The sequence below is a fragment of the Lysinibacillus sp. DFXJR4 genome (assembly GCF_057196045.1).
On the sequence record NZ_JBXUNW010000020.1, the window covers coordinates 1 to 57,671 of the forward strand.

At 37.0% G+C, this 57,671-nt stretch carries 55 protein-coding genes (1 of these 55 running past the window's edge); 22 read left to right on the top strand and 33 right to left on the bottom strand.

Annotation, left to right across the window (positions count from 1 at the left end; genetic code table 11):
- Window positions 1-153: 153 nt before the first annotated feature.
- On the bottom strand, window positions 154-1,806 hold the full coding sequence (locus AC2CGN_RS22700; RefSeq protein WP_484516472.1) for an FAD-binding dehydrogenase: 1,653 nt from the start codon (window positions 1,804-1,806) through the stop codon (window positions 154-156).
- 881 nt (window positions 1,807-2,687) lie between these two features.
- On the opposite strand from AC2CGN_RS22700, the gene serA reads away from it, so the two are divergent.
- From serA to AC2CGN_RS22715, 3 genes are all read left to right on the top strand, one after another.
- Complete coding sequence (serA, locus tag AC2CGN_RS22705; protein WP_484516407.1) at window positions 2,688-4,295, top strand: phosphoglycerate dehydrogenase; 1,608 nt, start codon at window positions 2,688-2,690, stop codon at window positions 4,293-4,295.
- Between the two features lie 283 nt (window positions 4,296-4,578).
- A complete protein-coding gene (locus AC2CGN_RS22710; protein ID WP_429988060.1) occupies window positions 4,579-5,073 on the top strand; it encodes an RNA polymerase sigma factor in 495 nt (164 codons plus the stop codon).
- Complete coding sequence (locus tag AC2CGN_RS22715; protein WP_484516408.1) at window positions 5,060-5,992, top strand: hypothetical protein; 933 nt, start codon at window positions 5,060-5,062, stop codon at window positions 5,990-5,992. The genes AC2CGN_RS22710 and AC2CGN_RS22715 overlap by 14 nt, the downstream gene beginning before the upstream one ends.
- A gap of 146 nt (window positions 5,993-6,138) precedes the next feature.
- Here AC2CGN_RS22715 and AC2CGN_RS22720 read toward each other — a convergent pair whose 3' ends face one another.
- From AC2CGN_RS22720 to AC2CGN_RS22790, 15 genes are all read right to left on the bottom strand, one after another.
- Window positions 6,139-7,614, bottom strand: coding sequence for an aldehyde dehydrogenase (locus tag AC2CGN_RS22720; protein WP_484516409.1), 1,476 nt, complete (start codon window positions 7,612-7,614; stop codon window positions 6,139-6,141).
- Between the two features lie 16 nt (window positions 7,615-7,630).
- Window positions 7,631-7,825 carry a 2-hydroxymuconate tautomerase family protein gene (locus AC2CGN_RS22725; protein ID WP_283869531.1) on the bottom strand — a complete coding sequence of 65 codons (195 nt, stop codon included), beginning with the start codon at window positions 7,823-7,825 and terminating at the stop codon, window positions 7,631-7,633.
- A 17-nt stretch (window positions 7,826-7,842) separates the two neighbouring features.
- A complete protein-coding gene (locus AC2CGN_RS22730) occupies window positions 7,843-8,634 on the bottom strand; it encodes a 2-keto-4-pentenoate hydratase (RefSeq protein ID WP_429986094.1) in 792 nt (263 codons plus the stop codon).
- Between the two features lie 17 nt (window positions 8,635-8,651).
- Window positions 8,652-9,665 carry a 4-hydroxy-2-oxovalerate aldolase gene (dmpG, locus tag AC2CGN_RS22735; RefSeq protein ID WP_484516412.1) on the bottom strand — a complete coding sequence of 338 codons (1,014 nt, stop codon included), beginning with the start codon at window positions 9,663-9,665 and terminating at the stop codon, window positions 8,652-8,654.
- Window positions 9,666-9,680: 15 nt separating this feature from the next.
- The gene (locus AC2CGN_RS22740; protein WP_286926958.1) at window positions 9,681-10,565 is read right to left on the bottom strand and encodes an acetaldehyde dehydrogenase (acetylating); all 885 of its coding nucleotides are present in this window, start codon (window positions 10,563-10,565) and stop codon (window positions 9,681-9,683) included.
- A 2-nt stretch (window positions 10,566-10,567) separates the two neighbouring features.
- Window positions 10,568-11,356: a 2-keto-4-pentenoate hydratase gene (locus tag AC2CGN_RS22745; protein WP_429986097.1), complete on the bottom strand. Its 789-nt coding sequence runs from the start codon at window positions 11,354-11,356 to the stop codon at window positions 10,568-10,570.
- A gap of 12 nt (window positions 11,357-11,368) precedes the next feature.
- A complete protein-coding gene (locus AC2CGN_RS22750) occupies window positions 11,369-11,848 on the bottom strand; it encodes a flavin reductase family protein (RefSeq protein ID WP_286926955.1) in 480 nt (159 codons plus the stop codon).
- A 294-nt stretch (window positions 11,849-12,142) separates the two neighbouring features.
- Complete coding sequence (locus tag AC2CGN_RS22755; protein WP_369593749.1) at window positions 12,143-13,108, bottom strand: catechol 2,3-dioxygenase; 966 nt, start codon at window positions 13,106-13,108, stop codon at window positions 12,143-12,145.
- 24 nt (window positions 13,109-13,132) lie between these two features.
- Window positions 13,133-14,671: a 4-hydroxyphenylacetate 3-hydroxylase N-terminal domain-containing protein gene (locus AC2CGN_RS22760; protein ID WP_283869538.1), complete on the bottom strand. Its 1,539-nt coding sequence runs from the start codon at window positions 14,669-14,671 to the stop codon at window positions 13,133-13,135.
- A 170-nt stretch (window positions 14,672-14,841) separates the two neighbouring features.
- The gene (locus AC2CGN_RS22765; protein ID WP_484516415.1) at window positions 14,842-16,626 is read right to left on the bottom strand and encodes a XylR N-terminal domain-containing protein; all 1,785 of its coding nucleotides are present in this window, start codon (window positions 16,624-16,626) and stop codon (window positions 14,842-14,844) included.
- A gap of 219 nt (window positions 16,627-16,845) precedes the next feature.
- On the bottom strand, window positions 16,846-17,634 hold the full coding sequence (locus AC2CGN_RS22770) for an HAD family hydrolase (protein ID WP_429986101.1): 789 nt from the start codon (window positions 17,632-17,634) through the stop codon (window positions 16,846-16,848).
- 130 nt (window positions 17,635-17,764) lie between these two features.
- Window positions 17,765-18,013: a DUF3006 domain-containing protein gene (locus AC2CGN_RS22775; protein ID WP_427550014.1), complete on the bottom strand. Its 249-nt coding sequence runs from the start codon at window positions 18,011-18,013 to the stop codon at window positions 17,765-17,767.
- A complete protein-coding gene (locus AC2CGN_RS22780; protein WP_484516418.1) occupies window positions 18,000-19,178 on the bottom strand; it encodes an MBL fold metallo-hydrolase in 1,179 nt (392 codons plus the stop codon). The genes AC2CGN_RS22775 and AC2CGN_RS22780 overlap by 14 nt, the downstream gene beginning before the upstream one ends.
- Window positions 19,179-19,253: 75 nt before the next feature.
- Entirely contained in the window at window positions 19,254-20,396 is a 1,143-nt protein-coding gene (locus AC2CGN_RS22785) for a glycerate kinase (protein ID WP_484516420.1), read from the bottom strand.
- A gap of 99 nt (window positions 20,397-20,495) precedes the next feature.
- Window positions 20,496-22,001, bottom strand: a complete 1,506-nt coding sequence (locus tag AC2CGN_RS22790; protein ID WP_484516422.1) for a coproporphyrinogen III oxidase — start codon at window positions 21,999-22,001, stop codon at window positions 20,496-20,498.
- A 164-nt stretch (window positions 22,002-22,165) separates the two neighbouring features.
- Here AC2CGN_RS22790 and AC2CGN_RS22795 point away from each other — a divergent pair, with 164 nt between their 5' ends.
- On the top strand, window positions 22,166-22,573 hold the full coding sequence (locus AC2CGN_RS22795) for a hypothetical protein (protein WP_429983002.1): 408 nt from the start codon (window positions 22,166-22,168) through the stop codon (window positions 22,571-22,573).
- A 1,004-nt stretch (window positions 22,574-23,577) separates the two neighbouring features.
- On the opposite strand, the gene AC2CGN_RS22800 is transcribed toward AC2CGN_RS22795, so the two are convergent.
- Window positions 23,578-24,486 (bottom strand): stalk domain-containing protein, encoded by a 909-nt coding sequence (locus tag AC2CGN_RS22800; RefSeq protein ID WP_484516424.1) that lies wholly within the window; start codon window positions 24,484-24,486, stop codon window positions 23,578-23,580.
- A 351-nt stretch (window positions 24,487-24,837) separates the two neighbouring features.
- Between AC2CGN_RS22800 and AC2CGN_RS22805 the strand changes: the two genes are divergently transcribed.
- Window positions 24,838-26,334, top strand: a complete 1,497-nt coding sequence (locus AC2CGN_RS22805) for a serine hydrolase domain-containing protein (RefSeq protein WP_484516426.1) — start codon at window positions 24,838-24,840, stop codon at window positions 26,332-26,334.
- A gap of 285 nt (window positions 26,335-26,619) precedes the next feature.
- Here the strand turns inward: AC2CGN_RS22805 and AC2CGN_RS22810 are convergent, their stop codons facing one another.
- The 3 genes from AC2CGN_RS22810 to AC2CGN_RS22820 all read right to left on the bottom strand — a co-directional run bounded on the left by AC2CGN_RS22810 (window position 26,620) and on the right by AC2CGN_RS22820 (window position 28,922).
- A complete protein-coding gene (locus tag AC2CGN_RS22810; RefSeq protein WP_286926940.1) occupies window positions 26,620-27,279 on the bottom strand; it encodes a ribonuclease H family protein in 660 nt (219 codons plus the stop codon).
- A 138-nt stretch (window positions 27,280-27,417) separates the two neighbouring features.
- Window positions 27,418-27,762: a YlbF family regulator gene (locus tag AC2CGN_RS22815; RefSeq protein WP_429983006.1), complete on the bottom strand. Its 345-nt coding sequence runs from the start codon at window positions 27,760-27,762 to the stop codon at window positions 27,418-27,420.
- 17 nt (window positions 27,763-27,779) lie between these two features.
- The gene (locus AC2CGN_RS22820; protein ID WP_429983007.1) at window positions 27,780-28,922 is read right to left on the bottom strand and encodes a DUF445 domain-containing protein; all 1,143 of its coding nucleotides are present in this window, start codon (window positions 28,920-28,922) and stop codon (window positions 27,780-27,782) included.
- 205 nt (window positions 28,923-29,127) lie between these two features.
- Between AC2CGN_RS22820 and AC2CGN_RS22825 the strand changes: the two genes are divergently transcribed.
- The 4 genes from AC2CGN_RS22825 (at window position 29,128) to AC2CGN_RS22840 (ending at window position 32,743) form a co-directional block, all read left to right on the top strand.
- A complete protein-coding gene (locus AC2CGN_RS22825) occupies window positions 29,128-29,331 on the top strand; it encodes a YheE family protein (protein WP_054771990.1) in 204 nt (67 codons plus the stop codon).
- Between the two features lie 173 nt (window positions 29,332-29,504).
- Window positions 29,505-29,921 carry a hypothetical protein gene (locus AC2CGN_RS22830; RefSeq protein WP_429983008.1) on the top strand — a complete coding sequence of 139 codons (417 nt, stop codon included), beginning with the start codon at window positions 29,505-29,507 and terminating at the stop codon, window positions 29,919-29,921.
- Between the two features lie 380 nt (window positions 29,922-30,301).
- Window positions 30,302-31,639 (top strand): hemolysin family protein, encoded by a 1,338-nt coding sequence (locus AC2CGN_RS22835; protein ID WP_429983009.1) that lies wholly within the window; start codon window positions 30,302-30,304, stop codon window positions 31,637-31,639.
- 195 nt (window positions 31,640-31,834) lie between these two features.
- Entirely contained in the window at window positions 31,835-32,743 is a 909-nt protein-coding gene (locus AC2CGN_RS22840; protein ID WP_429983010.1) for a cation diffusion facilitator family transporter, read from the top strand.
- An 18-nt stretch (window positions 32,744-32,761) separates the two neighbouring features.
- Here the strand turns inward: AC2CGN_RS22840 and AC2CGN_RS22845 are convergent, their stop codons facing one another.
- Complete coding sequence (locus tag AC2CGN_RS22845; RefSeq protein WP_484516431.1) at window positions 32,762-33,502, bottom strand: effector binding domain-containing protein; 741 nt, start codon at window positions 33,500-33,502, stop codon at window positions 32,762-32,764.
- Between the two features lie 82 nt (window positions 33,503-33,584).
- Window positions 33,585-34,505, bottom strand: a complete 921-nt coding sequence (locus AC2CGN_RS22850; RefSeq protein WP_429983012.1) for a helix-turn-helix transcriptional regulator — start codon at window positions 34,503-34,505, stop codon at window positions 33,585-33,587.
- Window positions 34,506-35,093: 588 nt separating this feature from the next.
- Here AC2CGN_RS22850 and AC2CGN_RS22855 point away from each other — a divergent pair.
- Window positions 35,094-36,212, top strand: coding sequence for a response regulator (locus tag AC2CGN_RS22855; RefSeq protein WP_429988071.1), 1,119 nt, complete (start codon window positions 35,094-35,096; stop codon window positions 36,210-36,212).
- 201 nt (window positions 36,213-36,413) lie between these two features.
- On the opposite strand, the gene AC2CGN_RS22860 is transcribed toward AC2CGN_RS22855, so the two are convergent.
- Together AC2CGN_RS22860 and AC2CGN_RS22865 are read right to left on the bottom strand one after the other, a co-directional pair.
- Window positions 36,414-37,061 (bottom strand): response regulator, encoded by a 648-nt coding sequence (locus AC2CGN_RS22860; protein ID WP_283869556.1) that lies wholly within the window; start codon window positions 37,059-37,061, stop codon window positions 36,414-36,416.
- Window positions 37,062-37,072: 11 nt separating this feature from the next.
- The gene (locus AC2CGN_RS22865; RefSeq protein WP_054771988.1) at window positions 37,073-38,188 is read right to left on the bottom strand and encodes a GAF domain-containing sensor histidine kinase; all 1,116 of its coding nucleotides are present in this window, start codon (window positions 38,186-38,188) and stop codon (window positions 37,073-37,075) included.
- A gap of 195 nt (window positions 38,189-38,383) precedes the next feature.
- Between AC2CGN_RS22865 and AC2CGN_RS22870 the strand changes: the two genes are divergently transcribed.
- From AC2CGN_RS22870 to AC2CGN_RS22880, 3 genes are all read left to right on the top strand, one after another.
- Window positions 38,384-38,809 (top strand): disulfide oxidoreductase, encoded by a 426-nt coding sequence (locus AC2CGN_RS22870; protein ID WP_283869557.1) that lies wholly within the window; start codon window positions 38,384-38,386, stop codon window positions 38,807-38,809.
- Window positions 38,810-38,864: 55 nt separating this feature from the next.
- A complete protein-coding gene (locus tag AC2CGN_RS22875) occupies window positions 38,865-39,704 on the top strand; it encodes an RluA family pseudouridine synthase (RefSeq protein ID WP_484516434.1) in 840 nt (279 codons plus the stop codon).
- Window positions 39,705-39,969: 265 nt separating this feature from the next.
- Window positions 39,970-42,144 carry a 5'-nucleotidase C-terminal domain-containing protein gene (locus tag AC2CGN_RS22880; protein WP_484516436.1) on the top strand — a complete coding sequence of 725 codons (2,175 nt, stop codon included), beginning with the start codon at window positions 39,970-39,972 and terminating at the stop codon, window positions 42,142-42,144.
- A 148-nt stretch (window positions 42,145-42,292) separates the two neighbouring features.
- Here AC2CGN_RS22880 and AC2CGN_RS22885 read toward each other — a convergent pair whose 3' ends face one another.
- Both AC2CGN_RS22885 and AC2CGN_RS22890 read right to left on the bottom strand, forming a co-directional pair.
- A complete protein-coding gene (locus AC2CGN_RS22885) occupies window positions 42,293-43,123 on the bottom strand; it encodes an aldo/keto reductase (RefSeq protein ID WP_484516438.1) in 831 nt (276 codons plus the stop codon).
- Between the two features lie 100 nt (window positions 43,124-43,223).
- A complete protein-coding gene (locus tag AC2CGN_RS22890; RefSeq protein ID WP_283869561.1) occupies window positions 43,224-43,397 on the bottom strand; it encodes a hypothetical protein in 174 nt (57 codons plus the stop codon).
- A gap of 521 nt (window positions 43,398-43,918) precedes the next feature.
- Between AC2CGN_RS22890 and AC2CGN_RS22895 the strand changes: the two genes are divergently transcribed.
- Window positions 43,919-44,764 carry a VOC family protein gene (locus AC2CGN_RS22895; protein WP_484516440.1) on the top strand — a complete coding sequence of 282 codons (846 nt, stop codon included), beginning with the start codon at window positions 43,919-43,921 and terminating at the stop codon, window positions 44,762-44,764.
- Between the two features lie 117 nt (window positions 44,765-44,881).
- On the opposite strand, the gene trmL is transcribed toward AC2CGN_RS22895, so the two are convergent.
- Complete coding sequence (gene trmL / locus AC2CGN_RS22900) at window positions 44,882-45,355, bottom strand: tRNA (uridine(34)/cytosine(34)/5-carboxymethylaminomethyluridine(34)-2'-O)-methyltransferase TrmL (RefSeq protein WP_484516442.1); 474 nt, start codon at window positions 45,353-45,355, stop codon at window positions 44,882-44,884.
- Window positions 45,356-45,545: 190 nt separating this feature from the next.
- Window positions 45,546-46,688: a tRNA epoxyqueuosine(34) reductase QueG gene (gene queG, locus AC2CGN_RS22905; RefSeq protein ID WP_484516444.1), complete on the bottom strand. Its 1,143-nt coding sequence runs from the start codon at window positions 46,686-46,688 to the stop codon at window positions 45,546-45,548.
- Window positions 46,689-46,747: 59 nt separating this feature from the next.
- On the opposite strand from queG, the gene AC2CGN_RS22910 reads away from it, so the two are divergent.
- Together AC2CGN_RS22910 and AC2CGN_RS22915 are read left to right on the top strand one after the other, a co-directional pair.
- Window positions 46,748-47,437 (top strand): B3/B4 domain-containing protein, encoded by a 690-nt coding sequence (locus AC2CGN_RS22910; RefSeq protein WP_484516446.1) that lies wholly within the window; start codon window positions 46,748-46,750, stop codon window positions 47,435-47,437.
- A 15-nt stretch (window positions 47,438-47,452) separates the two neighbouring features.
- Window positions 47,453-47,962 carry a hypothetical protein gene (locus tag AC2CGN_RS22915; protein ID WP_484516448.1) on the top strand — a complete coding sequence of 170 codons (510 nt, stop codon included), beginning with the start codon at window positions 47,453-47,455 and terminating at the stop codon, window positions 47,960-47,962.
- Between the two features lie 63 nt (window positions 47,963-48,025).
- Here AC2CGN_RS22915 and AC2CGN_RS22920 read toward each other — a convergent pair whose 3' ends face one another.
- Complete coding sequence (locus AC2CGN_RS22920; protein WP_286926921.1) at window positions 48,026-48,667, bottom strand: hypothetical protein; 642 nt, start codon at window positions 48,665-48,667, stop codon at window positions 48,026-48,028.
- A 488-nt stretch (window positions 48,668-49,155) separates the two neighbouring features.
- On the opposite strand from AC2CGN_RS22920, the gene AC2CGN_RS22925 reads away from it, so the two are divergent.
- The gene (locus tag AC2CGN_RS22925) at window positions 49,156-50,742 is read left to right on the top strand and encodes a catalase (RefSeq protein ID WP_484516450.1); all 1,587 of its coding nucleotides are present in this window, start codon (window positions 49,156-49,158) and stop codon (window positions 50,740-50,742) included.
- A gap of 56 nt (window positions 50,743-50,798) precedes the next feature.
- On the opposite strand, the gene AC2CGN_RS22930 is transcribed toward AC2CGN_RS22925, so the two are convergent.
- A complete protein-coding gene (locus AC2CGN_RS22930; RefSeq protein ID WP_484516452.1) occupies window positions 50,799-51,701 on the bottom strand; it encodes a S66 peptidase family protein in 903 nt (300 codons plus the stop codon).
- 122 nt (window positions 51,702-51,823) lie between these two features.
- On the opposite strand from AC2CGN_RS22930, the gene AC2CGN_RS22935 reads away from it, so the two are divergent.
- Window positions 51,824-52,708: a DMT family transporter gene (locus tag AC2CGN_RS22935; RefSeq protein WP_484516454.1), complete on the top strand. Its 885-nt coding sequence runs from the start codon at window positions 51,824-51,826 to the stop codon at window positions 52,706-52,708.
- 125 nt (window positions 52,709-52,833) lie between these two features.
- Here the strand turns inward: AC2CGN_RS22935 and nagB are convergent, their stop codons facing one another.
- Window positions 52,834-53,547 (bottom strand): glucosamine-6-phosphate deaminase, encoded by a 714-nt coding sequence (gene nagB / locus AC2CGN_RS22940; RefSeq protein WP_484516474.1) that lies wholly within the window; start codon window positions 53,545-53,547, stop codon window positions 52,834-52,836.
- 195 nt (window positions 53,548-53,742) lie between these two features.
- Here nagB and AC2CGN_RS22945 point away from each other — a divergent pair, with 195 nt between their 5' ends.
- On the top strand, window positions 53,743-54,489 hold the full coding sequence (locus AC2CGN_RS22945) for an arylamine N-acetyltransferase family protein (RefSeq protein WP_429988078.1): 747 nt from the start codon (window positions 53,743-53,745) through the stop codon (window positions 54,487-54,489).
- Between the two features lie 64 nt (window positions 54,490-54,553).
- On the opposite strand, the gene AC2CGN_RS22950 is transcribed toward AC2CGN_RS22945, so the two are convergent.
- The gene (locus AC2CGN_RS22950) at window positions 54,554-55,645 is read right to left on the bottom strand and encodes an S-layer homology domain-containing protein (RefSeq protein ID WP_484516456.1); all 1,092 of its coding nucleotides are present in this window, start codon (window positions 55,643-55,645) and stop codon (window positions 54,554-54,556) included.
- 57 nt (window positions 55,646-55,702) lie between these two features.
- On the bottom strand, window positions 55,703-56,053 hold the full coding sequence (locus tag AC2CGN_RS22955) for a VOC family protein (protein WP_054772327.1): 351 nt from the start codon (window positions 56,051-56,053) through the stop codon (window positions 55,703-55,705).
- A gap of 252 nt (window positions 56,054-56,305) precedes the next feature.
- On the opposite strand from AC2CGN_RS22955, the gene AC2CGN_RS22960 reads away from it, so the two are divergent.
- The 3 genes in view from AC2CGN_RS22960 to AC2CGN_RS22970 are tightly spaced (at most 18 nt apart) and all read left to right on the top strand, a layout consistent with a single transcriptional unit that may run on beyond the window.
- Window positions 56,306-56,902 carry a TetR/AcrR family transcriptional regulator gene (locus tag AC2CGN_RS22960; RefSeq protein WP_286926914.1) on the top strand — a complete coding sequence of 199 codons (597 nt, stop codon included), beginning with the start codon at window positions 56,306-56,308 and terminating at the stop codon, window positions 56,900-56,902.
- Window positions 56,903-57,598 (top strand): SGNH/GDSL hydrolase family protein, encoded by a 696-nt coding sequence (locus tag AC2CGN_RS22965; RefSeq protein WP_429983024.1) that lies wholly within the window; start codon window positions 56,903-56,905, stop codon window positions 57,596-57,598. It abuts the gene before it with no gap.
- An 18-nt stretch (window positions 57,599-57,616) separates the two neighbouring features.
- A protein-coding gene (locus AC2CGN_RS22970; RefSeq protein WP_286927007.1) for an SDR family NAD(P)-dependent oxidoreductase crosses the window boundary here: on the top strand, window positions 57,617-57,671 show its start. It continues 761 nt past the right edge of the window; only the first 55 of its 816 coding nucleotides appear in the window; its start codon is at window positions 57,617-57,619; its stop codon lies beyond the right edge, outside the window.

A 57,671-nucleotide genomic window follows, 5' to 3' on the forward strand; every position in this document is an offset into this window, starting at 1 on the left:
GGTACACGTCCTTTAAAATAGTTATTTCTATCATAGCTACTCTCAGTTTTCCGTGTCCACTTTTTATACTAACCTCAGTTTTACCCTTTACCTGAGCACTTTCTTCCTGAACCCGAGCTATTTCTCATCACAATCGGGCTTTCTTCCAATTTCTTATTCTCTTTTAGCTAAGTAGCGCCCAACCTGTCGCCCACTGAATAAGCAACCTCCGATAAATGTTCCCTCTAAAGCACGGTAACCATGAACACCACCGCCTCCAAAGCCACTTACTTCGCCAGCAGCAAATAAACCTGGTACTGGCTGACCATCTATCCCGAGCACAGCGCCATCTAAATTTGTCTGTAGGCCCCCTAACGTTTTCCGCGTTAAAATATTTAAACGTACAGCAATCAACGGCCAGTTATGAGGATCTAATATCTTATGTGGCTTGGCAACGCGCACTAATTTATCCCCAATGTAATTCCTTGCTCCATGGATGGCATTAACTTGCAAATCCTTTGTAAATTTATTATCCATTTCCCGATCTCTTGCCATTATTTGTTCTTTAATTTTCATAAAATTAAGAAGCTCGTTACCCGCTAATTTATTCATACCATCCACTAATTCCTTTAAGTTATCCGCTATTACAAAATCCTCCCCATGTTCTTTAAAAGCCTGAATTGGAGCTGGCGGACCTGGTAAAATACGTTTAAGGACTTCTCCTATGCTTTTATTGGTTAAGTCAGGATTTTGTTCAGAGCCCGATAAAGCAAACTCCTTTTCAATTATCTTTTCCGTTAAAATAAACCATGAGTACTCATAGCCTGTTTTTTGAATGGCTTCTAGCGTACTCAATGTATCAAAACCTGGGAAATTGGGTGCACTAAAACGATTTCCTTCTGCATCAAACCATAAGGATGACGGGCCAGGTAAAATACGAATTCCGTGATTGGGCCAAATCGGGTCCCAATTTCTTAAGCCCTCTGTGTAATGCCACATACGATCTCGATTCACAATACGCCCTCCCGCATGCTCTGTAATCTCTAGCATTCTGCCATCTACATAGGCAGGTACACCACAGACCATATTTTTAGGTGGTGTGCCCAGTCGTTGTGGCCAATTTTTTCTTACTAAATCAAAATTTGCTCCTATACCACCACTAGCTACAATTACAGCCTTGGCTTCATAGTTGAACTCACCTATTCCAATCCTTGAACTTTTCTCACCACGGCTTGCATAACTTTCAGCTAAAATTGTCCCACTTATTCCGTAAATCTTTCCTTCATGTTGAATAAATTCATCTACACGATGTCTTGGTTTAAAATCTATAAAACCATCCTTTATTGCCTTATTTACTTTATCTACAAAAGGCTTGACGATCCCAGGTCCTGTTCCCCATACAATATGAAATCGAGGCACCGAGTTACCATGACCTCCAGCTAATGAGCCTCCTCGCTCAGCCCAACCAACTACAGGAAAGAACTTTATGCCTAACGATTTTAGCCATTCATATTTTTCACCTGCTGCGAATTCAACATAGGCCTTTGCCCATTTAAACGCCCATGAATCCTCGTCTTCCAAGCGATCAAAGCCAGCAGTCCCTTGCCAATCCTGCCACGCTAGCTCTTTACTATCTTTAATACCAAGTCGTCTTTGCTCAGGAGAATTCACTAAAAATATGCCACCAAAAGACCAATAAGCCTGTCCCCCCATTGAATTTTCTGGCTCTTGGTCTACCAACAATACTTTTTTCTTGGCATCTACTAATTCACACGCAGCGACCAAACCTGCTAACCCTGCTCCGACAATTGCAACATCATACAACATTTTACACCCCCAAAAATCGGTCATTCCTTTACTTACATTCTTCCCTAATAGTTCGTTTACCTTCTACTTTTTATATTTTTGACTAAAGTGTGACAAGAAAATAACGTTCGTCTTCTTCTTGAAAATATTGAAAATTTCACTCACTTCAACAATCATCTCCCAATAAATTGCCATATAATTTTTCAGCTCGACTTTATCTCAAATGCCCATTTTACTTGACTTAAGACATTTCGTTAGCGCTTTCATTGTCCTCCCCTAAAAGACGAACTATAATTCAACAAAAACAATTAAAAGTTCGTTTTTTGGTATTTTTCAGACTTTTGAAGTCATTATTTTTTAACTTTTTCAGAAATATTATTGACAAAGGTGAACAATAGGGATTATGATGATATCAAATTTAATTACACAAAAATATAACGACGGAGACACGCTAGTCGCAAGAAAATCTCAAGAGAGCTGATGGTTGGTGTAAATCAGTGATTTCTACGATAATAGTTCCACTCCTGAATAGATAGGCAGAATATTTCAAAGTAAGCTTATCCGTCACATGCACGTTACGCATATAGCTAAGACTGCAAGAAATCTTTCAAGCAGTGATTAAGGGTGGTACCGCGAACCAATGTTTATTCAGCCTTTCGCCCCTTACAACGCAATAATTGTGTTTGTAAGGCGTGAAAGGCTTTTTTATATTCATTCAGAAAATCTTTATTGTACAAAAGCCAAATGTTTTGTAGCACGGATGAATAAAGATAAACCTTCTGGCGGATGTCACGGATTTTGAAAGGAGATTGTTTGCATGCTGTAAGATGTACGAATTTTACAAATTTCAAACTATCGAATATAGAAACTATTAAATTTTAATTAAAAGGAGCTAATTACAAATGACTACTGCAACAAAAACAATTAATGTATTTATCGCTGATCCACTAAGTGAAGATGGTATTTTCCCACTTCGTCAAGAACAAGATTTAGATCTTAATATCATTGTTGATACTGGTTTAGCACAAGAGGAATTAATGGCAAAAATTGCTGATGTAGATGTACTATTAGTGCGTTCTCAAACAACAGTAACACGCGAAGTAATTGAAGCAGCTAAAAACTTGAAGCTAATTGGACGTGCTGGTGTAGGTGTGGACAATATTGACCTTACTGCAGCAACAGAGCATGGTATTATCGTAGTGAATGCTCCAGATGGTAATACAAACTCTGCTGCTGAGCACACTATCGCCATGATGACTTCCCTTGCACGTCATATTCCACAAGCATTTAATACATTAAAAAATGGAAAATGGGATCGTAAATCATATGTTGGGGTTGAGCTTAAAAATAAAACTTTAGGTGTAGTAGGCTTCGGTCGTATCGGTGTGGAAGTAGCATATCGTGCTAAAGGTCAACGTATGAACGTAATGGCATATGATCCATTCCTAACAGATGAACGTGCAAAAGAATTAGGCGTTACAAAATCAACTGTTGAAGAAATTTGTGAACATGCAGATTTCATTACAGTACACACACCACTTCTTCCAGAAACACGTAATCTTATTAACAAAGAGAAATTCGCTATGATGAAAGATGGTGTACGTATTATTAACTGTGCACGCGGCGGTATTATCAATGAAGATGATTTATATGATGCTATCGTAGAAGGTAAAGTAGCAGGAGCTGCTCTTGACGTATTCGTATCTGAGCCAGCAACAGATCATAAGCTTCTAACTTTACCGCAAGTAATCGCAACACCTCACTTAGGTGCTTCTACAATTGAAGCTCAAGAATCTGTAGCTGTGGATGTATCAAATGATATTATTAAATTCTACAAAACTGGCACTGTTACGAACCCAGTGAATATGCCATCTATTCCAAAAGAGCTACTTGCACAAGTTGAACCTTTCTTTGAATTAGCGGAAAAACTAGGCTCATTCTTATCTCAAGTGACAACTGAGCCGGTAAAGGAAATCAATTTATCTTATGCTGGTGAGGTAGCAAACTATGATGTGCGACCATTAACATCAAATGCATTAAAAGGCTTATTATCTAAAAATCATGGTAACCATGTGAATGATGTAAATGCTCGCTACTTATCTGAGCGTATTGGCATGAAAATTAATGAGCATAAGACTACGACAGCTAAAGGCTTCACTAGCTTAATTACAATTGAAATTAAAACAGCGAATGAAACACATACTGTTGCCGGTACATTATTAAACGGTCTAGGTGCACGTATTGTCAAAGTAGAAGACTATGTTGTTGACGTGATTCCACAAGGTCACCTACTTTACATTAAAAACACAGACAAACCAGGTGCAATTGGTCGTGTAGCCACAAAGCTAGCTGAAAAAGATATCAACATCGCAACAATGCAGGTTGGCCGTGCACAGGTTGGCGGAACAGCTATCATGATGCTTACAATCGACAATGTGGTAACAGAAGAAGATTTAACATTCGTCGCACAATTAGAAAATATTGATGAAGTAAGAGCGATAAGTCTATAATTTAATAGAGTTTATGGTAAAGGGCCTGAGTTAAATACTTGGGTCCTTTTTTATGTACTTACTCAAAAACTTTATAAATGAAGCGATGGGATTAAGATGGATTGTGTACAGTAATCTGCTCACAGGAAATTTTCAAACATATGCTACATTCTATTTCTAGATTTAATAAGAAGAAGGTATCTTTTCGTAGTCCTTAGCCTTTTTCGGCAAGGCGTTTTTTTAATTGAAACGATACTTTTTGCTAAGTCATCCGTCTTTAAAGAAAAGGAGGTGCAGAGGCTGGATGTTTGAAGAACAATTTTACCTACATAATCAAACCATTTTTAAATACTTATATTACTTACTCAATGATGAAAAATTAGCGGAGGATTTCACACAGGAGACATTTATGCGCTTTTTCAAATACCAGCAAACAATTAAAGAAGGTGCTGAACTTGCTTGGCTTAGGCGTACTGCACGAAATCTAGCCTACGATTATTACCGCCGCAAAAGGCTTATTCAATTTGTCCCTTTTTTAAATGATCATGAGGAGCATGACCCTACCTCTCCACATCAATGGATAACCCAGCAGGAAGATGCACAGACGCTTTATCTTGCCATTAGTAGACTGAAGCTTACTTATCGAGACGTGATTATTTTACGAAAGATTGAGGGCTTAACCATTCAGGAGACCTGTGATGTCTTAGGCTGGAATGAAGGAAAAGTAAAAAACACTTTAAAACGTGCACTTGTTGCATTAAAAAAGCAGCTTGGAGGTGAATTTGATGAAGAGCTATGAAAAATCCTGGCAACATTTACGTGACCTAAACCTAACAAAGCAGCAGCAGGAAAAAATACTACATCATATTACTACACCTAATAGGATAGAAAAACAACCAACTAAAAAGGCTTGGCAGATTCCTGTAGTGTCTCTACTATTTACTACAGTTCTTTCTATATTAATGTTGACATTCATACAAGGAACGTCCAACTTACCACTCACATCGGATTCGAGTAAAACAATTGCTAAAGTCTATGTTCATACTAATGAAAATAAAAAAACATTTATCGCAAAAGCATCATGCTTCTATATACCTCAGCAATGCTATGCTAATAAACAACTATTATCTCAGCTAGAAGAACATATGGAACAGGCGCCTACAGTTTCTGTAACAGCTCAACAGTGGGAAGCAAATGGTTATTTTAAGCCTCAAGACTTATTGATTGTCTATTCAGATGGATCTCTAGAGAAATGGAAGGTACTAAACAACGATACCCTTTTTAATGTCCAAACTAAGCGTGCCATTCAATTCGACAGGCATTTTGACATGATAATCAATTCCCACGATTATCAGCGTCCTTACAAATTAATCGTGTCAAAACTCTTTTTATTTGTTTCATTTTTAATACTATGGCTTGCAAAAAAAAGAATGCCTCATACCGAACGACGCTTTTTTGCTGCTACAGTTGAACATGCCATCGCAAATGCCATTATGCTTGTCTTGTGTGCAGGTATTTTATTTGCTATCTATTTACTGATGCATTCCATACACGCTACGATTATATACAGCTTATTTACGCTCTACTCTATTATGCAAATATACTATCGTAAAAAAGCAGGTGAACCGCGAGGATACCTAATAGCCAGTGCTGTGGTTCAACTATGTATTGCAACTGCCTTGACATGGCTGTATCTTGCATTTAATGTACACTTTTAGTGAAAGTTTCGATAAAGTTTGGGTTGTTTCGATATTTCTCTAAAAAGTTTCGATAAAACCTCAATTTATTTCGATACTCCATCAAATTTTTTCGATAAAATGCATTTTAATCAGTGGAGGGCCAATTCGTCCTCCACTGATTATCCTCATTTCAACGCAATACATATATTTTTTGCTTCTGTGAAAAATTCTAAGCTATGGTGGCCGCCTTCACGTCCTATGCCACTCTTTTTAAAGCCTCCAAAAGGAGCTCGTAAGTCGCGCACAAACCAGCAATTTACCCAAATTGTACCTGCACGTACATCATGTGAAATACGGTGGGCACGCTGTAAATTTTCGGTCCAAACAACTGCATTTAAACCGTACTCTGTTCCATTAGCTATTGCAAGTGCCTCTTCCTCTGTATCGAAAGGGATAATTGTAACGACAGGACCAAAAATCTCCTCTTGGCAAATGCGAGCTTGCGGATTTTCCTGTAAATAAATTGTGGGCTGTAAATAATAACCCGTACTTAAATGAGCTGGTAATTCAGGACGTTTACCACCATAAATAAGCGTAGAATTTTCATATTCAGCTATACTTAAATAGCTTGTTACCTTGTTATAGTGTGTTTCACTTACAACTGGTCCCATATTCGTTTTAGAATCTTGAGGATCACCAACAACTAATGCTGCAGCCGCTTCTTTAAAACGTGTAAGGAATTCATCTAAAATCCCTCTTTGTACTAAAATCCGCGATCCTGCTAAACAAACTTGACCGGAATTCATGAATGCGGCTTGAATCGATATGGGGATGGCTTTTTCTAAATTGGCATCTTCAAAAATAATATTGGCTGCCTTTCCCCCTAACTCAAAGGAAACCTTTTTCAATGAATCAGCACCGTTTTTCATGATTGCTTTCCCCGTCGTTGTTTCCCCCGTGAAGGAAATTAAATCAACTTCAGGATGTGTTGTCATAAATTCTCCAGCTGATTGTACGCCAAAGCCGTGGACAACGTTTACGACACCGTCTGGAATACCCGCTTGTTGTGCAATCTCCCCAAGTAACGATACAGTTAATGGTGTAATTTCTGCTGGTTTTATGACCGCTGTATTTCCTGAAGCTAAGCATGGACCAAGCTTCCACGTTGTTAGCATAAACGGTAAATTCCAAGGAGTTATCAATGCTGCAACCCCAACTGGTTCATAGCGCGTATAATTTAAATAAGCATCGTCCATGGGATATACTTCACCGCCTTGCTGTTCCATAAAATCAGCAAAAAACTTCAAATTTTCCGCAGCACGAGGTATTTCACGTTCTAATGCCACTTGATAAGGCTTACCTACATCCAATGCTTCAAGGCGTGCTAACTCCTCTTTGCGTTCTAGAATAATTTCTGCCATCCGGCGAACTTTTGCCAAACGCTCGGATACAGGCATTGTACGCCATGGACCTTCTTCAAAAGCTTGCCGTGCAGCTTCACATGCCCGATCCACATCTTCAAAGCTTGCTTCATGAACTTTTGCAATAATTTCCTGGGTCGCAGGATTTTTCACCTCGAATAATGTTTGAGAAGAAGATTCTACATATTCTCCATTTATAAATAGTTTAACTTCTTTCAATTTCGTTTGTGTATTCTCCATCGTTGACCACTCCTTATTATTCATTTTGACGACGTTGGATAGACTTTCCTGCAATTCCCCAATGTGTACTTGGGATTTCATTTAAGCACACACGAACTGTTTCAAGTGGTGCCTCTAATACAGATGAAACGGTTTTGCTTACTTCTGCAATTAACCGTTCTTTTTGCTCTGGTGTCCGTCCATCAATGAATGTGATTTGAATAAATGGCATTACACCTGCCTCCTTTGCTATCGTTCTACTTGAACTGTTAATGACTCCATACCGTCAAAGCTTACAGTAAAGTTATCCCCTGCTTGCATTGTTGCAGAGCCTGTTAATGCACCACTTAGCACAATATCTCCTGCTCGAATATGTTGTCCCCGAGCGATTAATTTATTGGCCATCCATGCAATGGCTCGTGCTGGATGCCCCATTACTGAACCTGCTGTGCTTGTCGCAAAAATCTCATCATTTTGTGTGAAAATACAGCCCATATTCACAAGATCCACTTCGTTCACCGCATATTTTTGCGAACTCACTATGTAACGCGAGGAAGATGAGTTATCAGCAATCACATCCGGTAATGTAAAATTGAAATTTAAATAACGACTATCGATAATCTCCATTGCAGGAGCAACATAATCAGTTGCTTCTAACACTTGTGCAACGGTTACAATTGGGCCACCTAAATCCTGCCTAAATACAAAGGCTATCTCAGGTTCAATTTTCGGGTGAATGAAAGACTTTAATGAAATCGGCTGCTTTGCATTTAACGCCATATTCGCTAATAGCACTCCATAGGAAGGTTCGTGAACACCCATCATTTGTTGTTTTGCCTTACTCGTTAACCCTAGCTTTAGCCCCGAAATGGTTGTTTCCTCATACGTACACTTTAGTTCGATTAATTTATCTTGAATATTATAGGCGGTTTCCACCGTCAGCTCTGGATATTGATCAACAAACTTCGTAACTTCTGTCCTCTCTCTCTCTGCTTTATACAACGCATACGCAATTTGATCTAACGTATCGGTTTTCATCATCGCGCGTTCCTCCGCTTCTAGTTTACTGTCTGCTTATGATTGGCTATCTCACGAGCAATTTCTGCAATTAAATCCTCTTGCCCACCTACTGCCTTCATTTTGCCAAGTTCTACTAAAATTTCACGCTCATCTACGTTATATTTTTTCGCCGCTTCCTGCGTAAATAATAAAAAGCTAGAGTAAACACCTGCATAGCCCATTATTAAACTAGAGCCAGTTATTTCTTGAGGTTGGGGCATAAATGGTGCAACCACTTCATTTGCAACATCGATTACATTATATAAATCAATACCAGTTTCATAGCCCAGTCGATCAAAAACAGCGACCATCACTTCCGTTTGTGTGTTACCACTACCAGCACCTAAACAGCGTAAGCTTCCGTCCACATATGTAGCTCCTGCTTCAACAGCGGCTAGAGTATTTGCTAGAGCCAGTGATAAATTATTATGTGCATGGAAACCGATTTCACAAGAAACATGCGACTTTAGTGCACCTACTCGTTCCTTGACCTCATGCGGAAGCAAAGCACCTGCTGAATCTGTTACATAAATGATCTCAGCACCGTAACTCTCAAATAATTTTGCCTGCTCAACGATTACAGATGTTGGAGCCATATGTGCCATCATTAAAAATCCAACTGTTTTCAATCCTAGCTCTCGACTTAAGTAAATGTGTTGACCAGCCACATCAGCCTCGGTTACATGGGTTGCAACGCGAGCCATTTTAGCACCAGCCTTCACTGCATTTTTTAAATCTTCCTTTACACCAATGCCCGGTAAAATTAGCACCGAAATAGCTGATTCCCCACATTCTTCTCGCGCTGCTTCGATTAACCTCAGTTCATCTACTTTGGAAAATCCATACTGTAATGAGGAGCCCCCTAGTCCATCTCCATGTGACACCTCAAAATAGTTCACCTTTGCCTTTCTTAAACCACGCGCAACCTCTCTCACCTGCTGCTCTGTAAATGCATGACGCATAGAATGACTGCCATCACGCAATGTCACATCTAAAACTGTTATTTTTTTCATTTCACTCACCTCCGTTTAATTCGATTTCACTGTTTCATGTTGCTGTTTAGCGATCTCATTTCCTACTTGTACTGCTGCGGCCGTCATAATATCGAGGTTTCCCGAGTAGGTTGGGAAGAAATCTCCTGCTCCCTCTACCTCTAAAAAGATGGATACTTGTTGACCATTAAAAATAGGAGCACTTGTCAGTCGATAGCCTGGTACATATTGTTGAACAGCTTGCACGATATCTTCAATTGCTTTTAAAATGTCTTGCTCCCTATTACGCTCATTTACCAAAACATGCACGGTATCGCGCATTATAATCGGCGGATCAGCTGGATTCAGAATAATAATGGCCTTACCCTTTTTCGCTCCACCCACGTCCTCTATTGCCTTTGCTGTGGTCCGTGTAAACTCATCAATATTTGCCCGAGTACCAGGTCCAGCGCTTTTGCTTGCTACGGTAGCAACAATTTCCGCATATTCAACATCAGCTACTTGGTTAATCGCATAGACAATTGGAATAGTCGCTTGCCCACCGCATGTTACCATATTGACATTGTCGGCCATTACGAATTTTTTCAAATTAGCGCATGGTACAACAAACGGACCAATAGCTGCTGGCGTTAAATCAACAATCTGTTTACCAAGAGCAAGTACTTTCTCACTATGCATCAAATGTGCCTTTGCCGTTGTCGCATCAAACACAATATCAAAGAGCTCTGGACTGGCCACTAAGCCTTCTATTCCATTGGTGATTGTATGATAGCCACGAGCCTTAGCACGTTGAATTCCCTCAGAAGCAGGGTCAATTCCTACCATGACACTCATTGATAGGTAATCACTACGCTCGATTTTGTACATTAAATCGGTTCCAATATTACCAGAGCCTAAAATCGCCACTTTTAGTTTTACCATCTTCATTTCTCCCCCTTCAGCCTAAACGTAGCGGACACAGCACCTAAATGAGCAAACTCTGCAACAAACGTATCTCCGTCCTCAATGGTAACTGCGGCTGTCAAAGCGCCTGCTAACACAAATTCACCTGCCTGCAAACCGATATGATATTTACTAAGCTTATTAGCTAACCATGCAACTGCACGCAATGGATCACCCATTACAGCGGCAGCGGCGGCGCTATCAAACAACTCGCCGTTTCGATAAACATTCATACCAATATGTGGTAAGTCTACATCTAGCAATTTTGTTGGCCTCCCACCAATAATCACCATGGCGGAGGAACCATTATCTGCAACCGTATCTTCAAATCGAATTTTCCAATCAGCTATTCGACTATCAATTACTTCTAGTGCAGGGACGATGTAATCCGTTGCCTCAATAACATCCTCCACTGTAATATTTGGTCCATATAAGTCCTTCTTTAAAACAAAAGCAATCTCAAATTCCAGTTTTGGTTGAATGAAATGATTGAGAGAAATTGTTGCACCATCAACCTCCACCATATTCGATAAAATATGACCATAATCTGGCTCCGACACATTAAATTGCTGCTGCATCACCTTACTCGTCAAGCCGATTTTCTTACCAACAATATGCTTCCCCTCCTGTTGCTTTGAAGCAATTTGAAGTAATTGAATAGCATAAGCATCATCTACAGTTATATCTGGAATAGTAGAAGTTAAGGGGGCGATAGGTTGCTTCAATACCTGAGCTTCCTGTAATTTCTCTGCAAATAATTGTCTATCCATAGCCTCTACCTCCTAGATTTGCACCGGTGTTTCCGATGATAGTGCACCATATCGTCCATTAAAGAATAGCAATGGCTCCCCATCTTCTAGATGAATATTTTTTACTCGTCCGATAAATAATGTATGATCACCTTCTATATACGTGCTTGCCACCTCACAGCTCACTTGTGCAATAGCCCCTTCAATTGTTGGAGCACCTTGTAAATCACCAAATGTTACATGACGCTCTTCTTTGATTTGTCCAGCAAATAGCATTGACAGCTCTTGCTGCTGGGCAGATAAAAAATTGACAGTAAATGTTCCACTTTGTTGGATATGCTTTAGCATAGAAGCTTTTTCCCCAATAGAGATGACAACTAATTTCGGATTAAGTGAAATAGACATGAACGCATTTGCAGTCATGCCATGTATTTTGCCATTAACATTTGTTGTAATCACAGTAACACCTGTTGCAAATTTCCCCATCGCATTTCTAAATAGACGATCCTCCATTACATAACCTCCTCATGATTTAGTACTGTCTTAAATACTCTGAAATAGTATTTAAGACAGCTGTTTGGACTTTTTTACAGATACAATACAAGCTTATTTATTATCAAAGTTAGCGATGATATGGTGACTGAGCGACTCTCTTAGGATTAGAGATAGATTGAACTTAGGCTAAGTCCTGTGATACCGCCTTCATGACCAACATCGTGTCGCTGCCGCTATGTTACACTGTGCTTTCCACAAAAAAATCTGTTGCTCCGCGGAAATCAACCCACATTGTGATAACTCTAGTATTGTTTATTTCACTGGAACCTTTACTGCTCGATCTGGTGTACCATATAGGAAATATTCATTTGGTAGTGGAGAGCCGTACCAAATAATCGCTTCATCTAACTCATTCTCGCGCCACGTTATCGGCTTCCAATCGGGATCGAAAATCAGATAGCCTGAATCGCCAAATAATTCAACTCGGTTGCCACCAGGCTCCATCACGTACATGAAATATGCTTGACTCACACCATGCTTTCCAGGCCCAGCTTCAATTTGAATACCATTTTCTACAAAAATATCAGCTGTATCCATTAGGTGCTGTGGATAGCCATACCAAAATGCAATATGATGGAAGCGGCCGCTATTGCCAGTTTGATCGTTCATTAACGCTACCTCATGTACTAGCGGGCTAACACTCATCCATGCTCCGATTTCTTCATCATTGTTCAACACAATTTGTTCCCGTAACTTGAAGCCTAAATGCTCAGACATAAACTCACGGTTTTTAGCCACATCCCTACACATTAAGTTGATATGATCTAAACGTCGGGCTGGCACACCCATTAATGGACGTTTTTGTGGACGGCTTTTTAGCAATGTTTTTTGATCTTCAGCTGGCTGAAAATAATCTACTTCCCACAAAATTTCTTGATTGTGGCCATCTGGTGTGGCGAATTGGTAGGCACGACCGTGACCTAAATCACCATCAATCCAACCTTTCCCATAACCACTTTTTTCTAAAGCTACGACGCGACGCTCCAGTGCTTCTGGTGAACTTGCACGCCATGCAGAATGTCCAAGACCTGCTTCTTTCCCTTCTGTAAGCTTCAATGTGTGATGATAAAAATCTTCATAGCCTCGTAAATATACCGATTGCCCTTCACGCGCTGTAATTTGTAATCCCATATAATCTGTGAAAAACTTTAAAGATTCCTCTGGCTTTGGTGTAAAAAGCTCCACATGCGCTAATTGTGCTACATCAAAATTTGACATCAAACATTCCCCCTAATTTTTTCATTATTTATTTGTAAAATAATTTACATCATCAGGATTAACCCACGTAGGGTCTGTCCACCCCGTTAAATCGTAATCTGCCATACATTGCTCAGCAAACGCGATAAACTCATCTGCTTTACCACTGCCTTGTGCACCAAACAATGTTTGTAATCGAATATCTTCATGATTTCCAGCATAATTTCGTTCGTATAATTCACTACGGCCACCAAATTCAGTACCAATCGCATCCCAAAGTAGCTTAATTGTTTTAATTTTTTCAAGTGCTTCAATACCATTAGAACCACGGTAGAGCTTATTTAATGTCGGACGGAATTCCTCGTTTAAAAAATCTCTTGCACTAGATGGCTGAACAATTAAATTCCCTGCTACAATCTGCTGAATAATGCCTTTAATCTTTGGCCAACCTTCCTGTAGAAATACGCGATATGCAAGTCCACCATTTAAATTTGGAATAACGATGCCGTTTTCTTTTTTCTCGGGATTCAATGCCATCGCATCGCTTAATGACCAGAACATATGACGCCAAGCAATAATTTCTCCAATATGAACCTGAACACCACGGAATTGGTCAGTGCCTGCAGTCTTTAATGCCTTCAACAATACACCAATAATAAAATCTAATTTCACCGCTAAGCGTGTGACACCTTGGAAAGTAAAGCGATTAATGAAACCGCTTTCTACAAAGAACGAAGTTGTCTTTTGCATATCTTCATAAATTAAAATATTTTCCCACGGAATAAGCGCTTGCTCAAATACAAGTACTGCATCATTTTCATCAAAACGACTACTTAGCGGATAATCAAATGGACTACCCATAATCGCAGACGTCATTTCATACGATGCTCGACTAATAAGCTTTACACCAGGAGCATCCATTGGTGCAATAAAAACAACCGCGAATTTTTTATCTTTAATTGGTAATCCATACGTACCCACAAAATTGTAATTAGTAATAGCTGATCCTGTTGCTACCATCTTCGAACCACTAATAATCAAGCCTTTGTCTGTTTCACGCTCCACTTGGATAAAAACATCGCCCACTTCATGAACATCTTTGTGCCGATCTACAGGTGGGTTCACAATTGCATGATTAAAGAACCAATTTCGTTCTTGTGACTCTTTGTACCAACGCTTCGCATTTTCTTGAAAAGGTGAATAGTATTCAGGATTCCCACCAAGTGTTGCAAGGAAGGAAGCTTTATAGTCTGGTGTCCGCCCCATTTGCCCATATGTAAGGCGGGCCCAAGCTACAATAGCATCCCGTCCTTTCATTAAATCATCCGCGCTTCGTGCTGCACGGAAATAACTATGGGTATAACCTCCACTACCCGTATCCGTTTCACAAGTTAAAATATCTTTGTATTTTGGGTCATGCATGGCATTATATAAACGTGAAATCGATCGAGCCGAATTCCGAAAAGCTGGGTGAGTCGTGACATCCTTTACACGTTCACCATGTAACCAAATTTCTCGACTATCCTTTAAACTTTCTAAATATTCTTGCCCTGTCAATGGCTTCGTACCTTGTTTTACGACCATTCCCTTCCCCCCTACAATTATTTTTCTTGTTTGACATGTCTATTTAAATATAGTTCTTTCGGAATTTTTAGATAATTAATAAAAAGTATAGAATTCCGCCATTTTTCCTTCAAATTTGAAAGGAATATGTGCAAAAAATAGAAAAAAGCCAGCAAATACGCTGACTTTCTCTACTTTTTATTTTCTAATGCTTTCAGTACATAATAGATTTTTAAAGCTAATTGGCATCGAAAACGCCCATCTCCTGTACGTAAATCTTCTTGTAATAAAGATTCAATTTTTTCCATTCTATAACGAAAACCTGGAATTGAAAGACTCAAAGCCTTTGCTGTTTTATTGACATTACCGCTATTGTTTAAAAAAACCTCTAACGTATGGGCAAGTGTTGCATTATTTTGCTCATCATATTTTATTAGCGGACCTAGCACCTCTTCATAGAAATGCAGAAGCTCCTTTGGATTTGTCGTCTTTAAAAATAGCATAATATGCTGAAAGTTTTCGTAAATAGCAGATTGTGTCTTTCCAGGTGCTGCATATTGTAGAAATTGACAAATCAGTCTAGCCTCATTGTGGCTGCTTCCAATTTCCTCTAACCTATCAGCATTTTTCCCTACACCAATTTGGAATATAGATTGCTTAAATCGTTCTTTTAATCGTTTCGTTAAAATGCTAACAAAGTCCGACATATATCTAATATCCTTTTCACAATCCTCTAGAATAAGTAAAATTTCTTGATTTTTAATGAAACACTCAATATTTAAATACTCTGTCATTAAAAAGCTATGCAAAATTTCTGGTTCCTCATACTCAGATGTGATGACAATTACACGATTGTTTTTACTCGGATCAAAATAGAAAATGCTGCGAGCCTTTTTAATGAGTGCCTCTGTGGAAGATTGTCTACTCATGACTTCATCTAAAAAATCGGACTTTTTTTGCCATTGGGACTGGGCAATTTGCATCTGTGTATATAAATAAATTGAGAATACCGTCACAGCGCGTTCAATAATCATTTCCTGTTCTCTCGTTAAGTCATTATGACTAAGAATCACTAAAGTCCCCAATTGTTTTTTCATCGTCATAATTTCATATTCATGTCGAAACTCCTTTTTCCTAAGTTTTCCTTCTAGATAGAGGTGCTCATCATCCTTCTGCATAAAATAATAGCCAATTGGCTTCATTAAATATCTACGCTCTATTGCTACACTACATTGCAATGCATCACTTAAAAGATGTAAGAGTTGATTTAACGTATAGCCCTCTAGCATTGCATGTGTCATTTGTTTGTGGATGGTGTCAGAATGCAGGATAGAATTATTCAATGATTTTAACTCATTATAAGTAGCGTCTAATTCATCAGCTAAGGATGTTTCTTGAAAATATCGTAATAAATCTAATTGCTCTGCTGTTGCATGCTCCTTAGTCCGAACAACAAATTTACAATAGTCATCACATTTACCACGACATTTTTCCTCAAAAACAACGACTTCTCTTGAATAAGTTTTTGCTAGAAAGCCTGCTACATAACCGATTAATGTCCAACATACACTTTCTTCACTAAAGCCAAAATGGCGGACATGCTCCTCCGCCTCGTAAGAATGGAACCATTTGCCTTCCATTTCAAATTTATCATCGCTTATTTCCAGTACATCAATTTCTACACTGACAACACCCTCTAAAGTATGGATTGCAGCGCCAGCTTTTATTAACTCTTTTAACTCTTTCCAATTGTACATTTTCTCAATAGAGTCACCAGCACTATAGCCGCATGCCCATCCATAGCGTAATAAAAAGCCCTTTGCTCGCTCCATATTCAACGTTTGAATAATATCACGCCTAAAAAAACCAAGTGCCTCAGCTGATTTTAAGATCATTCGATTCCCATTGAACTTTATAATGCCCGAACGTGGATTAATATCAATGGCATTCTCAAACACTAAACGATTTGCTTTCACTATATACACCCCCATAAACATGCAGTCTTTACAACGAAAAAGGCTTGTACATTTCTCCAAATCGAAATCACTAGATTGAAAGTGTTTACTTTTATTTAGTATAAATTTATTTTTTTGATAATTCAATTTATTGGAATGGAATTCCGGTAAAGTTTGAGTTTGCATTGATAGGCTGCAAAAAAATGTACTGATCCTTTGATGAATCAGTACATTTTTGATTTATAGCTTATTCACAAGTTCTAAAAGTGCAGTTAAAGAATCTACCTCATAAGTTGGTGTTACAGTAGCACTTGGAACATTGTTTTCACGATTAATCCATACATTCCGCATCCCAACACGTGATGAGCCTAAAATATCAGTATTTAAATTGTCGCCCACCATAATGGCATCATCAGCTGTAATACCTGCCTTCTCCATAACATGCTCGAAAATGGCGGCATCTGGCTTTCCTTTGCCAAAGTCTCCAGAAATAATAATATGGTCAAAATATGGCGCTATTTCTGGTGTAATTGTCAGCTTTAAGTTCTGTAGGCTTGGAGCACCATTGGTTAATAAAATGAGCTGATATTTTCCTTTTAGCTCATCCAGCACAGTAAATGTATCCTCGTATAAAAATGGCGATACCTTACGTTCAACCACAAATCGCTCACCAAGCTCTTCTCCTAATTGCGCATCATCAATCCCTAACGCTGCTAAGCCCTTTGTCCATGAAGCAGTACGATACTCTGGTACAATTCCCTTCATTTTTTGGAAGGAATCTGTTGGATCATCAAATGTTCCCCATAGACCTTCAAATGGGTTAATACCAATTAACACTGTATAGTCGTATGTTTCATAGCCCTCATAAAGCGTACGAGCTTCCTTTCGTACTGCTTCCTCCAGCTCTGATGGATCTACTTTATGTATAGTTGCTGCATATTGACATGTTTTTTCAAATGCTGTTTTAACCGATTTTTTATCCCACAGCAGTGTATCATCTAAATCAAAAATAATTGTATTAATTGACATTGTGTCAGCTCCTAGCTTCCTTTAATACTGCTTATTTTAGCATATTTTCAAAATATTTAGGATGGCATTTTATGTACATTCCTTCTAAAATCAACAAGCTATGCGTACCCTACGCACAGCCTGTCACGTACTATTTATTTTTATTACGCAGGCGTTCCATTAAGCTCTTTACCTCAGCTTTTTTTTGCTCTGTTTCTTCTAGTAAAATTTCAATATGATAAATGTCGTTTATTTCTTCAATTAACACACGATCGCCCACCTGTACTGGCTTATTCATGGCGGACTGTAATATGATTAGTTGTTCCTCTTCCTCTGGGTACTTCAAGAAAACTGCATAGCCATCTTCAATACGGTCTAAGGTATATTTAGTCGAGCTCACTAACAAGTTCCCCTTTCGCATTCTTTAATTGTGCAGCATCTCCATCATTTAGCCAAATTTGTTTCTTCGTCCACTTTAAATAATTTTGACCATCTCGCGCATTTGTTCCACTTGTCACATAAATAATCTTACCTGGCTGTAATGTCACATTTGGAAATTTGAATACTTGATTCCCTTCTATTGAAATAAGCTGCCAATCCTTCAACGATACTGCTTCACTACCATTATTTTTAATACCAACAATTTCATCTATTAAATCCTTACTAATAATCTCTACACTTGCGGCATTTGGAGGTGTTGAGATATTGGCTCCTGACCATTCTTTTGACTGCACATCATAGTTTACCCCATCTGTAGATACGATAACCGTTCCAGCTTCTGCGGTAGCATAAATCTTACTCCCAACAGCTTGCAAACGCTCAACGACTTCAGCATGAGGATGCCCATATTTATTTCCTTCCCCATAGCTTAAGACGGTTACTTCTGGATGCACTGCTTGAATAAATTTCTCCGAGCTACTCGTATTTGAGCCATGATGACCTGCCTTTAAGACTGTTGCCTGTACATCATTTTGCAGCATGTCTTTTTCTAATGCTATCCCCGCATCTCCTGTTAATAAAAACGAAACATTGCCATATACCATTTTTAACACAATCGATGCATCATTATTATCCGTTGCATGCTCATTAGCATTTAAGACCTTTACAGTAAGATCATCATCAAACGCTATATTTTCTCCTGTTGTTGGAACATGATAGGGAATATTCTTCGTATCAATTAGTGTCAGCATTTCTTCAAAGGTTTGTGATGTATGTACCTTTCCAGAATCATAAAATTGACCAATATCAATTGATGATTGTAACACAGGAATTAAGCCCCCAATATGGTCAGCATCTGGATGTGTTGCTACAACTATATCTAGCTTATTTACACCTAGCTCTTTTAAATACGAAACCACCTGCTGGCCTGCACCCTTAACACCTCCATCCACAAGCATTGTCTTACCATTTGCTGACTCAATAAAAATAGAATCTCCCTGCCCTACATCAAGGAAATGAACACGCATTTCTTGTCCAGCAGTTACTGGTACTTTTTCTGTCTTTAAAACCTCTGTACAGCCCGCTAATAAAAAAATACAAAGAAGTACTATTATTAATTTTTTCATCTTCTTACTCCCTTTCTATTTTTCTATTATACAAAAAAGAGTAGCTTGGAACTGCCCACTATTTTCTAAAATCTTCTATGATGAACTACTCTTTTGTAAGAGATTCTCAAATATTTTTTTGGTTTTCAAACGAATACATTCATAAGGCTCTTGCACTGCCTGTTGAACACTAACCTTATTATCTACTAAAGACTCAACAACAGTAAAATAAGTATACAATGCTGGTTTATCAATATCATCAATATTCCCTGACAATAAGATTGCCTGAGCATTGACTAATCTGGCTGCCTTCGCTATTCCTAACGGTGCTTTTCCATGTAATGTTTGGCGATCTGATTTCCCTTCCCCTGTTATAACGAATTGAGCCCCTTCTATATGTTGTTTTAATTGAATGGCTTCCATTACAATATCAATACCTGCTGAGAAGCTACTATTTAAAAAGGCTATGAATGCACCACCCACGCCACCTGCCGCACCTGCCCCTTTGAAATCATGTAATCGAATGCCATATTGCTCTTCAACAATGTCCGCAAACTGCTTTAAACAGTTATCAAAATAAGCAATTTGATGCTCTTTTACGCCTTTTTGAGGTCCAAATATAGCAGTTGCCCCCTGCTCTCCAATAAAGGGGTTATCCACATCACATGCAATAGTAAATTGTGCTTCAGCTAATCGTGAATCTAGACAACTACTATCAATAATGGCCAGCTCTAATAAAGCTGACACTCCATCATCAATTAATGAGCCATCCTCTTTTCTAAATTGCAGTCCTAGTGCCTTTAACATGCCAATACCAGCATCATTTGTAGCACTACCGCCAATGCCAATAATAAACTTCCTAAATCCTTGATCTAGAGCAGCTTTTATTAATTGACCCGTTCCATATGTTGATGCCCGTTGAGGATTTTTTTCATTATCCTGAAGTAACACTATGCCAGATGCCTGAGCCATTTCAATAACACATGTAACATTATCACCAAGTACACCATATTTCGCCACTATTTCTCTCCCTAAAGGATCAAGCACCTGCGCCGAAAAATACTGACCATCAGTAGCCATAATAAGCGATTCCAATGTGCCTTCTCCACCGTCTGCAACTGGTAACATCACAGTATGAATTGATTGGTCCACCTCCATGATTCCTGCCTGCATTGCATTTGCTACCTCGAGGGCTGACAGGGTTCCCTTAAACGAATCTGGACTAATAATGACTTTCATTTTATCCCTCCTCTTTTATTTTTAACATGATTATACTTCAGAGCAAACACTCTTGTGAGCTTGAAAAAGGCAACCTGAACAACTCAGATTGCCTCTACCTTATGCTTTATATAATTCATCTAAAAACTCAATTTTTTTACCTATAGCATCCTCAAATGTCATGATATAGGCAGCAGGATCTTTTGGATTATGGAACTGCGTAATTTTCCCTGTTTCAGGATGAACAAATTTAGAAGAAGCGCCACAGCCGATTCCTAAAATTGTCTGTACCTCTTCCATGATCACAATATTATAGATGCTTTCCTCACCAGCTTTACTATAGCCGACATTTTCTAAATTACCTAAAATATTTTTTTGTCGATATAAATAGTACGGAACATAGTCATTTTCCTTTGTCCAATTTTGTGCCATCTGCATCATTTCTGCAACAGTATCGCGATCCGCTACTTTGTATTTATCCTTATTACGAGTCATCTCTGATGCACGTTTAAATGATAGTGTATGAACAGTCAATGACTCTGGTTGCATCTTAGCAGATTCCTCTAAAGAATGCTGGAATTCCTCGATACCTTCATTTGGTAAGCCGATAATCAGATCCATATTAATATTGTTCATTCCTGATTCACGCGCAAGCCAAAACTTATCAACTGTTTCCTGAACCGTATGATGGCGACCAATTGCCTTTAACGTTTCATCTGTATAAGATTGTGGATTAACACTTATGCGGTCAATCCCCCATTTTTTTAACACTTCTAGTTTTTCTGTAGTAATCGTATCTGGTCTACCCGCCTCAACTGTCACTTCGCGGATTGTTTCAGGATGTGGAAAAGAATCGTACATCGTCTGATACAATGCATCCATTTCATGTGCCTCAATAGATGTTGGCGTGCCACCACCCCAATAAATAGATGTGATTTTCATATCGTTGTCCTTCAGCCATTTACCCATTTCTCTTAATTCAATATGTAGCCCCTCTAAAAATGTAGTGACACGGCCATGCTTTCGGTTACTTCCAATCGCATATGCGGGGAACGTACAATAGGCACATTTTGTGGGACAGAAAGGAATTCCGATATAAACACTTATTTCCTTTCCAATGTTATCGATATCAGGAATCGTCACTAATTGTCGTTCAACAATATCTTTTAAGAGTGCTACCTTTTGTGCAGACAACCGGAAATCACGAATAAGTATGTCAGCAATTTCTTTCTCTGTCTTACCTTCTTTTCTAAATTTATGATAGAGCTTAGTCGGACGGACACCTGTTAAAATACCCCATTGCTGTTGCATCCCTGTATATTGTTCAAGCACATCTAAAAATACATGAGACAGAGCACGTTTAATACGGATATTTAGCTCACGTCCCTCAGCCTGTGTATCATATTGAATATGATATTCATTTGTAAATTGCTTTCCCTCTACCTCTAATACTGCTTTTGTAGATATAGAACAATCCTCAGCAACATGATGCTCGAAGGATACGGACATGTCGGCTCCATCAGACTTTGCTTTTAGTTTGGAATCCTCAAAAAATAAATTTGCTATATGGTTTAATACGCGAATCCAATCCTCTGGATAATTTTGATCTATGTGAATAATTTTCATTTTCTTCGCTCTCTTCTTTCAAAATTACGGCATCCATAGTGTAACAAATTTTTATTAGGTTAAGCAAAGTTACAAATAGAAGTTTTAAATAACAGAATATTCCGTCTAATAATAGACAATGTAAGTTATTCACTTTATAATTTTTAATAAAGGTGGTGTTGATAATGGTTCTTATAAAAAATAATTATTTTTCTTCCGCTCCAAGCTTTATTCACCAGCTAGAAATATTATTTCATCACTTTAATTTAGAACGATGTGATGAAAAGACCATTTACATTACTATTTTATTAAAATATCGCTTGCATAAAGTTCCTTGTGATCTTATTTATATTATGGATCAAGAAGAGATTTACGGTGCTATCTCTATCAACAAGCACTATGAACAGGCACGAAAATTTATCCAGCAACATTTTCGACATGCTTTACTGTATTCAGATGAATTAATACTAGCGAGAAATTTTATGCAAACTTTTCATTTCAAGCGAAGTGTTCAAATCTTTGCAAAGAAGTATCCGACATTTATCTTAAATACTCCTAAAAGCAAAAACAGTAAGCTAGAATACCTCCTCTAGCTTACTGGCATGTTGTTGAAATACTATTATGTCAATGAAATCAAGGTGACAAATTAAAAAGTATATCCCTTTCAAAACGACGGGTTAATCTCCGTTCCGCCTGAGTGCTTTGTAGCTGTCGCTTTGCTTTCACTACAGAAAACATTTGCCGCTGACGCTTCGCTTTCGCGCAGAGCAGAGCTTCCTGGGGAGCGTCCGATGAGCCACTTGGGGCAACAGATGTTTTTTGCGCGTAAGCGAAGCGTCAGCAGCAGGAGGTTGGTCACGAAGGCGTTGTCACAGGACGTGACGATTTTAGCCTTTGTTCCCCTAATGTGCTCGCTCCATGGTCTCATCTGTGACGCTGAATCCCCGAGGAGTTACTCAGTCTACACTCCAATCAACCATTGCTCATTCATTGGTATTTCACATAAATGTATAGTGATAAATTGAAGTCTTAACCATCACTATTTTGCTCAAAATGGAGCTTTGATAACATTTTTCTATGCGAAAGCAGCGCGACAGCCATAAGTAACTTTATGTAAAGGTAGAAATTTGTTTTATGCATAAAAATAAAATGTAGGTTGGCAGTTATAGAATTGTACCACTATTCTTTCAATTTAATGATGGTATGTAACATGCTTTTACTTTACTTTTGAGGGAAGAAAATATTTAAAGTTCTTCACTATTGCAGATTGGAGTGCAAGGCTACTCGACTCCCGTGGGATAGCGAGACAGATGAGAAACTGAGGCCAACACGAGGTTGGTCACGAAGGCGTTGTCACAGGACGTGACGCACTTAGCCTTCGTTCCTCCAGCGCAGGAAGCGGCTCGTCGCTCGCCCACAGGAAGCTTTGCTCTGTGCGAAAGCGAAGCGACAGCAACAAAGCGAGTAGCCTGGAACGGAAATCACCTTCATTTTGACTAAATATTCACAAAGAGTCCCTTGACCATTTAGTTTTTTTCAACACTATGACAGTAAGCTAGAATACCTCCTCTAGCTTACTGTTTTACTTTGAAACATATTATTTTAGGAATTCCTCAACAAACTCTATTGGTACATATGTTTTATTCGCTTCTAGTAATGCAGGTGCTACATGAAGTGGATGTAAGGCTTTGTTCACACCAAACATTTTTTCACCGCGCGTAATTGTGAAAGATAAATTACCTTTTGTTATAATTGCCCCTTTACCCGTTGACTCTACCGTAAAACCGCGTTTTTCAGCAATCAGGCGCAAAGGAACCATCTTCGTTCCTTCTACTTCATATGAATCTGCCTCAATAATGGCTGTAATCTCTGCTTCAACAGTATTTTCTGCTGTATTAGCAAATTTGTTTTCAAGAATGATTACTTTCGAAGGTGTGGTCTGAGCTGGGATGCTTTTTGTAGAAGCTGTATAGAAAACCACTAAATGCTTCTCTGCTAAATCCTTAGCTGCAACTTTCTCTCCCTGTGAATTGAAAAGCTCCGTCTTTTCTCCAATATTTAATTTTAAAATATCATAAGTATTTTTTAAGTCTTCAAAGAAATAATCAACCTCAACAAATCCAACTTCCTCTGTTTCAACAATGACAACATCAGGATTGAATTGTGGTGGATAGATTAATTTTTGAGGCTTGTTTGCAAATGTATAGGCAACTATTTTATCTCCCTCTTTAAGATCCACTTTCTTCCCTGTATTATCGAAAACAGGTGTTTCATTTGTAATTTCTAAAACATTCGTTTGTTCGCCAGCTTTTACCGTGTAATATGTAATTTTTTCACCAGTATGGACTTTCTCAACTATCCCATGTGTATTGTTGAAAATGTGTACAGGATCAATTTGAATTTGCGGTGCTTCTGTAGGCTTTTCATTGGCTAAAGCGACTGGAACTACTACACTTCCAAATAATAATGCTATCATTGCTACAGGTGCAAACTTTTTCATGTTCATAAAATCTCTCCTTATTATTTAGATACATAGTAGTAGTCGATTTTAAATGGTAAAAGTTTCATTTAAAAAAACCATCATTTGATTTAACAGGACCTAAATTGTAAAAAGCATAAAATATAAAGGGTATGATGGACTAGGAAATGCGGTTAACAATATTTATTATTCGTGATGCCTTTGCTGTATTCTACGGGTTGAATCTTGCCTACTATTTCCTCGTAAATAGTCATATAGTATTTCTTCTTGCGATTTTAGTTACTATAATTTAAAAATATAATAGTTGAAAAATGTGATTATAGCAAAATCAACTTCGTTTGTAGTAAAGCAGTTTGATAGTAAAGAATAGGGGGGAGTATGATTAAAAAAATTATTGTTTTAATTATTTGCATTCTTTGTATTTTACCATTCACGTCTACAGATAAATTTTCGGCAACAATAAGTGATAGGGACCAGAAAATAAAACAAATTGAAGTTGAAATTGAGAACAACATGAAAACACATGATATTCCGGGAATGGCTTTTGCACTTGTTGATTTTAATGGGATTATTTATTCTAAAGGTTTTGGAACATTAGATATCCGAGAAGATACACAGCAGATTGACGAAAATACAAACTTTAACTTAGGATCGCTTTCTAAAGTGTTTACCACAATAGCTATTATGCAGCTTCAGGAGAAAGGACTTTTACGTATAGAAGATCCTGTTGTTAATTATCTTCCTTGGTTTAAAACAAGTGATGATTTAATGTCAAATCAGATTACTATTAAGCATTTACTTAATCATTCAAGTGGTTTGCCTAGTCGCCTCAATGTTCATGAAGTGAAAAGTGTAGATCGATGGGAAATTAAAATTCAAATTAGTGATAAACTACGTAATGTTATGTTAGTTGCGAAACCCGGTGAAACATTTGAATACACCAATATGAATACAGATTTGCTGCAAATAATTATTGAGGAAGTTTCAAATGTTCCTTTTACAAAATATATGGATGAAAATATTTTTAAACCTCTCGGAATGAACAGAACAGGGTATTTTACATTTGATGATCAACATCTTTCCAATACAGCAATTGGACATCGTTATCACTGGGGTAAAATTAAACCTTATAAGGAAGAGTTAGTTTATGCTACCTCTAGCTCGGCAGGGTTATCCTCAAATGTCACAGATTTAGCAAAGTTTATGATGTGTCTACTAAACGAGGGGGTAACTCCTATGGGTAATCTGATTCGTTCAAACAGTATTAACGAAGTATTCCAAGCTAATAATTATGGTATTGGGTACAATTGGTATATATATCCGCAAAATATGTATATGGAGGGTGGATTACCTGGCTTCACTTCAACGATGGTTTTAAATTCTGATAAATCATTTGGACTTGTTCTCCTATCAAATTCGAAACAAGATATAACATTCCATTCTGGTTTTAATTTATTTAGAATAGTGGAAGGAGGAACTCCTAAACCTTTATTAGGTGAGGATTTTCCAAAGGTGAAATCTGCCGCTAAAATAATTCTTAGTATTACAATCTTCATTTGTACTATTTTAATCTATTTAGTAGGAACAACATTCTATAATTTAGCAAAAGGAAGACATACAGTAACATTTGTGAAACCAAGTTTTAGTAAATTTTGTATGATCATTTCATTGCTAGCATTGTACTTCGGAGTAATGTATTATATCTATGTTTTATTTCCTTATTACGTGGGAGTTCCTTCGTTATTCGACTTTCAAAAAGAACCAGATGTCACATCAGGATTGATGATATTAAGTATAATGTATACATTATTATCTTTAGTTTTATTCTTGAAAATCCTAATAATTCAAAAGGTTGAATTAAATTTATTTAAATGAAAAAAACCTCATTAAACTATCTTGTTAACAAGTCGTTTAGATAGTTAGAAATTAAACAGCCTTAAAGAGCCTTCTACAATATGATTTGTAGCGAGGCTCTTATCAGAATTAAATACCTTTATACTCATTTTAGATGAAGGAATTTTTTCAATCAAAGGAAGGTGGTTCCTCCATATTATTACAATTCCCATTCAAAGGGGTGTGACACGTATAAGGGTTGTCCATTGCATTTACTAGTCTAGTCTATTTAATGACCAAGATGGTTTTTGGACAATGGTTCAGTTACTATCTTTCAGTTTCGCTTAATCCTGTAATGTCTATGCCATTTAAGGCTTGTGTAGCTAGACGGTCCGCTTCTGAATTCTCTTTCCTGGAAATGAGCTGATATTCTGGTTGAATATTAAGATCCTCTAACTTCGCATCAATTTTATCTGCCCAGCTCGATAAATCCTTTTCCAGCGCAGGCCATTCCCCACTTAATTGATTAATTACGACTTGAGAATCACCAATGAAACAAACAGGTAAATGATGCACATTCAGTAAATCAAGCTCAACGATCCCTAAATAAAGCGCTGCATATTCTGCCTCATTATTGGAATTTAGCTCTGATGAAAAGGCATTTCTTCTTAATCTATATGGTTTGCCATTTTGCTCATAATAAATGACACATCCTAGCCCTGATTGTTTTGTAGCGCGATCAAAGCCACCGTCAAAATAAACAGTAATGTTATGTGGCTCTGTCTCAATTTCCTTTAAATAGGCCTTCAGCTCCTTTAGCGACCAGTTTGTTTCCTGTCGATCAATACAATGCAACGATTTAACTCTCCCTGTTCGCTCCATATCCTCAGCTAGTAGTACTGCTTGAGCTGCTGGCATTTCTTCTGAACGGAGTACAGTTGTTGCACCCTTTAGCGCCTTATATGTCCATTCAATAATTACATGCATAGTACTTACCTCCATATTTTTTAAATTAGTGTATAAAGTGAAAACGTGCCTCGACATGGAGACACGTTTCTTTCCTAATTGTTATATGTGCAAATAATAGTTTATTTATTCCTAGACCCTTAATTAGCGAAGGTTACTTTATATTCCCTCATACAATGTTTGTATAGGCTTTACTAAAATACGATTTACCTCTTCAATCACCTTGCTTAATTTCATTTCTGCTTCAAGCATTGAAGATATTTTTTCATTTTGCTGAGCAAGCTGAGACGCCTTTTGAGCGTACACTAGTTCATCTTCCAAAAAATCCTCACCCGCTAATTGCTTTTTCTGTAGCTCAATTTGAATTTTACGGAAGTTTTTAAAAACATTTAATGCCTCTTCATCATTCTTTACAACTGAAACCGCCTTTTGCAACTCTTCGAATTCCGGTGTTTTACGGAAAGTTGCCTCTAAAGCATTAATTTCATTATAAATATTAACCATTCTTTTATTTCCCCTTTTTAAATAAAGTAGACAATTAACCCTTGCACAATCCCAATCAAGCCACCAAGAACTGCACCTAGTACTGTAATCATTTTAAACTCACGTTTTGAAATGCCTAGCACAAGCTCCTCTAGCTTCGCCACAGGGAAAGAATCAACCTGCTCTCGAACTATTTCCTGTAAATTTAAGCGTTTTAATACATCCTCTAATTTCTCTTCTGCTTTAACAAAAGCTTTTTCAATAACCTGAGGAATGACTGTTTCCTTCATCCATGTATTACCCTCTGGCCAGTAATATGAAATAGGTTGTTCCAAGCGTTCCTCAACTGCTAGCTGCTCTTTTACATAACCTTGCACTTTCATTAATATTAAATCAAATCGAATATCCTGTAAAAAATCCATCGCAGGGCGTTCTTTTAATTTATCCCACTCCTGTGTAAAGATTTTCGTTAATAATGCTGTTGTACCTGGTGCCTGCAAGAATTTTATGAGCTCGCGCTGAACCTTTGCCACAAGCGAAGAAGAGTCACCTAAAAACATATTGATCATTCCACCAAGTGAACCTTTAGACGACAGGAAATCATCAATCATTGCTTTTATAGTTAACTCGCCCTCAGGTGATAAAAAATAATCCTCACCCTTCTCTAATATATGACGAACTGCTACTGGAATCTTTGCGTCAATTGTTTGTTGAATATCTGCCGATAACAGTGTATGAATTGACTTCGTTGATAATGTATTCTTCATCGACTCAAATTGTCCCTCAACAATTGCTTCAATCTTGTTTTCAATTGTTGTTGGCATATGAGAAAATCCAGCTAATGTAAGCCAATCTTGAATCGTTTTATCATTTGTAAAAATAGTTTCTTCTACCTTTGTTTGTACAAACTGTTCTACTTTGTCCTGAATATCTTTAGAAAAGAATTTTTTCCTAAAGGTTTCAGGTGTTAATAAATAATTTACAACCGTTAGTCCAAGCTGCCTCGCTAATTCATCACGTCGTTTTGGAATAAGTCCTGGTGTAAATGGTACACGCCAATTTTTAATATATATTGCTTCATGTGGACGAAAAAGCATTTTTATAGCTAGGTGATTCGTTACACCACCGATAGCAGCTCCAATAATGGCCATAAATAGTAAAGTCACTAGAAAATTATCCATTAGTACCCTCTCATTTCAATTGTATTCACGATTGGCGGATTTTGTCGCCTATTGCACTCATTATAGCAGAGCAAGGATTTTCAGCGAAAGAAAAACCCCTAGATAATTCAACACCTTTCAATCATTTTCTTTAGGTGGAATAGTTGCAAATTTACTACTATCCTTGAATAATAATAACTACATATATAAGAAATGGGGTTTGTTTATGATTCAGCATTTCAATTTTAAGCCTTTATTTGAAAATTCGCAGCTTCCTGGCTGGGCTATTTCTTTCTTCTATCAACGCGAACGCTATACAGCTGAGTATTTAAAGGATGGCAATATCCAATGGACTGGATCTATTCCACCAAACGAAGAAGATGTTAAAAAAATGATTCATGAGCTTATGTTGTATCATGTGTACGAATAATAAAAAGTAGTACCTTTCTCGTGTAATCAGCTTTTAAATATACCCATTTTTTACTAGTGAATGCAGATCATTTATGCTAAAAATATTTCCATCTATTGAAATCGCCGCATTTTTCTTATACATTTATGTTATCAACTTGATAATAAATGTTTTGTATGCAGGGGGCTATTTCAATGAGTAAAGTCACACTTTTAGATGACTTAAACAGTTATAATTCAAAAGCATTAATTCGTGCAAAAATAAAAGAAGTTTTTTCCGAATTTTCTGCTAAAATTTTTGAATTAGTAGATGAAGCTGACACTATCAATAGTAAAAAATTCGAGTTACTTTCTGGCTATAAAAGTGATTTTTACAATGAATTTTGCAGCCAATTAAAAGCCTTAATCGACACTCCGACTAGCTCATTCGGAAAAAAATCTGTAAAAAATATGTATTTAACGTTTAATGGAAAAAATTATCTTTTAACACAGCAAGGTATTACGGAAAAGGCACCTGTTACCATATCATCCTTTACAGGCGAAATCCCATTCAAAGAACCACTTCATGATGTTGAAAAAGCGTGTTTAAAATTACGCTTCCAACAAGAATAGTATTTAAAGCAGAAGGAGCCCTCTCACTTGCTGAGAAGGCTCCTTTGTTTGATGCTATTAAAAATAATTCATTTAAAAAATTCGCAGATAAAGCTCTCTTGAGATTTTTGACGTGTCGTTTTTTATGAGATAAAATGCTTCCTTCTCTAAATAAACTATCTTTGCTCCTTTTAAAGGTAGCACAATGATTTTTGATTTTCAATATTTTGACGTTAGTAAAATACGGATTGATCATAAAAAGTGGTTGTCAATATTTGTGTTTTGCATCTAAATATTTTATGATTGAATCATCCAACAATTTTTTAAATCATAGGAGGTGTACACTTTGTTTACCTCCCTCATTCGGGCGGGGACAAAGGAATTATTTGGACGGAGACATAATGGAAATAACCATAAGGTTGGCGGCATTTGCCCTACTAATAATAATGACAGGATTTTTCGTTGCAACTGAATTTGCAATCGTTAAAGTAAGATCTACACGTATTGATCAATTGCTTGCCGAAGGGAATAAAAAAGCAAAAAATGCAAAACGTGTAATTTCAGATTTAGATGAATACTTATCGGCATGTCAGCTAGGTATTACCATTACAGCACTTGGTTTAGGTTGGCTTGGTGAACCTACATTTAAGATTATCTTGAATCCAGTGTTTGAATTTCTAAATTTGAGTGAAAACATTACTACTGTCCTTTCATTTATACTTGCATTCTCAATTGTAACGTTTATGCATGTAGTTATGGGGGAATTGGCGCCAAAAACACTTGCCATCCAAAAAGCAGAATTTGTAACATTAAATCTTTCTGGCCCATTAATTTTATTCCACAACATTACGTATCCAATCATTAAGCTATTAAACGGATCTGCACGAGGCTTAACAGGCCTTTTCGGCTTGAAAATGATGTCAGAATCAGAAGTAGCCCATACTGAAGAAGAGTTACGTATGATTTTGTCGGATAGTTTAAAAGGTGGAGAAATTAATACTTCAGAATATGAATATGTGAACAGCATTTTTGAGTTCTCTGATCGTCTTGCGAAAGAAATCATGGTCCCACGTACTGAAATCGTTGGTATTGAAAAAGAACTAACGATTAGAGAAGTATTCGATTTAATGGGCGTTGAGCAATATACCCGTTACCCAGTTATCGATGGTGACAAAGACCATATTATCGGCTTAGTTAATATGAAGCACTTATTAACCGCTTACATTAAAGATCCTGCAAATGGTGATAAGCCTGTGATTGACTATATGCAGCCGATAATTCGTGTGATGGAAACAACACAAATTAACGATTTACTACTTAAAATTCAGCGTGAACGTATTCATATGGCCATTTTAATGGATGAATATGGTGGAACATCTGGTTTAGTGACGATTGAAGATATTATTGAGGAAATTGTCGGCGATATTCAAGATGAATTTGATGAGGATGAGATCCCTGAAGTACAAGAAATTGCAGAAGATCATTTTATTTTAGATGCAAAGATGCTAGTAGAAAATGTAAATGATATGCTAGGTACTGACATAGAAGATGATGATATAGATACAATCGGCGGTTGGTTTATGACAAAGCGCTTTGATGCAGTCGAAGGAGATAGCATTAAAGAACAAGGCTATGAATTTATCGCAAAAGAATTAGATGGTCACCATATTTTATACTTAGAAGTTCTGAAGTTACCTGAACGTGATTTATCAAATGAAAATGAAGATGTAAATGACTAAAAATTTGAGTGTTTTATTTACTGTGTTACGATTAACATCGCACTAAACAGATACAAGCTATAAAAAATGTATATAGCTCACAACCTATAGTGGTGGGGAGCTTATAGCAATAACATGATAAACTGTAGCAACGACTCCCTTTCAAAGAAGGGAGTCGTTTTATAATGCCCGAAAGTTTTGCGAGGAGGAAACAAAATGGAGCTTTATACAAATTTACGTCAAGGGGAAAAAGGTGCTTGGTTATCCATCGCAACATATTTGGTACTAAGTTCTATAAAATTAACAATCGGCTATATTGGTGCATCAGAAGCGCTAAAGGCAGATGGATTAAATAATACTACTGATATTATCGCCTCTATAGCAGTACTTATTGGATTACGAATCGCACAAATTCCACCTGACTCTAATCATCAATATGGGCATTTGCGTGCCGAAACAGTTGCCTCACTTGTCGCATCATTTATTATGTTAATTGTTGGCTTACAGGTACTTATTAATTCGATAAAAGGTCTTTGGGAGCCTGTTAGTACAGCACCATCATTAGTAACTGCCTATGTCGCAATTGGCAGTGCTGTAGTGATGTATATCGTTTATCGCTATAATTTAGCACTTTCTAAAAAAATAAAAAGTGCAGCTGTAAAGGCAGCAGCCTATGATAATCGTTCAGATGCGCTAGTAAGTATTGGTACAGCAATCGGGATTTTCGGAGCTATTTTCGGCTTTCCTATTATAGACACAATTACTGCACTTCTCGTTGCACTTCTAATTATTAAAACAGCAATTGAAATCTTTTGGGAGGCTGTTCAAAGTCTAACTGATGCATTTAATATCGAAGAAGTTGAGACTTTGTCTGTCCTTATTCGTAATGTTGATGGAGTCATCGAGTTGTTAGACTTTAAGGGGCGCGCCCATGGCAATATGTACTTTATCGATGTAACCGTTACTGTGGACCCTTACTTAAACGTCTTTGAAAGTCATCGTATTACAGAGGAGATTGAAAAAACGATTACTCGTGAAAATCGATTCTGTCAGGTACTCGTGCATATTGAACCACATATTGAAATCATTCCTCCAGCAAACGACAACAAATCTCCTACCAAGTAAATGGCAGGAGATTTGTTGTTATTTGATTGCTATATAAATATCAACCTGTGCTTCTTGTGGGTTGGCACATCGTTCATCATATCTCTCAAAATCACCTGTGTATGCTCTTTCTATTTCTGAGCTGGCAAACCAAGCCCAGATATCTTGCCAAGCCTTAATTACAATGTCTGGCATTGACCCTTTATCTGAAGTAAAAACTAAATATTTAGCAGCCGGTATTGTTTTTACGACCATCCCTTGTGTGATTTCATCTGTAGCTGCTACTTCCACTCCAAGGGTAATTGAATAATCCCCATTAACATCTGTTTCATAGTCCGAATATAGACCGAATATAACGTTATTGACTGGATTTTTTATTTGTCTCATCACTTCTTGCTGATAAAAATCTGACCATAATTTAGGAATTTTAGCTTGAGGCGTAATTTCATTGGCATTGCTCGTTTGAGCTGAAATCCCTACGATTTGAAATGATTCTCGTTCTATCATGGTTGGTTGTTTTATTTCTTCTCTTCTCCATCTTTTTAAACCTGGTAAGAAAGAAGATAACATTTGGCGTGCTTCTTCTTCAGCCATACCATCTTCCTTTAAATGTGGTACACAAATCTCAACCATTTCCTCAACTGTCAATCCTGGCTGCTTAAACTCTCCTAATTCATAACAATACATGCAATAGTCCTGACTTTTCTGACCTTCTTTATCTGTTCCTAACAATGCTTCATTTGCTAATGGCATACCACAGCTTTGACAATAACTTTGCATATTTCATCCACCCTTCATACTATTTGTTACGACTATAGCAAAGGAAACCTGACAGCTGTATGTCATCTTTTTTAAATAAAAATTAAATACCTTTATATAGCTCTAGAATTTCCTGTGCTCGCTTTTGCACAATAGCTCTAACATGGGGCGGTTCTATAACTTTTATACGGTGACCAAAGCTTAAGAGAAAACCATATAGCCATTCATCCTCTGGCAATGAAATATTAACTGTTAAATTTTCATGATCTATATGCTCTGCGCCAAATGTTTCTTCCACTAAAGTTGTTATTGCTGTATCGAATAATAGCTTTAGCTTGATGACATTTTGGGGGCGATGCCACTCTTTGTTCCACGGTAATTCAGACAAATGAACTTCTTTGCGCTGGAAGGTTATCATCTCATCTTTTAAATTTTTCATTCTAGCTATTTTAAATAAGCGAAAGTCTTTTCTTAATGTACAGTAACCGTAGACATACCATACCTTTCCTTTTTGTACTAATGTATGTGGCTCTAAAAAACGAGTGGTTACTTGACCATGTGTTGTAGAGTAGGTGAAGCTTACACAATGTGCCTGTTCAATTGCTTTTTTTAATAGTGTAATCTGCTCCTTAAAAACAATAGATGGTCCCCAAGGGCTAAGATCAATAAATAGTTGATCAATGGATTGTTTTATTTCTTCATCAGCAACACTTGTTAATTTTTCGAGCACTGCTTCCGCATGGGCATCTTCATAGGTTGTAAGTGCACTTTTAATAGCAATGGAAAGTGAGGCAAGCTCCTCCTTTGTCAGAACCTGTTTATCGACACGATATCCCTCTATCAAACTTATTCCACCGTTAACCCCTTGCTGGCTCAAAACAGGAATTCCAGCACAGCTAAGTGTTTCGATATCACGATAAATGGTACGAACGGATACATTAAATAATTCAGCGAGCTCCTGTGCCGTCACTTTTTTTCGATTTATTAAAATCATTGTCATCATTAAAAGACGCTCTAATTTCATGTTACACCCATCCCTGCTGCTACTATTTTTATTGCATAATGTCATTTTAGTCATCCATCAAGCATTTTTCATCACAAATTAACTATTTTGTTTTGCATTTTAATTACTAATATCCTATCTTTTTTAAGTATTTTTTAAGTACTTTTTGAGTTTTATTTAAGTCGAATGTACTATAATAACGCCTGATAAATTATTACAATCATTATACTATTTTTACAATATAAGAAAAAAACAAGTTTAATACAAGAATTTATCAGGAATTATTTGATTTCGCTAAGAATAGTTTGATAATAAACGCTTATACAATTATTTCAATTCTCTTAACACAACAGACAAAACTTCCATCCTCTTTATAGAGCGCTGAAAACTATAGTATCTATTTGTGGCAAAGAATTTAGTGCTTTGTTTTTATGAAACCTCAATAGGATTATGAAAAGTAAAATTACGAGTACTAAATCTTAGTGTCAAATTTTTATTTTTAAGTGAAATTCACTTATTTAGTGCTCACTATATATTAGGAAGCCTTTTCAAACACAATGAACTAGAGTTTAATGGTTTTCAATTTAATTGTAAAAAGGAGATTTTGATGTGATTAGAGCCGTTTTAATAGACAATGAACCACTAGCTTTACACTATTTTCAAAATAAACTACAAGCATTTCAGCAAATACAGGTGATGAAAACCTTTACTAGTGTAGAGACATTTCTTCAGGAGCTTCCAACATTAGAATTTGAGGCAATTTTTTTAGAGGTAAAGCTCAATGAACTGACTGGACTGGAAGTAGCTGATATCGTCAAAACGGAGCGTCCATATGTTAGTGTTATTTTTATAACTTCCCATCAAGAGTTTGCATTACAGGCATATGATATCGGAGGGCTTGATTATTTACTTAAACCAATTAATCATGCTCGTTTAGAAAAGGCTATTGCTCGAATTGAGCATGAATATTCCATACAGCAACTCATTCAGAAGGCTTCGAAAACGATGCTAAACGTTCAATGTTTCGATCAATTTGCTGCCTATAGCAACAATAGTTTAATTGCCTTCAAAACGGAGAAAACAAAGGAATTATTTGTATATTTTATTTTACATCCAAACATTCCTATTCACCGTGATTATTTAATAGAAATTCTCTGGCCTGATTTAGACTATGTACGGGCAAAATCGAATCTTCATACAGCTTTATCTTATTTAAGAAAAACCTTAAGCAATATAGGTTATGCGAACTGTATAATATTTTCCAATAAATATTATATCTTTGAAAAGCCTAATATTCTTTGCGACTTATATGATTTTCAAAGATATTATGATGATTTTTCAAAGCAGGAGTTTCCACCTATTTCCTTAATTAATCAATGTATTTCCATTTATAAAAATGGGCTTCTTATTTTTGACGATTATGAATGGGCCACAGCCTATAAAGATAAATTGACTAAATCATACATAGATTTATTAGAAAAAGGTTTTCAAGCTTCCATCTTAACGGATACGTCAAAGGCACTTGAGTTCTTAAATAGCCTACTAGATTTTGACCCATATAATGAACAAAAACTTCAACACTATTTACACATTTTAATAAACACTGGGCTATACGAACAGGCATACAGGGTATTTCAAGACTATGAACAAAAATTAAAAGAAGATTTAGGCCTTTCGCCAAGCTCAACATTACTAGAAATTACAAATAAATTTTTTATTCAAAAATAAACAATCAATGTCGCCTTGGCGTAATTGTAGCTGCCACTGCCGCTACGCTTACGCGCATAAAACATCTGCCGCTTTGCTTTCGATACAAAAACCATCTGCAGCTGTCGCTTCGCTTTCGCTACAGAAAACATTTGCTGAATGAAGATAAAAAAACGACGGGCTACTACATATTTGTAGGAACTCGCCGTTTTAATTTACCTTTTACACACCACTACCCTCTGTCAGTCCGTGCTTTACAGCATAAAGAGCCGCCTGTGTTCGATCCTGCACCTGTAGCTTCGTGAAAATATTAGATATATGGGTTTTTACAGTTTTCTCTGTAACGAATAAGGAGGAAGCAATTTCTCGGTTACTTTTCCCTTTTGTTAGCTCTGCAAGTACATCCTGTTCACGAGGTGTTAGTGGGTTTAATGCATGAGGTGCATTTTCAGATTCTTGTCGATCCATTTCTAGCGTTGATGTGGCCTCTGGGTGAAGAGTATTTTCGCCACGCATTATTCGACGAATAGACAATACCAACTCATCTGGTTCTATATCTTTTAATTGATAACCAGCGGCACCTGCCTCCATAGCTGGAACGACATGATCCCGATCCGAAAAGCTTGTAAGCATCAAAATTTCAATTTGTGGCAATTTCGCTTTAATGCGCTTAGTAGCCTGAATACCATCCATTTCAGGCATGACTAAATCCATAAGGATAATATCTGGTTGTATGCTTTCTGCTAAAGCAACTGCCTCCAGTCCATTTTTTGCTTCCCCTACCACTTCAATGTCTTTCTGCGTTTTTAAAAAAAATAATAATCCACGACGTACTACATGGTGATCATCTGCAATTAATACACGTATCATTCTCTTCCCTCCTAATATGGCAAACGGATTAACAGCTCTGTTCCTTTGCCAATTTCACTAACCCAATCAGCTGCACCGCCAACTGATTTTGCACGATCCTTTATTGACTGCAACCCCATTGAAAGTAACTTCGTGTTATTATCGATGACAAAGCCTCGTCCCTCATCACGAATCACAAGCAAAATGTCTGTAGATGTAACCGTTATATATAATGCTGCTTCCAGCACACCTGCGTGACGACGTACATTATTAAGTGCTTCTTGTGCTACCCGAAATAACGTTTCTTCAATACGAGAGGGGAATTGCAATACACCTGAAACTGTTACATGCAACTTTAAGCCGAGCATTTCAGCATATACTTTAATCGCTTCAAGCAAACCATTTTCTAAACCCTTTGGACGAAGCTGCCAAATTAATGCTCGCATCTCCGTTAAGGCATCCTGTGTTAAATGTTGAATTTCCTTAAATGTTTCTTTAATAGCTTGATCATTTGTCATTTCAATACCGGCTCTCGCTGTTAGAGTAACTGAAAAAAGCAGCTGATTAACCGAATCATGTAAATCTCTAGCTAGACGGTTACGCTCCTTTACGAGTGCCATTTCTTGTTCCTGCTTTGTCAGTAAAATTCGCTTAATAGCTGACCCCATCTGAAAAGCAACAGATTCAAGTAAAGCTAGCTCCTCCTCAGAAAAACGCACTTTATCCTTTGAGGCAACATTTAAGACCCCAAAACGTTCTTGTCCTGACTGGAGAGGCACTGTAGCATGGTGTGTAATACCCTCATGATCCCCGACATTCGCTGCAATCGCACTTTCAATGCGCTGGCATTCAATAATATTGGAGGCTTTCTTTAATTCCTCATTACGATAGCGGGAAACACACCAGCAGCCTCCCTTTTTTAAGTAATGGCAGTTTTTGAATTCCAATGCATCTGGTAAATTTTCGTGTACAACAAGCTCTGATCGTCCTTTCTCATTGATAAAAAAAATCCAGCCTGTTTCAAAATTTGTCCCATTTAAAAATCTCACAAGTGCACCCTTTAGCATTGTCACTATTTCAGTTTCTTCATTTAATAGCTCTGCAATCTCTTTTAAAATACTGATATTCGAATGCTCATTCTCTCTCACAAAAACACCTCTTCTTCGGCATTACTAATGTTAATGATAACATTTCAAAGTCTCAAACGTCTGCCTGACCCGTTCATACTTTAGACTGAAATTCTTTTAAAAAGTTATGCCTTATTTTGCGTAAGTTAATTTACTTATAAAACTAGAAGAACTATAATCGTACAAGGATATGGTTTAATAAAGGGGAGAATAGATATGTCTAAAAAAGTAGAAAATGGTTTATTATTTATTTGGATTGTCTCTGTCGTTGCAACACTAGGGTCCTTATACTTTTCTGAAATTCGTCACTATGAACCTTGTAAAATGTGTTGGATTCAGCGTATTTTCATGTATCCAATTGTCATTATGACAACAATTGCTTTTATACAAAAAAATGCACGTATTGCAGCTACAACAGCTGTTTTTGCCATTATGGGTGGCAGTGTATCTCTTTATCATTACGGAATTCAAAAGCTTAGTTTTTTAGCAGATACCGCTCCTTCTTGTGGTCTTGTTTCCTGTACTGGTCAATATATTAATTGGTTAGGCTTTATCACAATCCCATTTTTAGCACTAACTGCATTTATTTTAATTGCAGGGGCAAGCTTTTATGTAATGAAGGCTGTAAAAGCTGCAAAATAATTAAGAGACCGTGTTCTACAATTGGGAATACGGTTTTTTCTACGGAGGATGATTTATGTTTCATTATGAAATTAATGAAGATGATTTAACTATTGAGGAACTGCTACGTAATCATTGGCGACTTGGTAAAAAATTAGTCCATGAATTACGAATGTCAAAAGCAATTACAACAGTGAACGATGAGCCTGTTCAATGGAAAGCCCCACTTCAATCAGGTACAATTTTAAAATTTTCGTTTCCGATACCTTCATCCAATTATCAGCCTACACCAGTATGTGCAATTGATATTATTTATGAGGATGACCATTGCTTAATTGTTTCCAAACCAAAAGGTATGGCAACACATCCAAATGATGCTCGTGATACTCATACTTGTATGAACCATGTTATGGCACATATTAAAAAGCAAGGTGGAGTTTATGCAGAGCATGTCCATCGACTGGATAGAGGCACACAAGGTTTATTGCTGGTGGCAAAGCATCCTCTTGCAAAGTCAATCTTTGATCGTATGATTGAAGAAAAATCTATTATTCGCACATATGCTGCAGAGGTACAAGGAAATTTACAAGCTTCTACAGGTACAATCACTGAACCCATTGGGAAAGATCGGCATCACGCAACAAGACGTGTTGTCTCCAAAACTGGTCAGCGTGCAGTCACCCACTATGAGGTAGTAGCCCGCTTTAAAAGTTCTTGTATTGTCCATCTCATCCTTGAAACAGGTAGAACACATCAAATCCGAGTGCATTTAGCTTATATTGGGCATCCTATTATTGGTGATACAATGTATGGTGCAAGAGAAACAGCAAGTGGAGACTATGAGCTTCATGCCATCCAATTAGAATTTGAACATCCATTTTTAAATAAGCAAATTGTTGTAAAGGACAAACAGTAAACCTTTGCTTAGGTTTAGTGAGTTGCTCAAAATCTTAAAAAGCGCAGGAAATCAAAAAGGTTGATTTCCCGCGCTTTTTTGAGGTAAAAAATTTTACTTATACTTCAAAAAAAGTATAAATATATTATTTGATATTTCTTAATCTATTTTTTACAACAAATTTAATATACATTTACCATTAATGGTAATGACGAAGAATTTCTTTCATGATAGAATAAGAGTAAATTGTCAGTCATCTGACATATTATGAGGGAGGAATTCATTGATGAAATGGGTTAAAAGTATTGCAGCAACAACTCTAGTTGCTAGTTTATTAGCAACTCCAGGTTTTGCAGCTCATGCAGCGGAAACAGCACCTGCAGCTACAAAGGATGGTTTCAAACTAACAATTTTACATTCCAATGATACACATGCACATGTTGAAGCTGCTCCACAGCGTGCTACAAAAGTAAAGGAGCTTCGCGCTGCAAACGCTAACACTCTTCTACTAGATGCTGGTGATGTTTTCTCAGGTACACTCTACTTCAATCAATTCTCTGGAGAAGTTGATATGAAGTTAATGAACTTAATGGGTTATGATGCCATGACTTTTGGAAACCACGAGTTTGATTTAGGGTCAAGCCCAGAGGGACATGCTGCACTCGCTAAATTTGTAAAGGGAGCCGATTTCCCAATATTAAGCGCAAACCTAGACTTTTCAAAGGATTCTTTATTTGATGGCTTACAATTTAAAACTGTCACAAAAGACTTCGAAAAAGGTAAAATTTATAACGGTATTATTAAAGAAGTCGATGGAGAAAAAGTAGGTATTTTTGGTTTAACAACTGAAGAAACTCCTTCTATTTCAAGCGTTGCTAATGTTCAATTTGCCAATTATATCGACTCTGCAAAAAAAGCAGTAGCAGAATTTGAAAAACAAGGTGTTAATAAAATTGTTGCTGTGACTCATTTAGGATTCGATGATTCAAAAGATTTCGATAACGATCAATTACTAGCGGCAGCTGTAGAAGGTATTGATGTAATTGTTGGTGGCCATACACATACTAAATTAGACAAAGCTGTGAAAGCAGAAACATCATTTAAAAATCCTACAATTATCGTTCAAACAGGTCAATATAGTGAGAATTTAGGTGAGCTTGATTTAACGTTTGATGATAATGGTGCTGTTGTTAAATACTTTGGTCAATTACACGCTTTAAACGATAAAGATAATCCGGTTGCAGCAGACCCTGAAGCAGCTAAAATTTTAGCTCCATATACAGACAAAATTACTGCTGTTAAACAACAATCTACAGGTAATACAGCTGTTTCAGTATTGGATGGTAAACGTGGTCTTTGGGGCGTTCGTGCTGGTGAAACAAACCTTGGAAACCTAATTACAGATGGTATGCTGGCGGGTGCCAAGAAAATTGACCCAGAAGTACAATTTGCCTTCCAAAATGGCGGTGGTATCCGTGCAGGCATTGATGCAGGAGATATTACAGTTGGTGAAGTAATGACTGTCATGCCTTTCGGTAATGCACTTGGTATTGTAAAACTAACAGGAGCTGAAATCTATGACATTGCCGAACATAGTGTAAAAGAATTTCCAAAAGAATCTGGTGGCTTCTTACACTTCTCTGGCTTACAAGTAGAATTTGATGGAAAAGCTCCGGCTGGTAAACGTGTAAAATCTATTAAATTAAATGGTAAAGAGCTAGACAAAGCAACATACTATAAAGCTGCAACGAATACCTTTACTGCTAAAGGTGGAGACGGCTACGAAACACTTGAAAAAGCCTATGCCGATGGCCGTGTAAGTGAGCCTGGTACAATTGATTATGAAATGTTTATCGAACACTTAACTACATTGAAAAATGTTGATCCAAAAGTAGAAGGACGTATTATCGCAACAATTCCATTTACAGATATCGCAAAAGGCTCCGAAACAGAGGGCTATGTACGTGATCTTTATTACCGAGATTTAACAAATGGTACGACTGCAACAACATATTCTCCAAATGCTAACTTAACTCGTGCTCAGGCCGCTTCATTTATCGCACGTGCATTAAAGCTGGAGGCAAAAGGCAAAACAACATTTACGGATCTTGGAAATGTAAATCCTGCAACACAAAAGGAAATCACTGCTCTTGCCGAAGCAGGCATTGTTAAAGGTGTAAATGGTAAATTCAATCCTAATACAAAAGTAACTCGTGCTCAACTTGCATTAATGTTTGCTCGTGCATACAATCTTCAACATGATGCAAAAGCTGGACTAAAAGCTGATTTCAGTGATATTGCCAAATACAACATTGAAACTCAAGAGGCAATTGCACTTATGAAAGACTTAAAGATTGTTAATGGTTCAAATGGTAAGTTTATGCCAAGCAATAACGCTACACGTGCTCATATGGCAAAAATGCTTTCTAACTATATTCCTTATGTAAAAGAATCAAAATAATATAACTGAAAAAGTCGATTTGCTTCAATATGGTGCAAATCGACTTTTTTTAATTTTCCAATTTAACAAAAGACAGATTTCTAATATAAAAAGTTAGCTTTTTAGTGCCCTCTTATTTAGAAGAGCGGGATCAGCTAAATTTAAATAGTTAAAAATTGAATTTGAAATTATCTGGATCCTGCCCAAAGCGTTCATTACGGTTTAAAGCAGCTATTTGATCCATCTGTGCTAAGGATAACTCGAAATCAAAAACCTGTGCATTTTCCTCAATACGACTTGGTGTAACAGATTTAGGAATAATTAGGGTATCTCTTTGTAAATGCCAGCGTAGTACTACCTGAGCAGCTGTTTTGCCAATTTCTTGTCCAATCCTTGTAATAACTGTGTTATCGAGCACACCGCCACGCCCTAGTGGAGACCATGCAGTCACAGCAATATCATGCTCACTACAGTAAGCTCTTAAATCATTTTGCTGTAAATATGGATGCTCCTCAACTTGATTAACCATCGGCTGAATATTTGCTTTTGCTAATAGCTTTTGTAGATGATGCTCATGATGATTCGAAACACCTGTTGCCCGAATTAACTTTTCATCGTATAGACGTTCAATGGCTCGATACGTTTCTTCAAATGTTTCAGGTACTGCCCAATGTGTTAAATACAAATCTAAATAATCCATATTTAATTTTTTCAACGACACTTCAAAAGCTCGTAACGTTTCATCATAACCTTGGTCATTATTCCAAACCTTTGTTGTAACAAATATATCCTCACGCTTAACGCCTGAATAGCGAATGGCTTCGCCCACTTCCTCTTCGTTACCATAAAGAGAGGCGGTATCAATTGCTCGATAACCAAATTTAAGTGCTTTATCAATAGCTTGCAATGTTTCATCACGCTCTATCATTTTATAGACACCTAAACCTAAGCGAGGCATTTCTATACCATTTGTTAATGTTTTTGTTGATTGTAAATTCAAGAATAACAACCCCTTTCTTTTCCTAGTTCCATTATACAAAAAATTGGTTTTAAGAAAATAAGGAAAATTCTTGAGAGGTCATATCTACGCCATTAAAAACCTAGTCCTTTTTCTCTTCTTCAGGGTCGTCTACTTGGATAGGATCTGGAATACGTTCGTCCTCCACTAGCTCTAAGCCATCACGTAAATGCTCCATCTGCTTTCCTAAATCATGCAAATCTTTAAAATTTCTAGCCATTGTGCCGTTTTCGATATTCGGAACCTTTTTTTCCATTATCATCACCTCTCTAATAGTGTTCCCTAAATTAATATGACTGAACCATTTCTGCCATATTTTATTTCACTATGTCATTTTATTTTTCTAGTAGATAAGCTATACTAAATGAAGATGTCTTTATAAACATGAGGAGGGTTCTTCCATGAAATTAATATTAATTCTTGGTGTAACTATTGCATTCTTATCTGCTATTTTCACTGCTGGTTACGAAGGCGACTACAAATCAGACAAATAATACCTCTAGAAAATCACTAAGCATATGAATTGCTTAGTGATTTTCCTTATATTCCACGAGAAGAACCACTTCAGGTACTTCTCTTTTTTATTTCGCCTTGGCGTAATTATAGCTGCCGCTACGCTTACGCGATAAAACATCTGTCGATTTGCTTTCAATACAAAAACATTTGCTGAATGAAGATAAATAAAATTCTTGACTTTATGTACTTTTTAAAATAAACTTACTTACATAAAGTAAGTTGATAACAAAAGATAACTTTTAAATATATGGAGGGGTCATTATGCATTTTCATGAAAAACCAAACACTTATGTCACTAATGTTGAAATTAAAGTGAGCGACTTACAACGTTCATTAACCTATTATCAGGAGGTTATTGGCTTTAAAGTCTTACACCAAGAATCCCATAAAGCCACTTTCACTGCAGATGGAAAAACAGCTTTACTAACAATCGTTCAACCTGAAACTATAGAAGAAAAAACGAGATTTACTACTGGACTTTACCATTTCGCACTTCTATTGCCCTCACGTCGTGATTTAGCAAATGTTATTAGTCATTTTCATAAAAATGGTGTATATTTTGGGGCATCTGACCACGATGTCAGTGAAGCGCTCTATTTAAGTGATCCTGATAAAAATGGCATTGAAATTTATGCTGATCGACCTGAAGATAAATGGACTTGGCATTCTAACCAAGTGCATATGGTTACTGAACCGCTTAATATTCAATCGATATTAGCAGAAGGTAATGATACATGGAGTGGACTTCCTACTGGTACAGTAATGGGTCATATTCATTTATCTGTATCTAACTTAACAGAAGCAGAGGAATTTTATACAAAAGGATTAGGTTTTGACATTGTCACACGCTATGGCACACAAGCATTATTTATTTCTACAGGCCGCTATCACCATCACATCGGCTTAAATACTTGGTACTCAGAAAATGCGCCAAAACTTGGTGAACATCAAGTCGGCTTAAAAACCTTTTCTTTGCGTTTAGATAATGAACAACAAGTAGCAACAATGAAAGAAAATCTTCGTGCTATTGATGCTCCTGTTACTGATATAGCTGGGGGTTTCCAAACAGAGGACCCTGCTGGAAATAAAATTTTATTAAAATTTTAGGAAGGACATTCTATCCGTCAGTTTTTGAATTTTATCACCCTCTTTTTGGATTCTATCCGTCAGTTTTAAGGTGCTATCCAAAAAAGGCAGTTCTCACATGTTGGAGAACTGCCTTTTTTAATGTAGCCCTGGGTAACCTTGTTGCCGTAATGCTTCATATATAACAATAGCCGCTGTATTCGACAGATTCAGTGAACGTACATGCTCACTCTGTGGAATTCTCAAGCACATATGTCGACGCTCGTAAGCAAAATCCTTTGGCAAACCTGTTGTTTCTTTTCCGAACATAAAATAAATATCGCTGTCTCTATCACTAAAATCATGTGTTGTGAATGGCTCTTCACTATATGTTTCAATTAAATAAACATCACCATTTTTTGATGCTTCTAAAAAATCCTCTAGTGAATCGTGATACACAACATTGACACTATGCCAGTAATCTAACCCAGCACGCTTCAGCATTTTATCGTCTGTAGAAAAGCCAAGAGGACGAATTAAATGTAGTGAGGTATTTGTTCCGGCACAGGTACGTGCAATATTACCTGTATTTGCTGGTATCTCTGGTTGATATAAAACGATATGCAATGGCATAAGGTACACTTCCTTATTAAAAATTTCAAATGTAAAAGTAATTCTTATCTTAAAGCCTACTGTTAGGTTGGTGCTTCTCTGTCATTAATTTTTTGAGCGATTTCTCCCCAAAATTGAACGGTATACCACACTTTTCAAGCGTTGACCCTCACATGAAGTGCTCCCTTTATCAAGTTATCCTGAGAGATATTCACTCATTCACCCTATTAAAAAATTGTAACCCTTTGTCGATTTCAATGCGTACCTCTTCGTTACTTTCCTTACCCTTCGCCTGAAATAATGCGGAATGGGCTTCTTTCCCGCCTATCCTACCTAAAGCCCATGCTGCTGTCCCTCGAATAACAGGACGATCATCCTTTTCTAGAAGTGCAATTAAATCTGGTACAGCCGCTTCTTCTTTAAAATGGGCAAGGGCCAATATAGCGTTACGTTGAATGGGCTTCTTCCCCCGCCATGAGCCAGAAATATGTCCAAACTTATCTTTAAACTCACGATTTGAAATCTTCAAAAGAGGCGTCAGCAATGGCTTGGCCAGCTCTGGATCTGGTTTAAATTCCTCATGTATCCAATTGATTTTGCCTTTATTTTTCGGACATACGGTCTGACATGTATCACAGCCATACAATCGATTGCCAATATGTGTGCGAAACTCATCAGGCAGTGTTCCCTTTGTTTGCGTTAAAAAGGCAATACAGCGCTGAGCATTTAGTTGCCCTCCCTCTATTAACGCTCCTGTTGGACAAACATCTAAACATAAGCGGCAGTCTCCACATTCATCCTCCATAGGCTTATCTGGTGCAAAGGGGATGTTTGTGACAAGCTCTCCTAAATAGACATAGGAACCAAATTCGGGTGTAATAATGGCGCAGTTTTTCCCGCTCCAGCCTATTCCCGCACGTTCAGCAACTGCTCTATCAACTAGAGCACCCGTATCCACCATTGATTCGATACGGACACCCTCTACTCGCTCTTTTAGCCAAGCCGATAGTAATGTCAATCGTTCACGTAAGGCTGTATGATAATCGATTCCCCAAGAAGCACGGCAAAAAATCCCGCGTCTTGCTCCTTTTTTGCCAACAGGTGCATTCTGCATACGCGACGGATAGGCTACAGCTATCGCCACTATACTCTCTGCTCCATCTAACAATTGTAGGGGTTCAGTTCGTTTTTCAATATCACTTTCCTCAAAGCCGGACTGATAGCCAAGTTCCTGCTGGCGGCGCAGTCGATTTTTCAATTCTGTAAATGGAGCTGCTGTTGTAAAGCCAATTTTGTCTATACCAATGGACATTGCATACGCTACAAACTCATGTTGCAGGTCATGTATGTTCATTTTATTTCCAACTCCTTACATGATACAATAATAGAAATAGATAAAGTAGGTGGTGTTTTATGGATATATCAATTAATCAATCCCTATTGACACAACATCCCGAGCTAAAATTCGGCATTATCCATTATACCAAAATTGTTGTAGCAGAATCGCCTCAAATGATTAAGGGTCGTATGCAATTGTATCAAGAAAATCTCTATCTAGAAGTGCAGGAGAATCCTGTTACGCAACGTGAAGGAATTGCAGAATGGCGACGTCTCTGGAAAAAGCTTGGTGCTGATCCAAATCGATACCGTCACTCAGCAGAAAGCTTAATGCGTCGTATTAGTAAACAAAATTATTTAACACCCTACCATTCAGGTGTAGATTTAAATAATTTCTTTTCCCTCCAATATGAAATTCCAGTAGGCTTATATGATGTAGATAAACTACAAGGAGATATAGAAATTGCATTGGGCAATGAAGATACTGGCTATGAAGGCTTAAATGGACGCTTTAATTCATTAAATAAAATTCTTTATAGCTATGATGCAGAAGGAGCATTCGGGTCACCATTTGTCGATTCTAAGCGTACTTCTGTTTCAGAAGAGACGACTGAGGCACTACAGATTTTCTACCTTCGACCATCCTTAACAGAAGAAAATGCAACTAAGCTCTTAGCCTCAGCAGGAAAAATGTTTAACCAAATTCATGGAGGCGACTATAAAGTTACCCTATTAACAAACGTAGTACCGGCAACGACACTTTAAAAAGGACGTGTTTGAATGATTAATCTTGCGGAAGCCGTTAAACTTAAAAGTATTCTAGGAAAAAAAGTTCAGGAGCTTATTAGTGAATTACACCGAAGTGCCTTTGTAACTGTGGAGAAGGGACAAACCCCAAAAACAAGTAATCGTGCAATGAAGACCATTGAGGAAGAATTAGCTCAAGTACGTCTCGATGCTCGTACATTAGATCGATTAGTCTATGAAGCAAATATCAATAATTTAGTAGAATTTAAGGGTGAAACATTGGCTTTAGTAGAAGCTATCGAGCTCGCAACACAGCTCCGTGCAGACGCTGAGCTTTGCAAACAATTTAGTATGCATGAAAAAGAAAGTGTACGAATGGGTTATGGTGAAAATACAATGCTTTATGAGATTGCTATGTATGAGCCAGATGCATATCGTGAGCGTGCCATTCAACTAGAAAAAGACGCCCATAAATTATCAAATCTAATCAACTCAAAAAACTATAGTGTTACTATTAACTTCGATGACTCTCGATATTTTTAAACAAATAAAACACCCCAAAAGTTAGATTTTCAACTTTTGGGGCACTTTATGAAAAACTCTTCTCTAGTTAGCTAAATCATAATTAACTTCAAATTGCCCTAAATCCAGATCAGCTAAAAGGAAAGTTATATTATAATTAGAATCAGTATATGTATGACTTTTCTTCTCTTCATCTAAAGCTTTACCTAATTCTTCTTCATTTTTATCTAAATCTAAGCCAATTGCATCAGTAATTGACATTGCTGATAAAAATCCTTCTTCCCATTCGTCACCCTCTTCACTTACCTCACTAGCAGGGCTACCTTCTACGGAAATATTATAGCCAATTAATTTTTTATCCTCATTATATTTAGCCACTATTTTATAATGACCCTTATATTTTATAAAGTCCGCTTCCAATAAAGTTTGTGAAAGGATGTCGTCCTCTTTCATTAAATCACTAGTTACTGGCTCAGGAATTTTCTCTAATGTTATAGAGTTCTCTGCATCCTGTTTATATAAATCAACTCTGACATTGTATTTTTGAACAAATTTTTCTACAGCAGCTTTCGATTCAGTATCTACCTCATCATATTTTACTGGAACAATTTTTTCTTCTTGTACTACCTCTTCTTCTTTTACATTCTTCTCTTTTTCCTTCTCGGCTCCTTCGCCAGAGCATCCAACTAGCATTAGGGCTAGTAGTAAAAACAAAGCCTTCTTCATTAACTTATTTCCCCCTAAATTCATTTCCATATTACTAAATATACAAATCGAAATTATTATTCTATAAAATATTTCCGCATTCGCACATTACAATTATGATAAACTAATACTAATATTTCCATAGTATTTATTAACTAATTTACAATATTTTATATTACCTTTAGTCCTCTTGCTGTTAAGGCTTTCCATATTCCTTGAAACTGTATACAATAGATGTATGGAGTCGAATTGTACTCCATCTTGGATGCGTTGTTTTCAATTTCGCTTTTTGAAGCAAACTTTGAAAAAACCAATAACATGTGACCTGTTACCGTATGACCGATGACCGATAACCAACTATAGGCAAAGGCTATACTCAGCTAACTTGATTATTTTTTGAAAACACCATCCAAAAGCTCTCTTACATCTTGTATGTAGGAGAGCTTTTTATGTCTAGTTTGCCCTACTAAAGGACAGAATGTGGATATCCAAAAGAAAGGGGTCAAACAATGACAAACCAAAATGAGTCAACACATCAAGATGATACAACTTTAACGAATCGACAGGGGCACCCCATTACCAATAATCAAAATTTAAGAACTGTCGGTAATCGAGGTCCTGCTACACTAGAAAATTACGATTTTTTAGAAAAAATGAGCCATTTCGATCGCGAAAGAATCCCTGAACGAGTTGTACATGCTCGTGGTGCAGGGGCACATGGTTACTTTGAAACCTATGGTGGTGTTGGTAATGAGCCTATTTCTAAATATACAAGAGCAAAGGTTTTTCAAGATAAGGGGAAAAAGACACCAGTTTTTGTACGTTTTTCAACCGTTATACATGGTGGGCATTCCCCAGAGACTTTACGAGATCCACGCGGCTTTGCTGTAAAGTTTTATACAGAGGATGGAAATTGGGACTTAGTGGGCAATAATTTAAAGATTTTCTTTATACGTGATGCGATGAAGTTCCCAGATATGATTCATGCCTTTAAGCCGGATCCAATTACAAATATTCAGAATGTAGAACGCTTTTTTGATTTTTGCGCAAGCTCCCCAGAAACCTTCCATATGGTCACATTCGTTTATTCTCCATGGGGCATTCCTGCAAATTATCGAATGATGCAAGGCTCTGGTGTTAACACATATAAATGGGTGAATAGTGAGGGCAAAGCTGTCCTTATCAAATATCATTGGGAGCCTTTACAAGGTATTAAAAATTTAACCCAAAGAGAAGCTGAGGAGATTCAAAAGAAGAATTTTAATCATGCTACACAGGACTTATACGATGCAATTGAACAGGGTGATTTTCCTGAATGGGAATTAAATGTACAAATAATGGAGGACGGACCGCATCCTGAGCTAGATTTTGATCCATTAGATGATACAAAACTTTGGCCGAATGATCAATTCCCATGGTATCCAGTGGGTAAAATGGTGTTAAATAAAAACCCTGAAGATTATTTTGCTGAGGTTGAGCAGGCAACTTTCGGTACAGGTGTATTAGTAGACGGATTGGATTTCTCAGATGATAAAATGCTACAAGGTCGCACCTTCTCATATTCTGATACTCAGCGTCATCGTGTAGGGACAAATTATCTTCAGTTACCAATTAATGCTCCTAAAAAACGAGTAGCTACCAATCTAAATGGTGGTCAAATGATGTATAAGCGTGATTTAGCACCTGGACAAAATCCACATATTAATTATGAGCCTTCTATGCTAAATGGATTAAAGGAAGCAACCCAAACAGACAAAGAATATACACCACATATAGAAGGCAAACTTGTACGGGAGTCTATTGATCGTCAAAGCAATACTAAACAGGCTGGCGAAACGTATCGGAATTTTGAGCAATGGGAGCGAGACGAGCTTCTTGAAAACTTAATTCGTGATTTGTCCGTATGTAATATGGCTATTCAAAAGGCAATGATTGCTTTAGCAGAGGAAGCTGATAAAGAATATGGTCGCTTGCTAAAAGAAGGATTACAAAAGGCTGAAAAAAACTCATCTACATCAAAGCCTCTTGGCAATATTGATGGTGACGATGCTCCTAAGGATGCAATTAATAATGGACATGATGCAGAGCCATACTAAGAATAATAAAGCAGCACTCTACATAAGGGACAAATGCCCAAATGCAGAGTGCTTTTTTAATGCACACCAGGTAAAATTTTTAGTACCTTTTCCTGTGCATCCAAAATGGCTTCAGCCCCTAATGGAATGGCAATATTTGTTGTTTCATGGCCGATTTTAAAGCCTGCTACAACAGGAATTCCTAACTCTCCAAAATACTCCTTCATCAACATAAGAAGTGCTGCTTCATCTGCTCCTGTCTGCGTAAAGGAACCAATCACAATTCCTGCTAACTGCTCAAGCTTTCTTGCCTGCTTTAATTGTTGCAGCATCGAATCTATTCGTGGAATGGACTCTGCAATCTCCTCTATCAGTAAAATTCTACCCTCTGTCCTAACTTCAAATTTTGTCCCTATTGAGCTTACAAGACGACGTAAATTTCCTCCAATAATTTGCCCACGGGCTACACCATTTGCAATTGTTGTTAATGGTGAAATTTCTTCAGTATATTGTATTTCTATTGGTGAAAATAACTGTAAAAACATCTTTTTTGATAGCTCATCAATTCTTCCAACAGACATTAGTAAAGGTCCATGAAACGTTACTAAATTAGCATATTCATTAATGGCACAATGTAAATATGTAAGATCAGAGAAACCCCAGAAAATTTTTGGATTTTCCTCGAATAGAGCATAATCAATTTTCTCAGCAATACGTGCAGAGCCATAGCCACCTTTCACACAGAAAATAGCCTTGACCTCTGGATTTCTAACCATCTCATGAAGATCAGTTAGTCGCATCTCATCACTACCTGCTAAATAAGCATGCTTTGCTTGAATCGTATCCCCAATAATATAGTGAAGACCTAAATCATCAAGAAAAGATAGTGCCTCTCCTAGCTTTTCGGGTTCCACAAGACTCGATAAAGCCACTATGCCAACTGTATCGCCCTTTTGCAAATGTGGTACTGTACTTTTCATCCGAATTCCTCCTTCTTTTTTCCTTATTCTAGCATACTGATTATAAGGAGAGCATTGATTATTCATGGCGTTAGTGGCTATAATTATCCATAATATTCTTACTGTAGAGGAGTTATAGCATCATGAAAATCCCACCATATGTGTTATTAATGCTCGCAACTCTTTTATGGGGTGGTAATTTTGTTATTGGACGTGCAGTTAGTAGAGACATCCCACCTCTTACACTAGCCTTTCTAAGATGGTGTGTCGCCTTCATCGTATTTTTTCCCATTGCTTATCGGAGTTTAAAGCATGAATGGCATATGCTCAAGGCAAATTGGCCAATCGTTATTATTTTATCTCTAACAGGTGTTGCAACATTTAATACCCTTGTTTATATCGGTCTGCACTATACAACGTCTATTAATGCATCTTTAATGAATTCATCAACACCTATTATGATCTACATACTATCCTTTATTTTTTTGAGGGAAAAACTATCAAAATATCAATTGCTTGGAACTGCTTTATCACTTAGTGGTGTCACTTTCATTATTTCAGGAGGCTCCATTGCAAGCTTAGTTGATTTTACTTTTAATAAAGGAGACTTAATTGTACTTATAGCAGTCTTCTGCTGGAGTATTTATTCCCTCCTCATTAAGCATTACGCCAAACGCTTACCAGGGCAATCGACATTCCTAGTAACCATTTTTACTGGAGCCATTATGCTATTACCATTTTATATCTATGAAACCGCTACGCTTACGAATTCGATTCATTGGCAGTGGTCATCAATAGCAGCCATTCTCTATGTTGGAATTTTCGCATCCGTTGTTGCCTTTTTAAGCTGGAATAGTGGGGTTGTACAGTTAGGTGCAAATAAGGCAAGTATTTATTTAAACTTCATCCCTGTATTCGCTTCCATATTTGCAGTACTGTTTCTTGATGAAAAGCTTCATGCCTTTCAAATTGTTGGAGGACTTGCTGTTGTTGCAGGGGTCATCGTATCAGGCAGAAAAGTGAGCTGAATTTTAATTCTATCCATCGATTTAGTGATTCTATCCATTGGTGCAAGAGATCAATCCAGCAGTTTATGTTTTTATCCATTTAAATAAGCGTAGACTCCAATTAAATTGAGTTCTACGCTAGGCATCTATTTTGTTCCGCCGTAAATAACCGTTACATTTGGATGATTTAGTAATTGACTTGCAGGGAAATCTTCATTGATGATTCCACTTTTTAATCGTTCAATTGCCTCTAGCTTTTTTTCACCAAATGCAATTAACACGATTTCCTTGGCATTCATAATCGATTGAATTCCCATTGTAATGGCATTTGTTGGAACATCCTTAGGATCATCAAAATAAATCGCATTTTCAGTACGGGTTGATTCAGTAAGTTCGACTATGTTCGTGAGCGATTCAAAGGGTGTGCCTGGTTCATTAAAGCCAATATGTCCATTCACGCCAATACCAAGAAGCTGTAAATCAATGCCCCCTGCTTCCTTAATTCGAGCATCATACGCTACACACTCCGCAGCTAAATCCTCTGCCTTGCCGTTTGGTAAATGTATATTTTCTTCTTTTATATCTACATGATTAAATAATTGCTCATGCATAAATGTCCAATAACTAGCTGGACTTGTTTGATCCAAACCTACATATTCGTCTAGATTGAACGTGATAACATCTTTAAATGAAACCTGTCCAGCTTGTTGTCGCTTTACTAACTCCTCATACATTCCAACAGGTGAACCACCAGTTGCTAGTCCTAAAATGCTTGTAGGCTTTTCCTGCAATTGCTTAGTAAAAATATTTGCTGCCACTTTGCTCATTTCATCATACGAATTGACTTCTATCCATTTCATTGTTGTCATTTATATACCTACCTTACAATAATTTATTGTGAACTTAATTGGAAAATAGTTTACTAAATAGTAGCTAATACTTAAATTTTACTAGTTATCTATCTACTTTTCTATTATTTTCTTTTAAAAAGATTATACGTGTAATCTCAAGCTAATTCGGTTATGTTAATAAATAAGGAAGTGAGGCGATAGTATATGAATTCACAAATATTACAGTATTTGAAACATATTCATTTTCAAGGTCCTTTAACTGAGCCGACTATTAAATTACTTGGGCAGTTACAAACAAATCATTTAAATTTAATCCCATATGAAAACTTAGATGTTGTTTTGAAAAAAGGCATCTCCTTCTCTATTCCTGATATTTTTCAAAAAATAATCATTCATAAGCGCGGAGGCAATTGCTTTGAACTAAATATTTTATTTAGCTGGCTTCTTCGTGAGCTTGGCTATTCAGTGACAAACCGATACGCACAGTTTTGGCGTAATCTTGAAGCAGATACACCTATCGAGGATGTACCTATGCATCAGCTATTGCTCGTCAATTACGCTGGACAATCATATATCACTGATGTTGGCGTAGGTGCACTAGCTCCGTGTAAGCCCGTTCCACTAATAGCAGGTCATCAACATCGCGAAGGTAACGAGCTTTATAAAATTGAACAAGACAATGTAAATGGCTGGATGCTGTATGAACAAACAAAACATAATTGGCGTTTACTCTATAGTTTTTTAGATGACGCAAATGATGCAAAGTTCGCTCCAAGACTTTCAAAACAAAAAAATAAAATTGCTATGATTCGTACTCCTCATGGTCGACATACAATGCTTAACAATGAATTCCGAATTTACGAGGGACAATCCCTAACAACCTATACAACCCAGAATGAAAAAGAATGGCTACAAGCCCTTCATCGTTTTTTTCATATTTCATTGGATTAGATGCTTCATGACAAAAAAGCAAGCCTCCTTATTATAGAAGACTTGCTTTTTCTGTAGGGAAGAGTTAATTTTTTGTACGATCAAGAAGCTCGTAAATAACCTCATAATTGTAAAGCTCTTTAACTAAACCAATACCATCAACAAAGTAATATGTCCATACATTATCACTGTAAACGGATTTTTCCTCTAGTACAATGACATTATTATAATTGACACCACCTGCTCGAACAGTGCCATCTGTCGCTTTAACAGTAATTCGTATTCCTGAAATAACTCCGCCATCATCTTCATGTCTAATAACACCAATTCTAATCGGTAGTGAGAAATATATATCATAATGTGTACTTTCATTACTCGCTAATCCCTGAGCATAGTGAAGACCCTCACTTAATAGATACTCTTCATCAAATAACTCGTTTGAATTTAAATCAGTTATTTTCCATACATCATTCTTATTGTTATTATGACTATATTCATATTTTAATGTATAGCGATTCTTATCATTCAACGAATAATATGAATATATGTAGTCATATTTAGTATCTTTTAAAAGATCTGAATTCGATAATGTTAATGCGCGAGCCAAAAATGCTGAAAAGTGAGCTCGTGTTAAAGGTAAATCAGGCTTAAATGAGCCATCCGTATAGCGTCTTGTTATATTTTTACTTGCTATTGTGTAAATTTCCTTATAGCCCTTCGTCTTTTCTGTCACATCTGAAAAATAGTATCGCTCAGATTCCTTTAATTTAAATGCTCTTTGCAGCACAATAGCCATGTCCCCTCTTGAAAGAGTAGCCTCTGGATTAAATTTCTGCGCTGAATCGAAAATGCCATAGTTGTGCACTGCTGCAATTTCTTTAAAATAGGCATGTGTAGTCGGGACATCCTGATACTTTGGATCCTTCACATTTGCTGTTTGCAATCCTAAAGCGCGTGATAACATAACAGCCGCCTGCGCTCTTGTTACATAGGCATTCGGTTTAAAAAGGTCATTTGGATAACCATTAATAATTCCTTTTTCCACTAGGTAATCAATTTCCGTAATCAAAGTATTATCATCAGATACATCTTTAAAACTTGCTGCATGTACATCCTTTAGTGGTATTAAACAAACAGCTAGTAATAGTACACAAGCTATTTTCAATATCTGTTTCATGACTCCCCCTCGCTTTCTCTATTAATCATTTTTTCCAAGCCCCTACAATCATTTAGATTATTTGTTTTGAATGATGCCAAAGCCAAGCCCAGTTGGATCTACCATATAGGCAAGATAAAATTCATCGAACTCCATTTTGTCACGAACAATAATGGCGCCACTCTCCTTTGCTTTAGAAATTGCTTCATCGATAGAATCAACTTCAATTTGAATACGTGTTCCAAAAGGGAAATCATGCGGTCCTTTTCCAATACCACCGTTAATTCCTAGCTTTTTATCATCCCCGGTCGTTAAAGCCCAATAATTCCAATGAGGTGTAGCTATTTCCCAACCAAAAACCTTAGCATAAAACTCAGCTGCTTTTTCAGGCTCCTGGCTATTTAATTCAAATCCGATTACTCTCCCCATAGCGTTAATTCCCCCTTCTGATTTTTAAAAGTACTAATTTTATAGTTCAACAATTTGGTCAATATTTCCTTCAGCCCATCGACATAAGTTAGAGACTTCCATACCTAATGTTTCCCCATCGACTAAAAGCGTTTTCCAGCATTAATCAATTGTGACAACATAATGACTTAGGAATTTACCTATTTATTAATTAGTAAATTATTGTATAATCAAATTAGAACAATCGTTCAAATGTTGAAAAGGAGAAAATTCTTGAGCAAAAGACGTTATGATAGCGAGAAAGCAAAAGTTGAAATTATGGAACATGCGGTTAGTTTGTTTTCTCAAAAAGGCTATAATCAAACATCAGTTGGAGATATTTCAACCGCTTCAGGCTACAGCAAGGGACATATTTACTACCATTTTGAAAACAAAGAAAAGCTTTTTGTTCTTTTAGCGCAACAAACAATGCAAGATTGGCACAGCAAATGGCTGGAAAAGGAAATTACCTACTCCACAGCAACAGAAAAATTATATGGCATGGCTATGCATGTTCTCTATCATTACCAAACACCTTTATTAAGATCTGGGCAAGAACTAGCTGCCAATCCCAAATCTAGCCCTGAATCCATACAGCAATTATTCAATTTAGCGGTTGTACCGATGGGTGCTTATCGTGCAATACTTCAAGAAGGAATTGATAGAGGAGAATTTATTCATGGAAATATTGATGAATGGACAATTCTACTAGGCACTTGGCTAGGAGGCTTATGTCAGCTTACAAATACTCAAGAGCTTAAAGAGTTAGAGCCACTTTTTCAACAAGCAATTACCATTTTTTTAAAAGAAATCAAAAAAGGTGGGGTATAAATGAAAATTGCCTGTATAGGAGACAGCTTAACAGAAGGAAGACCAGGGGTTTCATTTTTTAAACAATTAACAGCAAAACATCCACATTTAGAATTTGATAATCTTGGTAAACCAGGCGAAACAGTTAAAAGCCTACAGACGCGATTAGAGAAATCGAAACTAGCTAGTTATTATGACCTTAGCTTTCTTTGGATTGGTGTTAATGATGTTTATGCCAAGCTTTTGAAAGTGCAGGCACAGCCAGTAACAGAAGATCATCAAGAATTTAAAGAAAACTATGTAAATGTTTTAGAAATGATTTTAGCATCTTCGAAACATGTAGTTTTAGTAACACCAGCTTTAGTAGGAGAGGAAATAAGAAATGCTTCAAATATGGAATTAAAAGAGCTTTCCTCCATTATTCATTCTATCTCTTCTAAGTATGCAAATGTTAGTTTTTTAAATATGCAAAAGGTTTTTGAAAGTCACCTGGAACAAGTTGATAGCTCAGATTATATTAACACTAATGTTCTGAAAGTGATGAAAGATGTACTGTTTTATAAAAATCCTTTGCGAATTGATCGATTATCTCAAAAAAGAGGGCTGCATTTTACTTTGGATGGTGTTCATTTAAATAGTAAAGGAGCAGAACTAGTCGTGGATCAATACACAACTGTAATTGAACAGCTTCTATTGCAGGAAGTTACTGTTCATTAGAAATTCATACGAGAGGTGATGACTATGAGAAAGGTTGCGATTGTTACTGGTGGTGTATCAGGTATAGGAAAGG

What these genes read in the sequence shown, in the direction of transcription:
- AC2CGN_RS22700 (WP_484516472.1), bottom strand. Translation starts at nt 1,806, where the DNA reads ATGTTGTATGATGTTGCAATTGTCGGAGCAGGGTTAGCAGGTTTGGTC.
- serA (WP_484516407.1), top strand. Translation starts at nt 2,688, where the DNA reads ATGACTACTGCAACAAAAACAATTAATGTATTTATCGCTGATCCACTA.
- AC2CGN_RS22710 (WP_429988060.1), top strand. Translation starts at nt 4,579, where the DNA reads ATGTTTGAAGAACAATTTTACCTACATAATCAAACCATTTTTAAATAC.
- AC2CGN_RS22715 (WP_484516408.1), top strand. Translation starts at nt 5,060, where the DNA reads ATGAAGAGCTATGAAAAATCCTGGCAACATTTACGTGACCTAAACCTA.
- AC2CGN_RS22720 (WP_484516409.1), bottom strand. Translation starts at nt 7,614, where the DNA reads ATGGAGAATACACAAACGAAATTGAAAGAAGTTAAACTATTTATAAAT.
- AC2CGN_RS22725 (WP_283869531.1), bottom strand. Translation starts at nt 7,825, where the DNA reads ATGCCATTTATTCAAATCACATTCATTGATGGACGGACACCAGAGCAA.
- AC2CGN_RS22730 (WP_429986094.1), bottom strand. Translation starts at nt 8,634, where the DNA reads ATGATGAAAACCGATACGTTAGATCAAATTGCGTATGCGTTGTATAAA.
- dmpG (WP_484516412.1), bottom strand. Translation starts at nt 9,665, where the DNA reads ATGAAAAAAATAACAGTTTTAGATGTGACATTGCGTGATGGCAGTCAT.
- AC2CGN_RS22740 (WP_286926958.1), bottom strand. Translation starts at nt 10,565, where the DNA reads ATGGTAAAACTAAAAGTGGCGATTTTAGGCTCTGGTAATATTGGAACC.
- AC2CGN_RS22745 (WP_429986097.1), bottom strand. Translation starts at nt 11,356, where the DNA reads ATGGATAGACAATTATTTGCAGAGAAATTACAGGAAGCTCAGGTATTG.
- AC2CGN_RS22750 (WP_286926955.1), bottom strand. Translation starts at nt 11,848, where the DNA reads ATGGAGGATCGTCTATTTAGAAATGCGATGGGGAAATTTGCAACAGGT.
- AC2CGN_RS22755 (WP_369593749.1), bottom strand. Translation starts at nt 13,108, where the DNA reads ATGTCAAATTTTGATGTAGCACAATTAGCGCATGTGGAGCTTTTTACA.
- AC2CGN_RS22760 (WP_283869538.1), bottom strand. Translation starts at nt 14,671, where the DNA reads ATGGTCGTAAAACAAGGTACGAAGCCATTGACAGGGCAAGAATATTTA.
- AC2CGN_RS22770 (WP_429986101.1), bottom strand. Translation starts at nt 17,634, where the DNA reads ATGTCAATTAATACAATTATTTTTGATTTAGATGATACACTGCTGTGG.
- AC2CGN_RS22780 (WP_484516418.1), bottom strand. Translation starts at nt 19,178, where the DNA reads ATGAAAAAATTAATAATAGTACTTCTTTGTATTTTTTTATTAGCGGGC.
- AC2CGN_RS22785 (WP_484516420.1), bottom strand. Translation starts at nt 20,396, where the DNA reads ATGAAAGTCATTATTAGTCCAGATTCGTTTAAGGGAACCCTGTCAGCC.
- AC2CGN_RS22790 (WP_484516422.1), bottom strand. Translation starts at nt 22,001, where the DNA reads ATGAAAATTATTCACATAGATCAAAATTATCCAGAGGATTGGATTCGC.
- AC2CGN_RS22795 (WP_429983002.1), top strand. Translation starts at nt 22,166, where the DNA reads ATGGTTCTTATAAAAAATAATTATTTTTCTTCCGCTCCAAGCTTTATT.
- AC2CGN_RS22800 (WP_484516424.1), bottom strand. Translation starts at nt 24,486, where the DNA reads ATGAACATGAAAAAGTTTGCACCTGTAGCAATGATAGCATTATTATTT.
- AC2CGN_RS22805 (WP_484516426.1), top strand. Translation starts at nt 24,838, where the DNA reads ATGATTAAAAAAATTATTGTTTTAATTATTTGCATTCTTTGTATTTTA.
- AC2CGN_RS22810 (WP_286926940.1), bottom strand. Translation starts at nt 27,279, where the DNA reads ATGCATGTAATTATTGAATGGACATATAAGGCGCTAAAGGGTGCAACA.
- AC2CGN_RS22815 (WP_429983006.1), bottom strand. Translation starts at nt 27,762, where the DNA reads ATGGTTAATATTTATAATGAAATTAATGCTTTAGAGGCAACTTTCCGT.
- AC2CGN_RS22820 (WP_429983007.1), bottom strand. Translation starts at nt 28,922, where the DNA reads ATGGATAATTTTCTAGTGACTTTACTATTTATGGCCATTATTGGAGCT.
- AC2CGN_RS22825 (WP_054771990.1), top strand. Translation starts at nt 29,128, where the DNA reads ATGATTCAGCATTTCAATTTTAAGCCTTTATTTGAAAATTCGCAGCTT.
- AC2CGN_RS22830 (WP_429983008.1), top strand. Translation starts at nt 29,505, where the DNA reads ATGAGTAAAGTCACACTTTTAGATGACTTAAACAGTTATAATTCAAAA.
- AC2CGN_RS22835 (WP_429983009.1), top strand. Translation starts at nt 30,302, where the DNA reads ATGGAAATAACCATAAGGTTGGCGGCATTTGCCCTACTAATAATAATG.
- AC2CGN_RS22840 (WP_429983010.1), top strand. Translation starts at nt 31,835, where the DNA reads ATGGAGCTTTATACAAATTTACGTCAAGGGGAAAAAGGTGCTTGGTTA.
- AC2CGN_RS22845 (WP_484516431.1), bottom strand. Translation starts at nt 33,502, where the DNA reads ATGCAAAGTTATTGTCAAAGCTGTGGTATGCCATTAGCAAATGAAGCA.
- AC2CGN_RS22850 (WP_429983012.1), bottom strand. Translation starts at nt 34,505, where the DNA reads ATGAAATTAGAGCGTCTTTTAATGATGACAATGATTTTAATAAATCGA.
- AC2CGN_RS22860 (WP_283869556.1), bottom strand. Translation starts at nt 37,061, where the DNA reads ATGATACGTGTATTAATTGCAGATGATCACCATGTAGTACGTCGTGGA.
- AC2CGN_RS22870 (WP_283869557.1), top strand. Translation starts at nt 38,384, where the DNA reads ATGTCTAAAAAAGTAGAAAATGGTTTATTATTTATTTGGATTGTCTCT.
- AC2CGN_RS22875 (WP_484516434.1), top strand. Translation starts at nt 38,865, where the DNA reads ATGTTTCATTATGAAATTAATGAAGATGATTTAACTATTGAGGAACTG.
- AC2CGN_RS22880 (WP_484516436.1), top strand. Translation starts at nt 39,970, where the DNA reads ATGAAATGGGTTAAAAGTATTGCAGCAACAACTCTAGTTGCTAGTTTA.
- AC2CGN_RS22890 (WP_283869561.1), bottom strand. Translation starts at nt 43,397, where the DNA reads ATGGAAAAAAAGGTTCCGAATATCGAAAACGGCACAATGGCTAGAAAT.
- AC2CGN_RS22895 (WP_484516440.1), top strand. Translation starts at nt 43,919, where the DNA reads ATGCATTTTCATGAAAAACCAAACACTTATGTCACTAATGTTGAAATT.
- trmL (WP_484516442.1), bottom strand. Translation starts at nt 45,355, where the DNA reads ATGCCATTGCATATCGTTTTATATCAACCAGAGATACCAGCAAATACA.
- queG (WP_484516444.1), bottom strand. Translation starts at nt 46,688, where the DNA reads ATGAACATACATGACCTGCAACATGAGTTTGTAGCGTATGCAATGTCC.
- AC2CGN_RS22910 (WP_484516446.1), top strand. Translation starts at nt 46,748, where the DNA reads ATGGATATATCAATTAATCAATCCCTATTGACACAACATCCCGAGCTA.
- AC2CGN_RS22915 (WP_484516448.1), top strand. Translation starts at nt 47,453, where the DNA reads ATGATTAATCTTGCGGAAGCCGTTAAACTTAAAAGTATTCTAGGAAAA.
- AC2CGN_RS22920 (WP_286926921.1), bottom strand. Translation starts at nt 48,667, where the DNA reads ATGAAGAAGGCTTTGTTTTTACTACTAGCCCTAATGCTAGTTGGATGC.
- AC2CGN_RS22925 (WP_484516450.1), top strand. Translation starts at nt 49,156, where the DNA reads ATGACAAACCAAAATGAGTCAACACATCAAGATGATACAACTTTAACG.
- AC2CGN_RS22930 (WP_484516452.1), bottom strand. Translation starts at nt 51,701, where the DNA reads ATGAAAAGTACAGTACCACATTTGCAAAAGGGCGATACAGTTGGCATA.
- AC2CGN_RS22935 (WP_484516454.1), top strand. Translation starts at nt 51,824, where the DNA reads ATGAAAATCCCACCATATGTGTTATTAATGCTCGCAACTCTTTTATGG.
- nagB (WP_484516474.1), bottom strand. Translation starts at nt 53,547, where the DNA reads ATGAAATGGATAGAAGTCAATTCGTATGATGAAATGAGCAAAGTGGCA.
- AC2CGN_RS22945 (WP_429988078.1), top strand. Translation starts at nt 53,743, where the DNA reads ATGAATTCACAAATATTACAGTATTTGAAACATATTCATTTTCAAGGT.
- AC2CGN_RS22950 (WP_484516456.1), bottom strand. Translation starts at nt 55,645, where the DNA reads ATGAAACAGATATTGAAAATAGCTTGTGTACTATTACTAGCTGTTTGT.
- AC2CGN_RS22955 (WP_054772327.1), bottom strand. Translation starts at nt 56,053, where the DNA reads ATGGGGAGAGTAATCGGATTTGAATTAAATAGCCAGGAGCCTGAAAAA.
- AC2CGN_RS22965 (WP_429983024.1), top strand. Translation starts at nt 56,903, where the DNA reads ATGAAAATTGCCTGTATAGGAGACAGCTTAACAGAAGGAAGACCAGGG.